At 72.3% G+C, this 54,909-nt stretch carries 53 protein-coding genes, 2 pseudogenes and 1 riboswitch (1 of these 56 only partly in view); of the genes and pseudogenes, 28 read left to right on the top strand and 27 right to left on the bottom strand.

Translation table 11 applies throughout. From position 1 onward, the window contains the following. Positions 1-36, bottom strand: a pseudogene (locus tag JXZ78_RS28770) (DinB family protein); it reaches 545 nt to the left of the window's first position. A 49-nt stretch (positions 37-85) separates the two neighbouring features. Continuing rightward, on the bottom strand, positions 86-1,255 hold the full coding sequence (locus tag JXZ78_RS28765; RefSeq protein WP_030022736.1) for a steroid 3-ketoacyl-CoA thiolase: 1,170 nt from the start codon (positions 1,253-1,255) through the stop codon (positions 86-88). A 319-nt stretch (positions 1,256-1,574) separates the two neighbouring features. On the opposite strand from JXZ78_RS28765, the gene JXZ78_RS28760 reads away from it, so the two are divergent. The 4 genes from JXZ78_RS28760 (at position 1,575) to JXZ78_RS28745 (ending at position 5,224) form a co-directional block, all read left to right on the top strand. Then, positions 1,575-2,807, top strand: a complete 1,233-nt coding sequence (locus JXZ78_RS28760; RefSeq protein WP_030022735.1) for a cytochrome P450 — start codon at positions 1,575-1,577, stop codon at positions 2,805-2,807. Positions 2,808-3,103: 296 nt separating this feature from the next. Continuing rightward, positions 3,104-3,724, top strand: a complete 621-nt coding sequence (locus tag JXZ78_RS28755) for a DUF6230 family protein (RefSeq protein ID WP_030022734.1) — start codon at positions 3,104-3,106, stop codon at positions 3,722-3,724. Beyond that, on the top strand, positions 3,715-4,212 hold the full coding sequence (locus JXZ78_RS28750; protein WP_050502810.1) for a DUF6114 domain-containing protein: 498 nt from the start codon (positions 3,715-3,717) through the stop codon (positions 4,210-4,212). The genes JXZ78_RS28755 and JXZ78_RS28750 overlap by 10 nt, the downstream gene beginning before the upstream one ends. Before the next feature lie 301 nt (positions 4,213-4,513). Beyond that, positions 4,514-5,224 (top strand): hypothetical protein, encoded by a 711-nt coding sequence (locus JXZ78_RS28745; protein ID WP_030022731.1) that lies wholly within the window; start codon positions 4,514-4,516, stop codon positions 5,222-5,224. A 120-nt stretch (positions 5,225-5,344) separates the two neighbouring features. Here JXZ78_RS28745 and JXZ78_RS28740 read toward each other — a convergent pair whose 3' ends face one another. Beyond that, positions 5,345-5,698, bottom strand: a complete 354-nt coding sequence (locus JXZ78_RS28740) for a hypothetical protein (protein WP_030022729.1) — start codon at positions 5,696-5,698, stop codon at positions 5,345-5,347. Further along, on the bottom strand, positions 5,695-7,320 hold the full coding sequence (ctaD, locus tag JXZ78_RS28735) for an aa3-type cytochrome oxidase subunit I (protein ID WP_238783443.1): 1,626 nt from the start codon (positions 7,318-7,320) through the stop codon (positions 5,695-5,697). Before ctaD ends, JXZ78_RS28740 begins: the two co-directional genes overlap by 4 nt. Before the next feature lie 81 nt (positions 7,321-7,401). On the opposite strand from ctaD, the gene JXZ78_RS28730 reads away from it, so the two are divergent. After that, positions 7,402-8,127 (top strand): RNA polymerase sigma factor, encoded by a 726-nt coding sequence (locus JXZ78_RS28730; protein WP_030024369.1) that lies wholly within the window; start codon positions 7,402-7,404, stop codon positions 8,125-8,127. Further along, complete coding sequence (locus tag JXZ78_RS28725; RefSeq protein ID WP_030024370.1) at positions 8,120-9,214, top strand: CU044_5270 family protein; 1,095 nt, start codon at positions 8,120-8,122, stop codon at positions 9,212-9,214. The genes JXZ78_RS28730 and JXZ78_RS28725 overlap by 8 nt, the downstream gene beginning before the upstream one ends. Positions 9,215-9,266: 52 nt before the next feature. Here the strand turns inward: JXZ78_RS28725 and JXZ78_RS28720 are convergent, their stop codons facing one another. Further along, complete coding sequence (locus tag JXZ78_RS28720) at positions 9,267-10,268, bottom strand: aldo/keto reductase (protein WP_030024371.1); 1,002 nt, start codon at positions 10,266-10,268, stop codon at positions 9,267-9,269. Between the two features lie 226 nt (positions 10,269-10,494). Continuing rightward, positions 10,495-11,061 carry a superoxide dismutase family protein gene (locus JXZ78_RS28715; RefSeq protein WP_050503007.1) on the bottom strand — a complete coding sequence of 189 codons (567 nt, stop codon included), beginning with the start codon at positions 11,059-11,061 and terminating at the stop codon, positions 10,495-10,497. Positions 11,062-11,556: 495 nt separating this feature from the next. Here JXZ78_RS28715 and proP point away from each other — a divergent pair, with 495 nt between their 5' ends. Then, positions 11,557-13,098: a glycine betaine/L-proline transporter ProP gene (proP, locus tag JXZ78_RS28710; RefSeq protein ID WP_030024373.1), complete on the top strand. Its 1,542-nt coding sequence runs from the start codon at positions 11,557-11,559 to the stop codon at positions 13,096-13,098. A gap of 108 nt (positions 13,099-13,206) precedes the next feature. Here the strand turns inward: proP and JXZ78_RS28705 are convergent, their stop codons facing one another. Both JXZ78_RS28705 and JXZ78_RS28700 read right to left on the bottom strand, forming a co-directional pair. Then, entirely contained in the window at positions 13,207-13,470 is a 264-nt protein-coding gene (locus JXZ78_RS28705) for a hypothetical protein (RefSeq protein WP_030024374.1), read from the bottom strand. Positions 13,471-13,644: 174 nt separating this feature from the next. Then, positions 13,645-14,169, bottom strand: a complete 525-nt coding sequence (locus JXZ78_RS28700) for a nitroreductase family deazaflavin-dependent oxidoreductase (protein ID WP_030024375.1) — start codon at positions 14,167-14,169, stop codon at positions 13,645-13,647. Positions 14,170-14,392: 223 nt separating this feature from the next. On the opposite strand from JXZ78_RS28700, the gene JXZ78_RS28695 reads away from it, so the two are divergent. Beyond that, the gene (locus JXZ78_RS28695) at positions 14,393-14,725 is read left to right on the top strand and encodes an antibiotic biosynthesis monooxygenase family protein (protein ID WP_030024376.1); all 333 of its coding nucleotides are present in this window, start codon (positions 14,393-14,395) and stop codon (positions 14,723-14,725) included. A 31-nt stretch (positions 14,726-14,756) separates the two neighbouring features. Here the strand turns inward: JXZ78_RS28695 and JXZ78_RS28690 are convergent, their stop codons facing one another. Beyond that, the gene (locus JXZ78_RS28690; RefSeq protein WP_050503008.1) at positions 14,757-15,356 is read right to left on the bottom strand and encodes a hypothetical protein; all 600 of its coding nucleotides are present in this window, start codon (positions 15,354-15,356) and stop codon (positions 14,757-14,759) included. Beyond that, the gene (locus JXZ78_RS28685) at positions 15,353-16,162 is read right to left on the bottom strand and encodes a hypothetical protein (RefSeq protein WP_063726181.1); all 810 of its coding nucleotides are present in this window, start codon (positions 16,160-16,162) and stop codon (positions 15,353-15,355) included. Before JXZ78_RS28685 ends, JXZ78_RS28690 begins: the two co-directional genes overlap by 4 nt. Before the next feature lie 158 nt (positions 16,163-16,320). Here JXZ78_RS28685 and JXZ78_RS28680 point away from each other — a divergent pair, with 158 nt between their 5' ends. Beyond that, positions 16,321-16,863, top strand: a complete 543-nt coding sequence (locus JXZ78_RS28680; protein ID WP_030024379.1) for a GNAT family N-acetyltransferase — start codon at positions 16,321-16,323, stop codon at positions 16,861-16,863. Between the two features lie 30 nt (positions 16,864-16,893). Here the strand turns inward: JXZ78_RS28680 and JXZ78_RS28675 are convergent, their stop codons facing one another. Continuing rightward, the gene (locus JXZ78_RS28675) at positions 16,894-18,960 is read right to left on the bottom strand and encodes an MDR family MFS transporter (protein WP_030024380.1); all 2,067 of its coding nucleotides are present in this window, start codon (positions 18,958-18,960) and stop codon (positions 16,894-16,896) included. A 245-nt stretch (positions 18,961-19,205) separates the two neighbouring features. On the opposite strand from JXZ78_RS28675, the gene JXZ78_RS40860 reads away from it, so the two are divergent. Then, positions 19,206-20,243: a peptidoglycan-binding protein gene (locus JXZ78_RS40860; protein ID WP_050503009.1), complete on the top strand. Its 1,038-nt coding sequence runs from the start codon at positions 19,206-19,208 to the stop codon at positions 20,241-20,243. A gap of 145 nt (positions 20,244-20,388) precedes the next feature. Next, positions 20,389-21,051 (top strand): HAD-IA family hydrolase, encoded by a 663-nt coding sequence (locus tag JXZ78_RS28665; RefSeq protein ID WP_030024382.1) that lies wholly within the window; start codon positions 20,389-20,391, stop codon positions 21,049-21,051. A 53-nt stretch (positions 21,052-21,104) separates the two neighbouring features. Here the strand turns inward: JXZ78_RS28665 and JXZ78_RS28660 are convergent, their stop codons facing one another. Further along, complete coding sequence (locus tag JXZ78_RS28660; RefSeq protein ID WP_030024383.1) at positions 21,105-21,686, bottom strand: TMEM165/GDT1 family protein; 582 nt, start codon at positions 21,684-21,686, stop codon at positions 21,105-21,107. Between the two features lie 241 nt (positions 21,687-21,927). After that, a complete protein-coding gene (locus JXZ78_RS28655) occupies positions 21,928-22,686 on the bottom strand; it encodes an ABC transporter permease (protein WP_030024384.1) in 759 nt (252 codons plus the stop codon). A 253-nt stretch (positions 22,687-22,939) separates the two neighbouring features. On the opposite strand from JXZ78_RS28655, the gene JXZ78_RS28650 reads away from it, so the two are divergent. The 3 genes from JXZ78_RS28650 (at position 22,940) to JXZ78_RS28640 (ending at position 26,406) form a co-directional block, all read left to right on the top strand. Next, entirely contained in the window at positions 22,940-23,584 is a 645-nt protein-coding gene (locus tag JXZ78_RS28650) for an HNH endonuclease family protein (RefSeq protein ID WP_030024385.1), read from the top strand. Between the two features lie 238 nt (positions 23,585-23,822). Then, positions 23,823-25,502, top strand: a complete 1,680-nt coding sequence (locus JXZ78_RS28645) for an alkaline phosphatase D family protein (RefSeq protein WP_030024386.1) — start codon at positions 23,823-23,825, stop codon at positions 25,500-25,502. A 430-nt stretch (positions 25,503-25,932) separates the two neighbouring features. Next, positions 25,933-26,406: a DoxX family protein gene (locus JXZ78_RS28640; protein ID WP_030024387.1), complete on the top strand. Its 474-nt coding sequence runs from the start codon at positions 25,933-25,935 to the stop codon at positions 26,404-26,406. Between the two features lie 110 nt (positions 26,407-26,516). Here the strand turns inward: JXZ78_RS28640 and JXZ78_RS28635 are convergent, their stop codons facing one another. Next, the gene (locus JXZ78_RS28635) at positions 26,517-27,359 is read right to left on the bottom strand and encodes a superoxide dismutase family protein (protein WP_238783442.1); all 843 of its coding nucleotides are present in this window, start codon (positions 27,357-27,359) and stop codon (positions 26,517-26,519) included. A 286-nt stretch (positions 27,360-27,645) separates the two neighbouring features. Here JXZ78_RS28635 and JXZ78_RS28630 point away from each other — a divergent pair, with 286 nt between their 5' ends. Both JXZ78_RS28630 and JXZ78_RS28625 read left to right on the top strand, forming a co-directional pair. Further along, on the top strand, positions 27,646-28,311 hold the full coding sequence (locus JXZ78_RS28630) for a DedA family protein (RefSeq protein ID WP_030024389.1): 666 nt from the start codon (positions 27,646-27,648) through the stop codon (positions 28,309-28,311). Positions 28,312-28,468: 157 nt separating this feature from the next. Further along, positions 28,469-29,020 carry a GNAT family N-acetyltransferase gene (locus JXZ78_RS28625; RefSeq protein WP_030024390.1) on the top strand — a complete coding sequence of 184 codons (552 nt, stop codon included), beginning with the start codon at positions 28,469-28,471 and terminating at the stop codon, positions 29,018-29,020. 29 nt (positions 29,021-29,049) lie between these two features. On the opposite strand, the gene JXZ78_RS28620 is transcribed toward JXZ78_RS28625, so the two are convergent. Next, the gene (locus JXZ78_RS28620; RefSeq protein ID WP_030024391.1) at positions 29,050-29,973 is read right to left on the bottom strand and encodes a universal stress protein; all 924 of its coding nucleotides are present in this window, start codon (positions 29,971-29,973) and stop codon (positions 29,050-29,052) included. A 147-nt stretch (positions 29,974-30,120) separates the two neighbouring features. Here JXZ78_RS28620 and JXZ78_RS28615 point away from each other — a divergent pair, with 147 nt between their 5' ends. Both JXZ78_RS28615 and JXZ78_RS28610 read left to right on the top strand, forming a co-directional pair. Continuing rightward, complete coding sequence (locus JXZ78_RS28615) at positions 30,121-31,413, top strand: methyltransferase (RefSeq protein WP_033039924.1); 1,293 nt, start codon at positions 30,121-30,123, stop codon at positions 31,411-31,413. Then, positions 31,410-32,081 carry a nucleoside/nucleotide kinase family protein gene (locus JXZ78_RS28610; RefSeq protein WP_033039927.1) on the top strand — a complete coding sequence of 224 codons (672 nt, stop codon included), beginning with the start codon at positions 31,410-31,412 and terminating at the stop codon, positions 32,079-32,081. Before JXZ78_RS28615 ends, JXZ78_RS28610 begins: the two co-directional genes overlap by 4 nt. Before the next feature lie 23 nt (positions 32,082-32,104). Here the strand turns inward: JXZ78_RS28610 and JXZ78_RS28605 are convergent, their stop codons facing one another. Beyond that, positions 32,105-33,742 (bottom strand): glycosyltransferase family 39 protein, encoded by a 1,638-nt coding sequence (locus JXZ78_RS28605; protein ID WP_238783441.1) that lies wholly within the window; start codon positions 33,740-33,742, stop codon positions 32,105-32,107. 93 nt (positions 33,743-33,835) lie between these two features. Here JXZ78_RS28605 and JXZ78_RS28600 point away from each other — a divergent pair, with 93 nt between their 5' ends. The 4 genes from JXZ78_RS28600 to JXZ78_RS28585 all read left to right on the top strand — a co-directional run bounded on the left by JXZ78_RS28600 (position 33,836) and on the right by JXZ78_RS28585 (position 37,883). Beyond that, positions 33,836-35,185 carry a glycosyltransferase family 87 protein gene (locus JXZ78_RS28600; RefSeq protein ID WP_106968921.1) on the top strand — a complete coding sequence of 450 codons (1,350 nt, stop codon included), beginning with the start codon at positions 33,836-33,838 and terminating at the stop codon, positions 35,183-35,185. Between the two features lie 166 nt (positions 35,186-35,351). Further along, a complete protein-coding gene (locus JXZ78_RS28595) occupies positions 35,352-36,083 on the top strand; it encodes a MarR family winged helix-turn-helix transcriptional regulator (protein ID WP_238783440.1) in 732 nt (243 codons plus the stop codon). Then, entirely contained in the window at positions 36,080-36,985 is a 906-nt protein-coding gene (locus JXZ78_RS28590) for an alpha/beta fold hydrolase (RefSeq protein WP_030024398.1), read from the top strand. Before JXZ78_RS28595 ends, JXZ78_RS28590 begins: the two co-directional genes overlap by 4 nt. Positions 36,986-37,097: 112 nt before the next feature. Then, the gene (locus JXZ78_RS28585; RefSeq protein ID WP_030024399.1) at positions 37,098-37,883 is read left to right on the top strand and encodes a hypothetical protein; all 786 of its coding nucleotides are present in this window, start codon (positions 37,098-37,100) and stop codon (positions 37,881-37,883) included. Between the two features lie 121 nt (positions 37,884-38,004). On the opposite strand, the gene JXZ78_RS28580 is transcribed toward JXZ78_RS28585, so the two are convergent. Then, complete coding sequence (locus JXZ78_RS28580; RefSeq protein WP_030024400.1) at positions 38,005-38,220, bottom strand: zf-HC2 domain-containing protein; 216 nt, start codon at positions 38,218-38,220, stop codon at positions 38,005-38,007. 61 nt (positions 38,221-38,281) lie between these two features. Here JXZ78_RS28580 and JXZ78_RS28575 point away from each other — a divergent pair, with 61 nt between their 5' ends. After that, a complete protein-coding gene (locus JXZ78_RS28575; RefSeq protein WP_033039930.1) occupies positions 38,282-38,863 on the top strand; it encodes a sigma-70 family RNA polymerase sigma factor in 582 nt (193 codons plus the stop codon). Positions 38,864-38,948: 85 nt separating this feature from the next. Here JXZ78_RS28575 and JXZ78_RS28570 read toward each other — a convergent pair whose 3' ends face one another. Genes JXZ78_RS28570 through JXZ78_RS28560 form a run of 3 tightly spaced genes read right to left on the bottom strand, consistent with a single transcriptional unit; the run spans position 38,949 to position 42,126 of the window. Further along, positions 38,949-39,455: a copper chaperone PCu(A)C gene (locus tag JXZ78_RS28570; protein ID WP_030024402.1), complete on the bottom strand. Its 507-nt coding sequence runs from the start codon at positions 39,453-39,455 to the stop codon at positions 38,949-38,951. Next, complete coding sequence (locus JXZ78_RS28565) at positions 39,452-41,890, bottom strand: heavy metal translocating P-type ATPase (RefSeq protein ID WP_050503011.1); 2,439 nt, start codon at positions 41,888-41,890, stop codon at positions 39,452-39,454. The genes JXZ78_RS28570 and JXZ78_RS28565 overlap by 4 nt, the downstream gene beginning before the upstream one ends. Then, entirely contained in the window at positions 41,887-42,126 is a 240-nt protein-coding gene (locus JXZ78_RS28560; protein WP_078624658.1) for a hypothetical protein, read from the bottom strand. Before JXZ78_RS28560 ends, JXZ78_RS28565 begins: the two co-directional genes overlap by 4 nt. Positions 42,127-42,630: 504 nt before the next feature. On the opposite strand from JXZ78_RS28560, the gene JXZ78_RS28555 reads away from it, so the two are divergent. Both JXZ78_RS28555 and JXZ78_RS28550 read left to right on the top strand, forming a co-directional pair. Beyond that, entirely contained in the window at positions 42,631-43,980 is a 1,350-nt protein-coding gene (locus tag JXZ78_RS28555) for a cytochrome P450 family protein (protein ID WP_033039933.1), read from the top strand. After that, positions 43,977-45,023, top strand: coding sequence for an L-tyrosine/L-tryptophan isonitrile synthase family protein (locus tag JXZ78_RS28550; RefSeq protein ID WP_078624659.1), 1,047 nt, complete (start codon positions 43,977-43,979; stop codon positions 45,021-45,023). The genes JXZ78_RS28555 and JXZ78_RS28550 overlap by 4 nt, the downstream gene beginning before the upstream one ends. Here JXZ78_RS28550 and JXZ78_RS28545 read toward each other — a convergent pair. From JXZ78_RS28545 to JXZ78_RS28535, 3 genes are all read right to left on the bottom strand, one after another. Continuing rightward, positions 44,939-45,778: an ABC transporter ATP-binding protein gene (locus JXZ78_RS28545; protein WP_050503012.1), complete on the bottom strand. Its 840-nt coding sequence runs from the start codon at positions 45,776-45,778 to the stop codon at positions 44,939-44,941. The genes JXZ78_RS28550 and JXZ78_RS28545 overlap by 85 nt on opposite strands. 68 nt (positions 45,779-45,846) lie before the next feature. Next, positions 45,847-46,881, bottom strand: coding sequence for a FecCD family ABC transporter permease (locus tag JXZ78_RS28540; protein ID WP_050503014.1), 1,035 nt, complete (start codon positions 46,879-46,881; stop codon positions 45,847-45,849). Positions 46,882-47,075: 194 nt separating this feature from the next. Then, positions 47,076-48,143, bottom strand: a complete 1,068-nt coding sequence (locus tag JXZ78_RS28535; RefSeq protein WP_030024408.1) for an ABC transporter substrate-binding protein — start codon at positions 48,141-48,143, stop codon at positions 47,076-47,078. Between the two features lie 243 nt (positions 48,144-48,386). After that, a riboswitch (cobalamin riboswitch) is annotated at positions 48,387-48,599 on the top strand. On the opposite strand from JXZ78_RS28535, the gene nicT reads away from it, so the two are divergent. After that, positions 48,598-49,818, top strand: a complete 1,221-nt coding sequence (gene nicT, locus JXZ78_RS28530) for a Nickel transporter NicT (protein WP_030024410.1) — start codon at positions 48,598-48,600, stop codon at positions 49,816-49,818. (Overlaps the previous riboswitch by 2 nt.) Before the next feature lie 189 nt (positions 49,819-50,007). Here nicT and JXZ78_RS28525 read toward each other — a convergent pair whose 3' ends face one another. The 3 genes from JXZ78_RS28525 to JXZ78_RS28515 all read right to left on the bottom strand — a co-directional run bounded on the left by JXZ78_RS28525 (position 50,008) and on the right by JXZ78_RS28515 (position 51,688). Next, on the bottom strand, positions 50,008-50,508 hold the full coding sequence (locus JXZ78_RS28525) for a VOC family protein (protein WP_030024411.1): 501 nt from the start codon (positions 50,506-50,508) through the stop codon (positions 50,008-50,010). Positions 50,509-50,581: 73 nt separating this feature from the next. After that, positions 50,582-51,145 carry a DoxX family protein gene (locus JXZ78_RS28520; RefSeq protein WP_030024413.1) on the bottom strand — a complete coding sequence of 188 codons (564 nt, stop codon included), beginning with the start codon at positions 51,143-51,145 and terminating at the stop codon, positions 50,582-50,584. 309 nt (positions 51,146-51,454) lie between these two features. Then, positions 51,455-51,688 carry a hypothetical protein gene (locus JXZ78_RS28515; RefSeq protein ID WP_030024414.1) on the bottom strand — a complete coding sequence of 78 codons (234 nt, stop codon included), beginning with the start codon at positions 51,686-51,688 and terminating at the stop codon, positions 51,455-51,457. 284 nt (positions 51,689-51,972) lie between these two features. On the opposite strand from JXZ78_RS28515, the pseudogene JXZ78_RS28510 reads away from it, so the two are divergent. Together JXZ78_RS28510 and JXZ78_RS28505 are read left to right on the top strand one after the other, a co-directional pair. After that, positions 51,973-52,113, top strand: a pseudogene (locus JXZ78_RS28510) (FtsK/SpoIIIE domain-containing protein); the annotation flags it as partial. A 1,117-nt stretch (positions 52,114-53,230) separates the two neighbouring features. Continuing rightward, positions 53,231-53,518 carry a hypothetical protein gene (locus JXZ78_RS28505; RefSeq protein ID WP_030024416.1) on the top strand — a complete coding sequence of 96 codons (288 nt, stop codon included), beginning with the start codon at positions 53,231-53,233 and terminating at the stop codon, positions 53,516-53,518. A 1,052-nt stretch (positions 53,519-54,570) separates the two neighbouring features. Here JXZ78_RS28505 and JXZ78_RS28500 read toward each other — a convergent pair. After that, on the bottom strand, positions 54,571-54,909 hold a 339-nt coding region (locus JXZ78_RS28500), incomplete at its 5' end, for a hypothetical protein (protein WP_238783439.1).

The raw sequence follows: 54,909 nt of genomic DNA, 5'->3' as shown, positions 1-54,909 counted from the left end.
CGGAGGGCCCGTCTCCCGCACCCCTGATTCGGTCATGAGGAGAGTGTGACAGGGACCACTGACAACGCCCCTCGCCCCCGGTCCCTCACAGCCGCTGGAGAATCGTCCCCGTCGCCAGTCCTCCGCCCGCACACATCGTGACCAGCGCGAACTCCTTGCCCGTACGCTCCAGTTCGTGCAGCGCCGTGGTGATCAGGCGGGCGCCCGTGGCGCCGACCGGGTGGCCGAGCGCGATGGCTCCGCCGTTCACGTTGACCTTGTCCAGGTCCTGGTCGAAGACCCGCGCCCAGGACAGGACGACCGACGCGAACGCCTCGTTGATCTCCACCAGGTCGATGTCCTTGAGCGACATCCCGGCCTTGCCCAGCACGGCCCGCGTCGCGTCGACGGGCCCGTCGAGGTGGTAGTGGGGATCGGCGCCGACCAGCGCCTGCGCGACGATCCGGGCCCGCGGCCGGAGTTTCAGCGCGCGGGCCATCCGCTTGGACGCCCACATCACCGCGCTCGCGCCGTCCGAGATCTGTGAGCAGTTGCCCGCCGTGTGCACGGCGGTCGGCATGACCGGCTTGAGCCCGCCGAGCGCCTCCATGCTCGTGTCGCGCAGCCCTTCGTCACGGTCCACGAGCCGCCACATGCCCTGCCCGGCGGCCTGTTCGTCCTCCGTCGTCGGCACCTGCACGGCGAACGTCTCGCGCTTGAAGCGCTCCTCGGCCCAGGCCGCCGCGGCCCGCTCCTGCGAGCGCAGCCCGAGCGCGTCGACGTCCTCGCGGGTCAGCCCCCGGTTGCGGGCGATGCGTTCGGCCGCCTCGAACTGGTTGGGCAGGTCCACGTTCCACTCGTCCGGCCAGGGCTTGCCGGGCCCGTGCTTGGAGCCGCTGCCCAGCGGCACCCGGGACATCGCCTCCACGCCGCACCCGATGCCGATGTCGATGACGCCGCCCGCGACCATGTTGGCGACCATGTGGTTGGCCTGCTGGGACGAGCCGCACTGGCAGTCCACGGTGGTGGCGGCCGTCTCGTACGGCAGGCCCATCGCCAGCCAGGCCGTGCGGGCCGGGTTCATGGACTGCTCGCCGGCGTGGGTGACCGTGCCGCCGACGATCTGTTCCACGCAGTCCGGCTGGATACCGGTGCGGGCGAGCAGTTCGCGGTAGGTCTCGCCGAGGAGATAGGCGGGGTGGAGGTTGGCGAGCGCGCCGCCGCGCTTGCCGATCGGGGTGCGTACGGCTTCCACGATGACGGGTTCCGCGGCCATGACTGACTCGTCCTCTCCTCACGTCCCGCAGGACGTCCCGGCACCCCCGACGACGGAACTGGTACGCGTTCTAGTTCCCCGGCCAGTCTCTTTGAGCCGCGGGCGGCGGCGCAAGGGTGCTGCACGGGCCTTCCGCCCCCAACGCCCGCGTGCGGGCAGGACTTGACGCCCCGCACCCCCTTGCCACTTATAGAACTCGTTACTACCTTCACCGCCGTGAGCTGACGGCCCGTCAGGACCGCCGGTCGGCATCCGTACGACGGCGGGCCGCCAGGACCCCCGACCGGCACCGGGCCGGACCAGAGCTGGAGTCGCCGAGATGCCATGCCCCGCGCTGCCCGACGGGTTCGACTTCACCGACCCCGACGTCTACCACCACCGCGTCCCCCTGCCCGAGTTCGCCCAACTGCGGCGCACCGAGCCCGTCTGGTGGAACGCCCAGCCGCACGGCATCGCCGGCTTCGGCGACGACGGCTACTGGGTGGTGACCCGCCACGAGGACGTCCGGGAGGTCTCCACCCGGCCGGAGGTCTTCTCGGCGAGCCTGAACACCTCGATCATCCGCTTCAACGCGGCCATGACCCGCGACAAGATCGACATCCAGAAGCTGATCATGCTGAACATGGACCCGCCGGAGCACACCCGGGTCCGGCAGATCGTCCAGCGCGGCTTCACGCCCCGCGCGATCCGCGCCCTCGAAGGGGCCCTGCGCGACCGCGCGCGGACCATCGTCGCCGCGGCCCGCGGCAAGGAGTCCGGCGACTTCGTCACCGACATCGCCTGCGAACTGCCGCTCCAGGCCATCGCCGAGCTGATCGGCGTCCCCCAGGACGACCGGTCCCGGATCTTCGACTGGTCGAACAAGATGATCGCGTACGACGACCCCGAGCTGGCCATCACCGAGGAGGTCGGCAGCACCGCGGCGGCCGAGCTGATCTCGTACGCGATGAACCTGGCCGCGGCCCGCAAGGAGTGCCCGGCGCAGGACATCGTCAGCCGGCTGGTCGCGGCGGAGGACGAGGGCAACCTCGCGTCCGACGAGTTCGGGTTCTTCGTCCTCCTGCTGGCCGTCGCGGGCAACGAGACGACCCGCAACGCGATCACCCACGGGATGCACGCGTTCCTGACCCACCCCGACCAGTGGGAGCTGTACAAACGGGAACGGCCCGGCACCGCCGCCGAGGAGATCGTGCGCTGGGCGACGCCCGTCGTCTCCTTCCAGCGCACCGCCACCCAGGACACCACCCTGGGCGGCGCGCGGATCGGCAAAGGGCAGCGCGTCGGCCTCTTCTACGCCTCCGCCAACCACGACCCGGAGGTCTTCGAGGACCCCGGGACGTTCGACATCACCCGCGATCCCAATCCCCACCTGGGGTTCGGCGGAGGCGGTCCGCACTTCTGCCTCGGCAAGTCGCTCGCCGTCCTGGAGATCGACCTGATCTTCCAGGCCATCGCCGACACCGTGCCGGACATCGCTCTCGCGGGCACCCCGCGCCGGCTGCGGTCGGCGTGGCTGAACGGGGTGAAGGAGCTGCGCGTCCGGTACGCGTGAGGCGTGCGCGGACGCGAAGACGCGGCGGAGCCGAGCGGTACGCAGGCGCGCGGGTACGGCGGTGGCGCCGGGTGACGTGCCGCCGCGTCTCTTTTGCGTCTCCTGTGGTTCCTTCGGTCCTCAACCTTGCCAACGGCTACTGGCAGACTTACATTCAACTCGCCAGTAACACCGGCCAGTTCTTCACACCCTCCACCTGATCACCACACGCTTGCCGTTTCCTGGCCCGGTGCCCAGCACGTCCCCCCACATCTCTCGGCTGCGCGACCCACCGCACTTCGAAGGGGACCACTCTCATGAAGGACGCACACGGCAGACACGTCACGGGGCGGGTCAGCTGGCGCAAGTTCGCCGTGCTGTCCGTCCCGGCCCTCGCCGGGACCGCCGCGCTGGCCATCGCGCTGGCCAACGGCGCGCTGGCGGCTTCGTTCGCCGTATCGGGACAGCAGTTCAAGGTGTCCGCCGCATCCCTCAACGGCGAAGGCTTCGCCCAGTACGGCGGCGTCGACCAGAACGCCCGCGGCGAGCTGCTGCCGGTGGCCGTGACCGCCATCAAGAAGGCCGACCTGCACAAACTGTGCCAGTCGGTGGTCACCACGCTGCCGGTCATCGGCGACATCTCCCTCAACATCACCGCGGGCGGCGGCAAGACGCCGGTCAAGGCGACCGACCTCTTCGTCGACGCCACCCAGCTCTCCGGCAACGCGGACTTCAACAACATCGAGATCGGCCGGGACGCCTCCACCCTCGACAAGGGACCGGCGACCGCCCAGGGCATGCAGGACCTGTTCGCCCAGCAGGCCGACGACGTGAACATCACCGACCTCAAGCAGACGGCCTGGGCCACCAACGCCGGGACGTTCCGGCTGACCGGCCTGAGCATGAAGATCTCCAAGGGCAAGAAGGAATGCTTCTGACCGGGCAGGGCTCCTGGCGGCGCGGGCGTGCGGCCTGGCGGCGCTGGCGCAAGGGCCGCCCCTTCTGGGGCGGGCTGGCGGCCGTCGTCGCCGGTGCGGAGATCTGCGCCATCCCGCTGGCACCGCTGAAGGTCATGCTCCAGCAGGGCATCGCCGGGATCCCGTCCGTCCTGATGGGCCTGGTGATGATCCTGATGGGCCTGTCCGCGTGGTTCGCGCCGCACTACCGGGGGCTGGCCGGCGTCCTCACCGTCCTGGTGGCCACCGCCGCACTGGTGATGTCCAACCTCGGCGGATTCCTGTTCGGCACGATCGTCGGCATCCTCGGCGGCGGCATGATCTTCGCCTGGCAGCCACGCCCGCTGCCGGCGCCCGGGCCGGAACCGCAGGCGGACGCGGGTACGGGTACGGGCCCGCGACCGGAGCCGGGTGCGGGGCCCTCCGGCAGCGAGCCGTCCGCACCGCACCGCACCCAGCCGCAGAGCTGACCGGGCCGCGCGGCAGGACCGCCGTACGCGTACGCCGGACACCTCGTACGCGTACGGCGCCACCCCCGCGCCCGTACGGCGCCACCCCCGGGCCCGTAAGACGGAACCCCCGCGCCCGTAAGACAGCGCCCTCGTACCCGTACGAAGGCGCCTGCCGTACCCGTACGACGGTGCCCGCCACGGGCGGCCCGCCGGGCCCCGTCGCCCGCGTACGGCAGGACAGCACACCCCCCTCCGACCCGCAGGTGTTCGCAGGCACCTGCGTCGCCCCACCAACACCGCTCGCAGAAGGAGATCCGCGATGACGCACAGACCCGCACGCTCTCGCGCACACCACTCCGTCACCCGGCGGCCGCGCGCCCTGCTCGCCGCCGGTACGGGCATCCTCGCGACCGCGTCCCTCTCCCTGGCCCTGACCGGCTCGGCCACCGCCCAGCCCACCGGGACCCCGGTCACCGCCGGCCCGACCACCGTCTCCCCGGCCGGCCACGCCTACGCCGCCACCCTCAGCGGCAAGGCCACCTTCAAGGCCGGTTCGGTGACGGTGACCTGCACCGTCTCCAAGGCCACCGGCCAGGTCCCGGAAGCCCCGGGCAACTCCAACGCCTCCGGCCCGGTCAGCAACGGCATCTCGGCGCCCGGCTACACCTCGTGCACCACGAGCATGCCGGGGGTCAGTGCCACCATCCAGACGTCCGGCGACTGGGGCGTCACCATGCAGAACGGCGCACCGAGCACCGCCGGGCTGACCATCCCGACCGCCGGTTTCGTCCTCAAGACCAGTGGCCTGGCCAGTTGTACGGTGACGGCCGCTCCCACCGGTGCGGCGACGGTGAGCGGCGCCTGGGCGAACGGCGCGCCGTCCACCCTGACCTTCACCAACGCCTCGGTGCCGGTGAAGGTCGTCGGCGGCTTCGGCTGCCCGACCAGCGCCACGACGTCGATCTTCAACGCCACGTACAAGGTGACCGACACCACCGACCCGGCGTCGCAGATCACGGTCACCGGCTGACGGGCGGCCCCGGCTGACAGGCGGCCCCGGCTGACGGCCGGCTCCGGCTGACGGCCGGGAGGCGCCAGCGGGCCGACCCCTCAGCCGCGGACGCCCCCGGTCGTCGTCAGTCCGTCGCCCTCACCCGCCGGTGAGGGCGACGGCAACCGCCACCGCGCCGATCACCAGCGCCCCTGCCACGGCGAGCAGGCCCGTCACCAGCCGGCGCCGCAGCACCCGGTACACGCCCTCGTACTCGGCACGCAGTTCTCCGCTGCGGGCGGCGATCCGCCGCAGGTAGGCGCGGGAGAATTCCAGCTGGTCGGCCTGGTACTGCCGCTCGACCTCCTCCTGCTGCGCGCGGGTCAGCCACGGCAGGCGGGCGGTGAAGTCGCGGGCGCGGGTGCGGGCGCGGTCCTTCTCCGCCTCCCAGAGCAGATATCCCTCGATCTCGTTGATGGCCTCGGCCGTGCTCACCGGCGTGCTTCCGCTCATACCAGCACCTCGCGTTCCTTCTCGCGGTCCAGTCCGGGCGTGCCGACCTCGGGATGGTGCAGGTCGAAGGCCGGGGATTCGGAGCGGATGCGCGGCAGGGAGGTGAAGTTGTGGCGCGGCGGCGGGCAGGAGGTCGCCCACTCCAGCGAACGTCCCCAGCCCCACGGGTCGTCGTCCGTGACCTTTTCCCCGTACTTCGCGGTCTTCCAGACGTTGTAGAGGAACGGCAGTATCGACAGGCCGAGCAGGAACGAGGCGATCGTCGAGACCGTGTTCAGCGTGGTGAAGCCGTCGGCGGCCAGGTAGTCGGGGATGCGGCGCAGCATGCCTTCGGCGCCCAGCCAGTGCTGGACCAGGAAGGTGCCGTGGAAGCCGATGAACAGCGTCCAGAACGTGATTTTCCCGAGCCGTTCGTCGAGCATCTTGCCGGTGAACTTCGGCCACCAGAAGTGGAAGCCGGCGAACATCGCGAAGACGACGGTGCCGAAGATGACGTAGTGGAAGTGGGCGACCACGAAATAGGAGTCCGTCACGTGGAAGTCCATGGGCGGCGACGCCAGGATGACGCCGGTCAGACCACCGAAGACGAAGGTGATCAGGAAGCCGACCGCCCACAGCATCGGTGTCTCGAAGGACAGTGAGCCCTTCCACATCGTGCCGATCCAGTTGAAGAACTTCACTCCGGTCGGTACCGCGATCAGGAACGTCATGAAGGAGAAGAACGGCAGCAGCACGCCGCCCGTCGCGTACATGTGGTGCGCCCAGACGGTGACCGAAAGGCCCGCGATCGAAATCGTCGCCGCGATCAGACCGATGTAACCGAACATCGGTTTCCGGGAGAAGACCGGAATGACCTCGGAGATGATGCCGAAGAACGGCAGCGCGATGATGTAGACCTCGGGGTGGCCGAAGAACCAGAAGAGGTGCTGCCACAGCAATGCGCCGCCATTGGCCGCGTCGAAGGCATGCGCCCCGAATTTACGGTCCGCCTCCAGCGCGAAGAGCGCCGCGGCCAGTACGGGAAAGGCGAGCAGGACCAGCACACCGGTCAGCAGCACGTTCCACGTGAAGATGGGCATGCGGAACATCGTCATGCCGGGGGCGCGCATGCAGATGATGGTGGTGATGAAATTGACCGCGCCCAGGATCGTCCCGAAGCCGGACAGCGCCAGGCCCATGACCCACATGTCGCCGCCGATCGCCGGGGAGTGCACGGAGCCGGAGAGCGGCGCGTAGGCGAACCAGCCGAAGTCGGCGGCGCCCTGCGGCGTGAGGAATCCGCCCACCGCGATCAGCGAGCCGAAGAGGTACAGCCAGTAGGCGAGCATGTTCAGCCGGGGGAAGGCGACGTCGGGGGCGCCGATCTGCAGCGGCATGATCCAGTTCGCGAAACCGGAGAACAGCGGCGTCGCGAACATCAGCAGCATGATCGTGCCGTGCATCGTGAACGCCTGGTTGAACTGTTCGTTGGACAGGATCTGGTGGCCCGGCCTGGCCAGCTCGGCGCGCATCAGCAGGGCCAGCAGGCCGCCGATGCAGAAGAACGCGAACGAGGTGATCAGGTACAGCGTGCCGATGGTCTTGTGGTCGGTGGTCGTCAGCCACTTCACGGTGGACTTCATGCACCGTAGGTGTCCGGGGCCGCCGGAAACTTCACCGCGGCAGGGTGTGAAGATCGCAGGCGTGCCGGACACCAACAGATCATGAGCAAGGACGCAGCCGCCGGGGACGGCCCGGACGAGGACTTCGGCGCGGGCCCCGGCACAGACCTCGGCCAGGACGTCGACGAAGCCTTCGCCGCCGCCTACCGCGCGCACTTCTGGGCGGTCAGCCGCTTCGTCGCCCGCCGGCTGGACAGCGGGCAGGAGGACGACGTGGAGGAGGTGGTGGCGGAGGTCTTCTCCATAGCCTGGCGGCGGCGCGCCGAGCTGCCGCCGTCCCCGCTGCCCTGGCTGTACGGCGTGGCGCGCAACTGCCTGTCGAACACGGTGCGCGGCTTCGGCCGCTACCGGCGCCTGCTGCACCGCCTCGGCAACCACGAGGCCGCGCACCGCCGCCAGACCGTGGACAGCCCCGACTCGGAACGGCCGGGGTCCTGGGTGCACGAGGCGCTGGAACGTCTCTCCCCCGCCGACCAGGAAGTGCTGCGTCTGACGGCCTGGGAGGAACTGACCCTCCAGGAACTGTCCGTCACCCTCGATTGCAGCCAGAGCGCCGCGGCGATGCGGCTGCACCGGGCGCGCAACCGGCTCCGTACACAGATAGACCGTCTCCGGCCGAAGGGAGCGCCGGAGCCAGGGCCCGACCCGGGCGCCGCTCCCCCACCGCGCCCGCGCGCGCACCGCCCACCCGCACGCCGTACCCCTGTACGTCCCCCTCTGCCCGCACCCGCGGTGCCGACCCGAGCCGGAGGCCGCAGCCTTGACTGACGAACTGGAGCTGCTGCGGCAGGCCGATCCCGTACGGTCCGACGAGGGCCCCTGGCGCGACCGCCCGCTCACCGCGCGCGCCGAGCACCGGCTGGCGGCGCTGAGGAGCGCCGACGCGCCGTCTCCCACGCCGGCGCGTACTCCTGAACGCGCCTCCCGCCCCGCCCGGCTCCCCCGTGCTGCCCGGCCGCGCCGTACCCGCCGCCTTCTCATCGGCGCCACCGCCGCCTCGGCCGCCGCCATCGCGGCTCTCACCCTCACCTTCTCCGGCGTCAGCACGGCCCCGGCGGCGGCCTCCCCCACGGCGCTCGTCGTGCAGCCCGACGCCCCGATCCTGCCGCTGGACGAGGTCGCGCGCCGGGCGGAGGCGTACGCCCGCGCCCTGCACGACGCCCCCAAGCCGCACCGGGGCAGCCACCTCCAGAGCTGGTACCTGAGCATGGAGACCGGCCCCGACGCGCAGCCGCCGGTCACCATCCCCGAGGAGCGCATCACCCGCTGGAACCCGGACGGCAGCGGCTCCGAACTCGTCGTCGCCACCGACCCCCGGCACCCCGGCCGCCCGGTGATCAACGACGCCGACGGCGAGTGGCGCACCGTCAACGACGGCAAGGTCCTGCACCGCAAGACCTACCCGGCAGGCACCCGCCTGGACGACCCGGCCACCGGGGACGGCCCCCTGCCCGCCCGGCCGCCCGCCGATCCGGACGAGCTGCGCTCCTACCTGTCCACCTTCTACAGCGGCGCCGGCACCGAGACGCAGCCGCTGCTGATGGCCCTCTCCTCGTTCCTCCAGGAGTGGACCCCGGGTCCGCGCGAGTCGGCGGCGCTGGTCCGGATGCTCTCCCGGACGAAGGACCTGCGCCCGGCCGGGCAGGTCATCGACCGTCTCGGGCGGCGCGGCCAGGCGTACGCCTACCGCGGCACGGACGCCTCGGGCGGCTCCATGGACGGCACCCTGCAACTGGTCATCCTCAACCCGGAGACCGGCCGGATCCTCGGTATGGAGACGACGCTGACGAAGGACGTCCCCGACTTCAAGATCAAGTCGGGTGATGTGCTGTCGTACGAGGCGTGGATGCCATGAGGGGGCCGCGGGCCGCCGGCCCAAGTCTCTCCGGCGGCCCGCGTCCCTCCGCTCAGTGACCGAGCCGCTCCAGAGCCTGCTGCGGGTAGCGCGCGCCCGCCACGGCGTCGGCGGGCACCGCCGCGCGCAGCCGCGCGACCTGCTCCCCGGTGAGGGTCAGGTCTGCCGCGGCGGCGTTCTCGGCGACGTAACGCGCCTGCTTCGTCCCGGGAATCGGCACGATGTCCTCGCCCTGCGCCAGCAGCCAGGCGAGCGCCGCGCGCGCCGGCGGCACCTCCAGCTCGTCCGCCACGCGGCGCACCGCGCGGACGAGCTCCAGGTTGCGCTCGATGTTCTCGGCGGAGAACCGCGGCCAGCGACGCCGGTTGTCGTCCTCGCTCAGCTCCTCGCGCGAGGCGAGCGCCCCCGCGAGCATCCCGCGCCCGAGGGGCGAGTACGCCACCACGGTCACGCCCAGCTCGCGGCACGTGGCGAGCAGTTCGCCCTCGACCACGCCCCGGGTGAACAGCGAGTACTCGACCTGCACCGCGCTGACGGGATGCACGGCGTGCGCCGTGCGCAGTGTCCGCGGGCTGACCTCCGAGAGGCCCAGGTGACGCACCTTCCCCGCCGCGACCAGTTCCGCCATCGCGCCGACGGTCTCCTCGACCGGTACGGCGGGGTCGCGGCGGTGCGCGTAATAGAGGTCGATGTACTCGACGCCGAGCCTGCGCAGCGAGGCGTCGCAGGCCACCGGTACGTACGCGGGCGACGTGTCCACCGTGTCGACCCGCCCGGTCGCCGGGTCGTGCCGCAGCCCGAACTTCGTCGCGAGGACGACGTCCTCCCGCGCGCTCCGGCCGCGCAGCCAGTCGCCGACGAACTCCTCGTTCGCGCCGCGCCCGTACGCGTCGGCCGTGTCGAGGAACGTCACGCCCAGGTCCGCGGCCCGGTCGAGCGCCCGTCGCGCTTCCGCCGGGTCGGCCGGCCCGTACGCGACGGACATCCCCATGCACCCGAGCCCCACGGCCGACACCGCGGCCCCGCCCGGCCCGCCGAGCCGTCGATACCTCATGGCGTTCCTCCATCACTCGCCGGGTCTGCTCCGCCGAGTGGCAGCGTACGGCCGGATGGCTGATGCTTGATGGGCGCGACGATCCCGCGGCGCGGCGGCGGAACACTGCCGCGCCGCTCGCGTCCGGCGCCCGGCGAGCCCGCGCCCGACGCCCCGACAGCGTCAGGCCGTTCCGCGCCCGGCGCCCGACAGCGTCAGGCCGTTCCGCGCCCGGCGCCCGACAGCGTCAGGCCAGCGGAACGTTGACGCAGGCCAGGCGGGCGCCCGCGGTCCCCGCGTGGCCCGGTTCGGTGTGCGTCTTGTGCTCGTGGACGACCACCGAGCGGGCCTGTCCGTAGCGGACGTGCCAGGTGACCCTGGCGACCGAGGCGCCGTCGCCGTCCGCGTCCGTCTTCAGGTCGAGCCACACCTCGTTGCGCGGGTTGGCGTAGGCGGGGTCGGTGGAGGGCTGCACCGGGTCGGGCACGTTCTGGTAGTGCGGCCCGGAGTCGGCCGGTGCGGGCCCGCACGGCTTGGTGTGGACGTGGGCGCCGTACGTACGGTCCGGGACCAGGCCCGCCAGGCGCAGGCCGACGACCGTACGGGCGTCCTTGCCGGACCCGTACCGCTTCTCCACGACCGTGACCCGGCTGCCCTCGGGCACCAGGGCCGGGTCGTGGGTGACGGCCTCACCCGTCGGCGACGCGGCGAAGTGGGCACGGACGGTCACGCTGGTGCACTGCACTCCCATGGATGGCGCGGCGGCCGGCGCCATCGCCAGTGATGCGGTCAGCACTGCCGTAGCGATAGACATGCGACGCACCCTCGCGTCCCGGCGCGCCGACCGGAACCGGGTATCCGGCCAGGCGGGGTGTACGGGGACGTTATGGAAGAGGCGTGGGGGAAGGGTTGCGGGAGGGTCCGCGGGGGCACACGGGAGGCGGGTTCGAGGAGGTCCTGAAGTGGGCCAGGGAACCTCGGAAAATTGTTTGGACATGGCCCGCATACATCCGCCCGGAGTGGGCAGGGTCAGGTCCGTGCCGTGCATATCCGCCGCACAACAGGGCAATTCGGTTGCGGTGATCCTGGCGAGATGGATCACATTCATAAAGGCCGGATAAGGCCCCTCGGAACGCTTCCTTCCCTGCCAGGAGCAGGGATCCGTACGGTTGCGCCGCCATTCGCTCACTGTCCGTGATGAGCCGCTCTGCCCCTATGGTCGTTCTTTGCCCGTCACGCCATGGCGGGCCCGACCCGCCAGCGCGGGTGTTCCATGCAGTCGTCCCAGAGAGCGCAGGCGAGCGAGCACGTGCCGACGCAGTCACCCGTCGCACCGCGGACCCGTACCGGTGGTCCCGTACCCGACCCGGCGAAGCCGGAGAAACCGGAGAAGCGGGGGCAGGGCAGCGACGACGTCACCGTCGTCGATCCGTCCATGGTCAAGCGGGCCGTCTCGGCAGCCGCCGTCGGCAACGCGATGGAGTGGTTCGACTTCGGCGTCTACAGCTACATCGCGGTCACGCTCGGACAGGTCTTCTTCCCGTCCGGCAACCCGACCGCGCAGTTGCTGTCGACGTTCGGTACCTTCGCCGCGGCCTTCCTCGTCCGCCCCATCGGCGGCATGGTCTTCGGGCCGCTCGGCGACCGTATCGGCCGCCAGAAGATCCTCGCCATCACCATGATCATGATGTCGGCGGGCACCTTCGCGATCGGCCTGATCCCCTCGTACGCCTCCATCGGCGTCGGGGCTCCGATCCTCCTGCTGGTCGCCCGGCTGATCCAGGGCTTCTCGACCGGCGGCGAGTACGGCGGCGCCTCCACCTTCATCGCCGAGTACGCGCCCGACAAGAAGCGCGGCTTCATGGGCAGCTGGCTGGAGTTCGGCACCCTCGCCGGTTACGTCGGCGGCGCCGGCCTGGTCACGCTGCTGACCTACCTCTTCCGTCACGACCACGACGCCCTGCTCTCCTGGGGCTGGCGCATCCCGTTCCTGGTCGCGGGCCCGATGGGCGTCATCGGCCTCTATCTGCGGATGCGGCTGGAGGAGACCCCGGCCTTCGCGCAGCTGGAGAAGGAGGCGCGCTCCAAGGAGAAGGAGCGCCGGGAGGCCGAGAAGAGGATCGGCCTGCGCGAGATGATCTTCGGCCAGTGGCGCCCGATGCTGCTCTGCGTCGGCCTGGTCCTGGTCTTCAACGTCACCGACTACATGCTGCTGTCGTACATGCCCAGCTACCTGACCTCGGAGCTGAAGTACGACGAGACGCACGGACTGCTGGTCGTACTGGCGGTCATGGTCGTGATGATGTGCGTGCAGCCCTTCGCGGGCCGGCTCACCGACCGCTTCGGGCGCCGCCCGGTCATCGCGACCGGCTGTGTCGGCTTCCTGGTGCTGTCCGTGCCGTCGCTGCTGCTGATCCGGCAGGGTTCGCTGGCCGGCATCGCGCTGGGCATGGCCGTCCTCGGCCTGCTGCTGGTGTGCTTCACGTCCACCATGCCGTCCACGCTGCCCGCGCTGTTCCCGACGAAGGTGCGCTACGGTTCGCTGTCCATCGGCTTCAACGTCTCGGTCTCCATCTTCGGCGGTACGACTCCGCTGGTGGTGACCGCGCTGATCGGCGCCACGGGCAACAACATGATGCCCGCGTTCTACATGATGGCCGCCGCCGTGGTCGGCGGGATCGCGGTCCTGCTGATGTCGGAGAGCGCGGGCAAGCCGCTGCCGGGGTCGCCCCCGGCGGTCGAGACGGATTCGGAGGCACGCGCGCTGCGCCGGGCCGCCGCCGCGGGCTCGGGTCCGGGTTCCAAGGCCGCTTCGGGCAAGCGACGGGTGACAGCGGAGTCGCCTGCCTGATACGGCCGGTGGCGCGAGCCCCCGCCCCGTACATCGGACAACGCCTGTGCGCGAGGACGAGACCGTCCTCGCGCACAGGCGTTCTCACGTACCCGTGGGGCCCGTGCCTCAGGTGTCGCTCGGGCGGTTCGGGCCGACCCACCCGCCGTTGTCGCAGGTGCGCCCCGTCGGGTCCTTCCGGCCGTGCGCGTACAGCCCGTCACCCGTGGTCGCGCCGGACGGCGAGGGGAAGAAGCTGGTGTAGGCGAAGCGGCAGCTGTCACCGCCCGCCGCACGGTCGTGCGCGGGACAGGCCGACGCGGCGGGAACGGCCGCCAGGACGGCGCCGGCCGCGGACACCGACACCACCACGGCACGGGTGAACTTCCGCATGGAGTACAAGAGGTTCCCTTTCGTCACCGGGCCGCGCCCTCGCACGCCCCGGCCGCCATGCTGGCGGGAAACCGCCGTCCCGGCCCGGCCACACTCCGGCGCCCCGACGGCTGCAACCCCAACAGCGGACACGGCCGTCACCACCGCGCCGCCGCCCCGTTGAACCCCTTCAGGTCACTGCTCCACGAGCCGTACGAACGGTATGTTCTCCCCCGCCTGCCGGTAGCCCTCCGCCGTGCCGTCGACCTCGAAGCCCATGTACGCCGTCAACTGCCGGGCCGCCTTCGGGTGCTTCTGCGCGTACCGCGCCATGATCCGGCCGCCCTCCTCGGCGGGGAGGAAGTGCGCGATCACGGCACACCGCCTGCGGCCCACCTGGATCGTGGCCCTGGGCTGCGACTGGAGGTTGCGGTACCACTGCGCGCCCGGGCCGAAGCCGGACGCCAGGGCCCAGGTACGGGCCTGCCGGTCGTACGACACGACCTCCAGGACGACGCGCCGGGTCTTGCCCGACGTACGGCCGAGGTGCTCCAGAAGCAGCAGCCGCTTGCCGAAGAGACCACCGAGACCGAGCCGGTAGAGGTGGATCGGAGCGCGCAGGGCAAGCCGCTTCCAGCCCGTCGGCCGCGCCGGTCTGCTGACCCGCCGCGCCGCCCGCGGTGTCCCCGACGGCTCCTGTCCCGCTTCTGAGTTCGACATACTCCGACGCTAACCCCACCCACCGACAACGGAAGTGACGCAACCGGCCGAGCTGCGGCACTCGGGAGCGGCCGGCCCGCCCCGGGGCGCACCAGCGTTCGATCCAGCGCTCCCCGCCCGGACCGGACTCGCCGCATGAGCACAGACCTGACCCCCGCCCCGGCCGGCCCGCCGCACGGCCCTGGTCTCCACCCGCCGGACGGTATGGGGCACGATGTTCGGTATGAGCATCGTGAAGATCAATGTGCTGACCGTTCCCGCCGAACAGCGGGAGGTCCTGGAGAAGCGCTTCGGCGCGCGGGCCGGCTCCGTCGAGTCGTCGGACGGCTTCGAGTGGTTCGAGCTGCTGCGCCCGGTCGAGGGCACCGACCAGTACCTCGTCTACACGCGGTGGCGCGACGAGGAGTCGTTCCAGGCCTGGATGGAGGGCCCGATGAAGGCCGCGCACCAGGGCGGCGGCGCGGAAGGCGGCGAGCGGCCCAAGCCCGCCGCATCCGGGTCCACGCTCTGGTCGTTCGAGGTGGTGCAGCAGGCCGGGCCGAAGGAACAGGGCTGAGCCGCCGGGTCACCGGGGTGCGGGAGGCGGCTCAGAAGTCGAGCAGGCGCTGGGCGGTCTCCCGGTAGTGGCGCAGGGCGACACGGAGTTGTTCGGTGTCGGTGTTGCCCTGCTCCCAGGACGAGTGCAGGGAGCGGCGGCGGGCGGCCAGGGCCTCCGGCAGGAGGGCGGCCAGCTCTTCGTAGATGCCGTCGGCTTCCTGCACGGCCTCACGGGGACGGTCGACGAAGCCGTTGACGGCGTGGTCGAGCCGCTGCCGCAGCTTCTCCCGGGCGTCGGAGGGGAGCAGGGGCTCGGGGGCGCCCGCCCCACGGCCGAAGCTTTCACCGTGCGTGGACGAGCCCTGGGTGGACGAGCCGGGTGCGGACGAGGCGGGAGTGCCCGGTGTGCCGGGGCCGCCGGGCGTTCCCGCCGGGTAGTCGGTCTCGGTGCCGGGCAGGCCCGCGTACACGCCCGGTACGGACTCGGTGGCGCCCGACGTGGTGGTGGGCGGCGGTGCGGTCGGCTGCTGCGCGCTGCGGTCGCCCTCGTACGCCGCGGCTCCGCGCTCCGGGGGCGGCATGCCTTCGCTCGCCGCGCGCTCGCCGGGCGTCTCGACGGGACCGGTACCGCGTTCGTCGTAGGTGCTCATCGCGCACCGCCTTCCGCAGTGTCGTGCCCGTGGCCGCGGCCGTGCGTCCAGGGGGCACGCAGCCGGTCGCCGAGCCGCCGGGCGGTGGGCTCGTGGTGCTGAGTACCGGACCGGGCGGCCGATGGGTCGTGACCGTCGTAGCCGTCGCGGGCCGGGTCGGTGCGGCCGTGCGCCGTGCCGCCGCGGCCGTGGTCACGAGGGCCGTGGTTCCGGGGGCCGTGGTCACGGTGGCCGTGCGAGGCGGAGCGGCCCGTACCGGCTTCGAGGAGTTCGGTGAACAGGGCGCGCGCGTGCACCACGGCGGCGCGCAGTTCCTCGGTACCGGCGGCGTTCTCGGGCCGGTTGTTCCGGGCGCGTACGGCGGTCTCGTGGGCCTTGCGGTAGTCGTGGACGCCCTGCGCGTGGTGGACGGAGAGCGCGTCGGTCTGCTCGTCGTAGGTGTCCGCGGGGTAGCCGCGCTCGCGGGCGAGCCGGCCGATCAGCAGGTCGGCCTCGACGACGGCCTGTTCCGGCTCGTCGACGAACTGCCGCTGCACGGCCTCCCACCGCTCCTCGTACTGGAGGCGCAGTTCGGCGGTCAGCGGGGTCGGGCGGAACGCGCCGTGGCGGTCCAGCCGCTGGTTGAGTTCGCGTTCAGCGGCCGCGGTGTCGCCGTCGTGCACGGCGACGGCCCGTTCGTACTCCGGGCCGAAGCGGCGCCGCAGGCCTCTGCTGCCACTGCGGGCGACCTTGGCGCGTGCCATGAGGACGAGAGCGGCGATCACCAGGAGCGCCACCACAGGGACGATGATCAAGGTGAGGGACATACGGATCGGGTAGCCACGCCGCCGGACGCCAAACACCGGCTGCTGACGGCCCCTTGAGGCGCACGGTCCGGACCGGCGGGCACCACCGCCCGGCCCGGCGGGGCGCCGTACGGCATATTCGGAGGCGGCGGTCCCACCCGTACCGTCACAATGCCGCCATGACTGACGCCGCCACCAGGCACCGGCCCGGGACCTGGCACCTCTCGACGGAGCCCGACGACTCGCCCGCCGCCACCGCCCTGTTCCGCGAGTACTACACCGAGGTCGCGCAGCGGTACCACGTCCTGCGCGGGCAGCCGCGGATCACGTCCGAGGAGATCGACGAGGGCGTGGCGGAGTATCCGGCCGGTCAACTGGTGGCACCGGGCGGCGCGTTGTTCATCGCCCGGCAGGCCGGCGAGGCCGTCGGGTGCGCCGGACTGCTGCTCATCGACGGCGGGCGTACGGCGGAGCTGAAGCGGGTGTTCGTCCGCGCGCCCTGGCGTGGCCGGGGCGCGGCGGGTGTGCTGATGTGCGCCGTCGAGCGGCACGCGGCGGAACTGGGCGCAGAACGGCTGCGGTTGGACACCCGGCGGGATCTGACCGAGGCGGTCGCGCTGTACCGGGCGTACGGGTACGAGGAGATTCCCGCGTACAAGGAGGACCGGTACGCGGAGGTGTTCTTCGAGAAGGCGGTGGCAGGGGCGCCCCCGGGACGCTGAGGCCGACGGGCCCGCGGGGCGGGACTCCGCTCAGCGCCCCTCCGGCGGCGGACGTCTGCGGGTGTCGTCCCGTCGGCGGGTGTCGTCCTTGCGCGGGCTCTCCTCGTCCGAGCCGCACAGTTCCGCCGTCAGCTCGTCGACCAGCTCCGTGAGATCGGTCGGCCGGTCCTCGGTCCACCAGTCGCCGAGCAGTTCGGCCAGCGACGCGCGGCGCGCGGCGGCCAGCCGTTCCGCGACCGCGCGGCCCTTGTCGGTGAGGACCAGCGGCAGCCCCTCCCGTACGGCCAGGCCGCGCTCCTCGATCTGCCGGGTGGCAGTGCCGATCACCCGGAACGGCACGATGCTGCGCTCGGAGAGCAGCGCGGGCTCCACCGACCCGAAGCGGTTGATGCGCAGCAGCATCCAGCTCGCCGCGGGCGCGAGGTCCAGCCCGGCCTTTTCGGTGATCTGCTCGTAGACCGCCTTGCGGCCCTCCAGGCCGCCCAGTCTGGACAGCGCGCGGCAGACCTCGTCGTACGAGGAACGGTGTACGGGGTTCGAGGACAGCACCTCGGAGGTATCGGGCGCGGTGACGCCCCGGCGCAGCGGCTCCTCGCGCAGGAACCAGGCCAGCACGAAGGCGATGAGGACGACCGGGACCGCGTAGAGGAAGACGTCGGTGATCGAGGTCGAGTAGGCGTCGAGCACGCCGGCCGCGGCGTCGGGAGGCAGTTGCCCGACCGTCCGCGGATCCTCGGCGATCTTCGACGGGTCGGTACCGGGCGGCAGCTGCTTGCCCGCGAGGGCGTCGGCGATCCGGGGCCCCAGCTTGTTGGCGAAGATCGTGCCGAAGATGGAGACGCCGAAGGAGGAGCCGATCGAACGGAAGAAGGTGGCGCCCGAGGTGGCGACGCCGAGGTCCTGGTAGTCGACGGCGTTCTGCACGATGAGGACGAGGACCTGCATGACCAGGCCGAGCCCGAAGCCGAAGACGAAGAAGTACAGGCTCATCACGGTGGTGCCGCTGGACGGGCCGAGCTGGTGCAGGAGCAGCAGGCCGACGGCCGTGACGGCGGTGCCGGCGATGGGGAAGACCTTGTAGTGCCCGGTACGGCTGACGAGCTGCCCGGAGCCGGTCGAGGACAGCAGCATGCCGACGACCATCGGCAGCATGTGCACCCCGGACATGGTCGGCGAGACGCCCTGCACCACCTGGAGGAAAGTGGGCAGGTAGGTCATCGAGCCGAACATCGCGAAGCCGATGACGAAGCCGATGACCGCGGTGAGGGTGAAGGAGCGCAGGCGGAACAGGCGGAGCGGCAGGACCGGTTCGGCGGCCCGCCGCTCGACGGCCACGAACACGGCCAGCAGGACCAGGCCGAGCACCCCGAGGCCGATGATCTGCCAGGAGCCCCAGTCGTAGCTGACGCCGCCGAGCGAGGTCATCAGGACGAAGCAGGCGGCGACCGCGGCGATCAGGAGGGTGCCGAGGTAGTCGATGCGGTGCGGGGTGCGGCGGACGGGGATGTGCAGCACGGCGGCGATCACGGCCAGCGCGACGATCCCGATGGGCAGGTTGACGTAGAAGACCCAGCGCCAGCTGAGGTGGTCCACGAACAGACCGCCGAGCAGCGGCCCGAGCACACTCGTCGCGCCGAAGACCGCGCCGAACAGGCCCTGGTAGCGGCCGCGGTCACGGGGCGGCACGATGTCGCCGACGATCGCCATCGACAGCACGATCAGACCGCCGCCGCCCAGCCCCTGGACGGCGCGGAACGCGATCAGCTGCGGCATGTCCTGCGCGATGCCGCACAGCGCGGACCCGATCAGGAAGATCACGATGGCGGTCTGGAACAGCCGCTTGCGCCCGTACTGGTCGCCGAGCTTGCCCCACAGCGGGGTCGCGGCGGTCGAGGCCAGCAGGTACGCGGTGACCACCCAGGACAGGTGGTCCAGGCCGCCGAGGTCGCTGACGATGGTGGGCAGCGCGGTGGCGACGATGGTCTGGTCGAGTGCCGCGATGAGCAGGCCGAGCAGCAGCGCGCCGATCGCGACGAGGACCGTCCGCCGAGACTGCCCCTCGCCGGGGGCGGCCGGAGCACCGGTGTCCTGCGCCATGAGTGTGTCTCTCTTCGTGCGGGGCGGGCGGGGTGTACGGGTCGTACGGGCGGGTTGTGCGGGCCCGGTCGAACGGGGCGGTCGTGCGGGGCGGGACCGGGCTCCGGTTCCATCCTGATCGTTTCGGTGGGATACGGCCTGCTGGGAGCCGTGGGGCCCGGTGGTGCCCGAAGGCTCCCTGTGCAGGAAGGGGCCAGACCGGGATAATCACTGACCGATCGAGAGGTTCAGGAGGGGGAACGCTCGTGACGGCTCAGTCCTGCCCGCACTGCTCGGCACCCACGCGTGACGACGGCCGGCCGAGGTGCCTGTGCGAGGCGGCCGGCGCCGAGGACTTCGATCCGCTGCGGGTACGCCCGTACGTGCAGCTGCCGGACGGGGCGGAAACCACCGGTACGGCGGCGGGCCCGACGGTGGAAGCCATGCGCCCCGACCCGCGTCCCGCGCCGCGCTTCGGCTCCCGTACGGTGCCGCCGGCCGGGTCCCGGTCGGGCGCGCGCGCCGGGGCACGCGCGGGCCTGCGCTCCGGAGGGCGGGCGGGGGCACAGGCCGGCCCGCGCGCCGGTTCACCTGCCGACACCTGCGCCGCCCCCCACACCGGCGCCGAGGCCAGAACGGACGCCTACCTCAGCACCGGCACCGACACCGACACGTACGAAGCCTCCCGGCGCCGTAAGAAGCAAGCAGCCCTGGCCGCCATGGCGGTCTCCGCGGCAGGTCTGGCCGCGGGCGCCGTGCTGCTCAGCGGCGCGCTGCTGAACGACGCGGACCAGGACCGCGCGCTGCCCGACAACCACCGGCACATGCCCAGCGCCGCCCGCACCCCGGGCAGCGGCGACGGCGGCCCGGTGGGCGGCGGCCCGGGACGCCGCGCCGCGCCGCCGTCGGCCGTCCCCACACCGGCGCCGCAGCGGGTGACCAGGGCCCAGCCGTCCGCCGGCCCGTCCCGTACCTCGTCACCGACGCCCGGCCCGTCGTCGGCCCCGCGTACGGCCACCGCCTCCGGCAGCATCACCAGCGCCCCGGAGAGCCGTGCGCCGAGCAGCCCGCCGGAGGGGCCGATGGTGCTGCGGGAGGGGGCCAGCGGGCCGGAGGTCCTGGAGCTGCAACGGCGGCTGGAGCAGGTGGCGGTGTACCCGGGCCCGGAGGACGGCCGTTTCGACGTCGCCGTACGCGACGCCGTCGCCGCGTTCCAGCGCTTCCACGGGCTGCGGCAGGACCCGGCCGGTGTCTACGGGGTGCAGACCCGGCGGTCGCTGGAGGCCCGTACGGTCGAACCGTGAGCCGGGGCACACGGACCTCACCAGGGGGCGGTTGGCCTCTCGCGGAGGCTCTTTGTATCGTGTAGGAACAAAGTGGTTCCGCCCGCACTCCCTGACCGGCGGGCGGAGCCGCTTGACTTTTTCCTCAGCGCCCAGGAGCCCGCCGATGCCGGCAACCACCCCGCTCATAGCCCGCGCCCTGCTGCTGGACATGGACAGCACGATCGTGAACTCCGAGGCCGTGGTCGAGCGCTGCTGGCGCCGCTGGGCCGCCGAGCAGGGGCTCGACGCGGACGAGGCGCTCAAGGTGGTGCACGGCCGGCAGGGCTGGGCCACGATGGCCGCCCTGCTCCCCGACCGCCCGATGGAGCTCAACCACGCGGACAACCGGCGGATGCTGGAGCAGGAGACCGCCGACGTGGACGGCGTCGTCCCGGTGCCCGGCGCGCCCGCCTTCATGGCCGCCCTCGCCCGGCTCCCGCACGCCCTCGTGACCTCCGCCGACATCGCCCTCTCCGACGCCCGCATGGGCGCGGCCGGGCTGCCGATGCCGGCCGTACGGATCACCGCCGAGTCGGTCAGCGCCAGCAAGCCGGACCCCGAGGGCTTCCTCAAGGGCGCGGCCGAGCTGGGGTACGCGCCCGAGGACTGCGTGGTCTTCGAGGACTCCGAGGCGGGCATCGCGGCCGGGCGCGCGGCGGGCATGCGCGTGGTCGGCGTCGGCGAGCGGGCCGCGGCCTTCGGCCCCGACGCCCACGTACGCGACCTGGAGCAGGTCCGGGTCGAGGCGCTGGCCGACGGCTCGATCGCGCTGCACATCGAGGGCTGAACCGGCCGGGGCGGGCGCCGCCGGCCGGTGGCGCCGCCCGCCCGTGCCCGTGCTCAGCCCACGATCGCCTCGTACAGGCTGAACGCCGCGAGCAGCACCATCACCGCCGCCGCCACCTTCGTGATCAGCTTGAGCGGTACGTACTTCATGAGCGTACGGCCGCCGAGGATGCCCAGGCCGGCCACCGCCCACAGGGCCAGCACCGCGCCGACGCCCACCGAGACCGGGTCGTCGTAGCGGGCGGCGAGGTTCGCGGTCATGATCTGGGTCAGATCGCCGAACTCGGCGACCAGGATCATCATGAAGCCCGCCCCGGAGACCTTCCAGAAGCTCTGGTCGGCGGGCTTCTTGACCTCTTCCTCGTCCTCGTCCTTCTTGAAGAGCAGCACGGCCGCACCCGCGAGGAAGAGCACGCCGACGACCGCCTGCACGAGGCGGTGCGGCAGCAGGGACAGCACGCTGCCCGCGGCGATGGCGAGCGCGACGTGCACGGCGAAGGCCGCGGCGACGCCGGCGAAGACGTACGAAGCGCGGTAGCGGGTGCCGAGCATCAGCCCGGCGAGGGCGGTCTTGTCCGGCAGCTCGGCCAGGAAGACGACGCCGAAGACGACGGCGGCGACGGTGAAACTGAACACGGGGTGTCTTACCTCGATCGGTCGGGCCGCACCGAGGGGCCCGGAAAAGGGGTCGCTTCGGCACGGCAGCGTCTCTTGCGCACACGTTTCGTGTGCGCAAACACTGCGGCCGAAGGTCTCGCTGGCGCGGCAGGGACACCGGTCCCCTGCCACGCTCCGGGCGCCGGCCCACCGCGGGCGGCCTGTCACCTGGGCGGTGACGGCCGACGGGCGGGCAGTATGTCGACGGTCCGGCGAAGAGCTACTCCCCTTCTGCTGCGGCCAAGGGTACGCGGTGCAGCCGCCCGCGGGCCACCAGCTCCAGCACCACCGCCACGGCCACCGCCTGTACGGCGAGCAGCGCCACCAGCACGAACATCTGCACGGCGCCCGCCTGAACGGGTGACGCGCCGCCCAGCAGCATGCCGACGAAGGCCCCGGGAAGCGTGACGAGCCCCACGGTGCGGGTCTGGTCCAGGCCCGGCAGCAGCGCGTCGGACGCGGCCGGACGGGCGACCTCCATACGGGCCTCCCGGTCGAGCAGGCCCAGCGCCAGCCCCGCCTCCACCTCCCCGTGCCGCGCGTCCAGCTCATCCAGGGCCCGCCGTCCGCCGAGAACGGTGGCGGTGAGGGCGCCGCCGATGAGGATGCCCGTGACGGGGATGAGGCTGATGCCGCGCGGCGGGACCAGGCCGGTGAGCAGCAGGGCGCCGACGACCGGCACGACCCCGGCGGCCAGCGGCACCGCCGCCCACCACCAGGTGCGGTTCGGGGTGAGGCGGCGGCCCGCGGTCCGTACGGCGACCGTGAACATCAGCGCGAGGAAGCAGAGCAGCCAGGGCACGGCCCGGACGACCCAGCCGATGAGGTACGAGACGGCGGCGAGCTGGAGGGCGGCGCGCAGGCCCGCGAGGGCGACGGCCCGCGCGTGGCCGAGGCGGGCGAGCGCGGCAGCGGCCACGGCGGCGGCCAGCAGGACGGCGAGAACGGCCCCGAGGGTGGCGTTGACCGGCAGCAGCACGCGCTCACTGTAGGGCGGCGGCGGAAGGGCGCGCCGGATACGCCACGGCGGAGGCCGGCGCTCCGGAGGGGGCGCACGCGCCCGCGCGAGCCACATCCCGGGGCGCCGGGGGCGGGTGACGTCACGTCAACCCCTTGAACTGACGTGGGCATGTCGTCACTCTGTTACCTGGAGCCCGTCCGGTGGTAACCCCACGGCGCCACCATGAGCTCCGTTCCGCACCTCGACTTCCCCCCACCGACAGGGAGTTCGCATGCCCAAGGTCTACGCGCGTCGCGTATCGCTCGCCGCCGGGTCCGCCGCCGCCCTCGCCTGCACGCTGGTGCTCGGCACCCAGAGCGCCCAGGCCGCGCCGCCCACCCCGCCGGACGCCGCCACGGCCCGTACGTACCTCGCCCAGATCAAGGAAGCGCCCCAGGGCTCGCAGGACGGCTACAGCCGCGACAAGTTCCCGCACTGGTCCGACCAGGGCAAGAACTGCAACACCCGCGAGGTCGTGCTCAAGCGGGACGGCGAGAACGTGCAGACCGACGGCAAGTGCGCCGCGACCAGCGGCACCTGGAAGTCGGCCTACGACGACGGCGTGTGGAACCAGGCGTCCGACGTGGACATCGACCACGTCGTCCCGCTGTCCGAGGCGTGGAAGTCCGGCGCCTCGAAGTGGACGACCGAGCGCCGCAAGGAACTGGCCAACGACCTCACCCACTCGCAGCTGATCGCCGTCACCGACAACGTGAACCAGGAGAAGGGCGACAAGGACCCGGCCAAGTGGCTGCCGCCGAAGACCTCGTACCACTGCACGTACGCCCGGATGTGGGTGTCGGTGAAACACGTGTACGGGCTGACGGCCGACGCGGCCGAGAAGGCGGCGCTGAAGAAGATCCTGGACCGCTGCTGAGCACCGCTCCCGCACGGCCCTGCTGATGAATGGTTACTTCCGGTGGTCCCGCCCGATCGGCACATGACCATACAGTCAGGTAACCGGACAACCGGGTAACCGGACGACGCAACCGTACGACCGGACGGCTCCGTCTTTCTCCGTGAGGAGGCCGAAGCCGTCCCGTCGCCCCGCGACCGGCTTCTATCCTCTGAGCACACACGTACGGGCACCGGCCCGTACGAGGGGAGGATCACCGATGGCCGGGCTGCTCCTGGGGCCGCTGCTGCGGTACGTGGACGAGATCAGCGCGACGGTGTGGGTCGAGACCGACCGGCCCTGCGAGGTGCACGTCCGCTGCGAGAACGGCGCGGGCGGCGCCGAGCGCACGTGGCAGGTGGCCGGACACCACTACGCGCTGGTGCCCGTCGCCGGGCTGACCCCGCACAGCGAGACCCCGTACCGGGTCCTGCTGGACGGCGAGCAGGTCTGGCCGCAGGCCGGCAGCCGCTTCCCGCAGAGCACGATCCACACACCGGCGGCCCCGGGCGGCGATCCGGCGGACCAGCACCTTCGGGTCGCGTTCGGTTCCTGCCGCTGGGCCGCGCCGCCCGCCGACGCGCACGACCCGGTGGGCCCGGACGCCCTGGACACCCTCGCGGCCGCGCTCGCCGCCGACCCCGCGCGCCGGCGCCCGAGCGTCCTGCTCCTGCTGGGCGACCAGGTGTACGCCGACCAGACCTCGGACGCGACCGCCCGGCTGCTCGCCTCCCGCCGCGACACCTCGGAGCCGCCCTGGCAGCAGGTCGCGGACTACGAGGAGTACACCCACCTGTACGCCGAGTCCTGGCTCGACCCGGAGGTGCGCTGGCTGCTGTCCACCGTTCCCAGCTGCATGATCTTCGACGACCATGACGTCATAGACGACTGGAACACCTCGGCCGCCTGGCAGACCCGGATGCGCGCGACCTCCTGGTGGCGGGAGCGGGTGCTGGGCGGCCTGATGTCGTACTGGGTGTACCAGCACCTGGGCAACCTCTCCCCCGCCGAGCTGGAGAAGGACGAGCTGTACGCACGGGTCCGGGCCCTGCCGGACGGCACGGACCTGGTGCGCGAGTTCGCCGCGGCGGCCGACGCCGACCCGGGCTGCGCGCGCTGGAGCTACCGCCGCGACTTCGGCCGCGTACGGCTGGTCATGGTCGACACCCGCGCCACCCGCGTCCTGGACGAGGGGCGGCGGGCCATGCTCGACCCGGCCGAGGCGGAGTGGCTGCGCGAACAGGTGCTGGCCGACCACGGCGCGTACGACCACCTGCTCATCGGCAGCTCGCTGCCCTGGCTCCTGCCGAACCTGATCCACGACGCGGAGGGCTGGAACGCCGCCCTGTGCGCCGGGGCGCGCGGCGCGCGCTGGGCGCGCCGGAGCGAGTCGCTGCGGCAGCGCGCCGACCTGGAGCACTGGGCGGCCTTCCCGGATTCCTTCGCCGCGCTCACCGGCCTGCTCGCCGAGGCCGGCTCGGGCGACGCGGCACCGGCGACGGTGTGCGTGCTGTCCGGCGACGTGCACCACGCGTACGTGGCCGAGCCGCACTGGCGCGACGGCTCCGCGCCCGCCGCCCGCGTGCTCCAGCTGACGTGCTCCCCCGTGCACAACAGCATTCCCGCCACCATGCGGGCCGGCTTCCGCTTCGGCTGGAGCCGGCTCGGCCGCCGCCTCGGTCACGCGCTGGCCCGGCACGCCCGGCTGGACCGGCCGTCGATCGGCTGGCGCCGCACGGGCGGCCCGTGGTTCGGAAACCAGCTGATGACCCTGGCGCTGAACGGGCGCTCGGCACGGCTGCGGCTGGACCAGGCGCAGCGCGAGCAGGGCGGCGGCGCGCGGCTGGTCCGCGCTTGGGACGAGCAGCTGACGGGCCGGCAGGAGGCCGAGGAGGGGTAGAGGGGTAGGGGCGGGGAAGAGGCAGGGGCGTAGGCGAGTCGGACAGGAGCTGGGGGCGTTCTCGTCCGGCAGGGGCGAGCAGCCGCCTTTTCCGTATCTTCCCCCTCACCCGCCCGCCCTGTCACCGACTCCTTTACCCGCGCTTTTACCTGACCTGTCGCCGCGCTTTCCGCCCGGCCGGACCTCTGCCGCCGCCGGGGCATTCCGCCCGGCGTACAGGCGTATTGCGGGGCATCCCGGGGTGATTTCGGTGGCCAGTACAAACATTTCCGCCGTCGCGCGCGGACGCGCGGGCGCCACTTCACGCCATGACCGTTTTTTTTCGGCCAACGGCCGGATATGGCCAGATGTTGAACTTGCAAGTACCTATTAGGTCTCCCTAACCTTTCTCCTTGTCGGTTCCCGTCCCCGAAACCGCAGGAGTTCCTTCATGTCCGCTCAATCCCCGGTGACCGAGTTCACCGAACGAATCAAGCCGCACACCCTCTCGCTCTTCCGCATCGTCACCGGCCTGCTCTTCGCCTGCCATGGCGCGTCCTCGCTGTTCGGCATCCTCGGCGGCGCGATGGGCAAGGGGCTCACCGTGCCCGCGGGCAGCTGGCCCGGCTGGTATGCGGCCGTCATCCAGTTCGTCGGGGGCGTCCTGGTGATGCTGGGCCTGGGCACCCGCGCCGCGGCCCTGATCAGCTCCGGCTCGATGGCGTACGCGTACTTCTCGGTGCACGCCGGCGAGTCCCTGTGGCCGCTGCAGAACGGCGGCGAGCTGTCCGTGCTGTTCTGCTGGGCGTTCCTGCTGCTGGCCTTCACCGGCCCCGGCTCCTGGTCGCTGGACCGCCTGTTCTTCCGCTCCCGGCAGCCGGCCGACGCCACGGCGGACGCCCGGCGCGAGCCGAGCGCGGTCTGACGGCAGACCGGCGGCCCGCGCGGCTGCCACCCGGCGACGAGCGGCGGCCCCCGGTACGTACCGGGGGCCGCCGCTCTTTCACCCGCTGCCGGGCCTCACCGGCGCCACCGTCAGAAGAGCCTCGTCAGCAGACCGGAGACGGCCTTCGCGGCTTCCTTCGACTGGTTGAACGGCACGGAGTAGCACGCGACCACCCGGCCGGCGGTCCCCGCCACCCCGGCCTTCGTCGCGGTACGGCGCTCATGGATCACCACGGACCGCGCCTCGCCGGACCGGAAGCGCCAGGCGTTCCGGGACGCGGAGCTCGCCTCGCCCCGCCCGTCGGTCGTGAAATCCAGCCAGACCTCGTTCTTCGGGTTGGCGTACGCCGGGTCGACGGACGGCGTGCGCGGGTCCTTGCGGTGCTGGTAGTGCGGCCCCGAGCTGTCCGGGCGGACGCCGCACGTCCCCGTGTGGACGTGCGCCCCGTAGGTGCGGTTCGCTACCAGACCGGACACCCGCAGGCCGACCCGGGTGTGCTTGCTGTCGGCACGCTCACTGACCGTGACGCGGGAGTTCACGGGCACCAGCTTGGGGTCGTACGTCAGCGCGCTGCTCAGCATCGCGCCGTTCGGGCGGGTGAACTGTGCCGCGATGGTGACGGAGTAGTCCTGCTGGACGGTGTTCTTCGTGACCTTGTCGCCGTCCGCCGCGACGGCCGCCGGGGCGAGCAGGAGCGTGCCCGCCGTGGCGAGGGCCGCCGCGGAGGCGCCCGCCGTCCTGGCGGCCGCCCGCCGGCGCGCCCGCGTCGGCATGGGCGCCGGCGTCACGCCGCTCCCGGCCCGTCCGCCGTGCACCGCCTGCCCGCCGCCGGCGGCCGGTCCCGCCGCGCTCTCCGACGCCTTCGACGCCTTCGACGCCACTGACGCCGCTACCTCTTCCGACGCCGCTGACGACTCCTTCAACGTCTGCATCCCTGTCTCCATTCGTGTGCCGTTCCGCTCCGGAGCACCCTGTTTGCGCGCTTCACAAGGCGACCATTTCGGCACATAACATGCCCAAAGCCGCGCTCTTTTGCGCCACGGCCGGAGCAGACGGGTGACCGTGCCGCCCGAGGCGGTTCCCCAGGGGTGTGAAGCCGACAACACCGTGCGCCCTGGAACGTCACGGCGGGCGGCCCAGGCGTACGCTGTATGGCGGTACAGCCGCCCCAGCCGCCGATGCGACGTCGCGGCAGGGGATCGGATCAGGAGAAGGACGTTGTTGGAAAGCCTGGGGTCGTTGAGCGACACCCCTTGGGTCTACGCGATCGTCGGACTCTCCGTACTTCTCGACGTCTTCGTACCGATTCTGCCCAGCGGTGTCCTGGTGATCACCGCGGCCACCACGGCCGCGGGCACCCGTACCGCGGCCGGCGCGGTGGGCGTCTCCACCTCCGTACGCGGTGACGCCGACATCGCCGAGATGCTGGCCCTGGTGCTGTGCGCCGCGACCGCCTCGGTCCTCGGCGACATGGTCGCCTACCGGCTCGCCTGGCGCGGCGGCGACCGGTTCGACCGCGCCATCGCCCGCTCCCGGCGGCTGACCGCCGCACAGGAACGGCTCGGCGCGGCGCTGACACGGGGCGGCGGCGGCATCGTCGTCCTGGCCCGCTTCGCGCCCGCCGGACGGTCGGTGGTCAGCCTCGGCGCGGGGGTCGCGCACCGTACGGTCCGGGAGTTCCTGCCGTGGTCCGCGCTGGCCGGACTGGCCTGGGCCGCGTACGGGGTGAGCCTGGGTTACGTGGGCGGCCAGTGGCTGGGCGTGTCGTGGATCAGCACCGCCATGTCGGTGTTCGCGCTGTTCGCGGCCGGGTCCGCGGCGGTCTTCCTGATGCGCAGGCCGGAGCGCCGGGACGCGGCGTTCTCGGCGGCCGGCTCGGACTGACCGCCTGCCGGAAGCCGGGGCCGGATGTCGGGGGCCGGGTGGTGCCGGGTGCCGGAAGCCGGGTACCGGAGGCCGTCCCGGCCCGCCGCCCGTCCGAAGGCCGAGGCGGGCGGAAAATCCCGGGCGGGTTGTCAGACCCCGGTGCGACCATGTGGGCATGAACAACTGGCAGTGCCGCCCCGAGACTCCCGAAGACATCCCGGCCGTCCGCCGGATCAACCTGGCCGCCTTCGAGACCGCGGGTGAGGCCGACCTCGTCGACGCGCTGCGGCAGGACCCGGCAGCCTGGCTGCCGGGCCTTTCGTACGTGGCCGGGCCCGTCGCCGAGCCGCCCGTCACCGAGCCGTCCGGCACCCCGGCCGCACCCGCCCCCGTCGTCGCGCACGCACTGCTCACCCGCTGTCACATATCCGGCGAGCCGGCCGTCGCGCTCGCGCCGTGCGCGGTGCTGCCCGAGTACCACCGGCAGGGCGCGGGCAGCGCGGTCATCCGGGCGCTGCTGGACGCGGCCCGGGCGGCCGGCGAGCGGACGGCCGTCGTGCTGGGTCACCCGCCGTACTACCCCAGGTTCGGCTTCGAGCCCGCCTCCCGCTTCGGCGTCCTGCCGCCCCAGGAGTGGCCGGACGAAGCGTTCCTGGCCCTGTCCCTGGACGGCAGCACGCCTCCGCGCGGCACGGTGCGCTACGCGGAGGCGTTCGGCATCGCCTGAGGAGAGGGGCAGGGAGAGAAGTGCTCGCGCTACTCCGCTGCCCCGCTGCGCTCCGTGTCCTCCGGCACGACCGCGATCGGGCACACCGCGTGCAGCAGTACGGCGTGGGCGACCGAGCCGAGCCGGCGGCCGACCGGCAGCCGCCTGCGGTGCCGGGCGACCACGACCAGATCGCTGGCCCTGGACGCCTCGACGAGCTGCCCGGCCGCGTCCGCGTTCCGCAGCTCGGCCGTCACCGCCACCTCGGGGTAGCGCTCCCGGTACGGCGCGAGCGTCTGTGTCACCTGCTCGACCAGCGCGTTCTCGTACTCCTGCTGGGTGCCTTCGTAGGCCGCGATGTATTCGAAGGACGGCGGTGTCAGCATCGGCCAGGCGTAGCCGGAGACCACCTTGAGGCGGGCGCCGCGGCGGCTCGCCTCGGCGAACGCGAAGCCGATCGCCCCCGGCTCGTCCGAGGAGGCGTCGACGCCCAGGGTGACCTGCGGCGGGTCGGGGCGGACCACCTCACCGTCGGCACCGAGCCCGGCGCCGGCCCGGTCCGGGCGCGGCACGACCACCACGGGCCCTTCCGAGTGCGCCGCGCACGCCATGCCGTTCGAGCCGAGCAGCAGGCTGGCGAAGCCGCCGCGCCCGCGCGAGCCGAGCACCAGCAGCTGCGCCTCGGCGCCGAGGGCGGGCAGCAGGGTGTCGGTGAGCCCGCTGAGACTGCGGAATTCCAGGCCCGGCAGACCGGCCGTGTCGGCCTGTCCGTCCAGCGTCTTGCGCAGCTCGTCCAGGACCGGGTCGCCGATGCCGGATTCGGCCGCCGCGCGGCCCTCCGAGGTCACGTACGGCCAGACGTGCACGATCTGGAGCGGCGCGGACCGCAGCCGGGCGGCCTCGATCGCCCAGCGCAGCGCCCGTTCGCTGTCGGGAGATCCGTCCACCGCGACAATGACCGGCAGGGTGTCCATGTACGCCTCCATACGACCAACAGCGTGTGCTATGCCCAACTATTTCCATACTCCTACCCCGAGCCGCCCGGAAGACAGGGGACGAAGGTCCCTCCCCGGCACGGAGTAGAGTCGAACGTCACTTCTCAGCCCCTTACCTGGGACGCAATGAACACACTTCAGGCCCCGCAGTCCGTCGAGTGGACCGAGGCCGGCGCGGCCCGCACCGCACGCTGGCGTTCCGAGAGCGGGGCGCCGGCGCCCCGCCGGGTGGTCGTCGCGGACGACCGTACGAAGGCCGACGACGCCTACAAGCTCGCCTGCGAGGGCACGGCGCTGCTGTGGCGCGGCGACTTCCACAACGCCCGCCAGCTGCTGACGGCGCTGGCCCGCCGTATCGACCGCCGCCCGCGCAAGCGGCCGCCGGCCGACCCCGCCCAGGCCTTCCACCTGCACCGGGCCGCGCAGAGTCAGCGCGCCCGCATCCTGGGGATGCTGCTGGTGTCCCTGGAGCCCGGCTACGGGCTCGCACTGCGCCGCGCGCCCGACGTACGGGAGGCGTGCTTCCAGGCGTACGGCCCTGACGGCGCGGTGCGCCCGGACGGCGCGGGTGGTCCGCACGGCACGGACGCCCCGGAGACCTCGGACGCCTCGGACGCCTCGGACGCCTCGGACGGCACCGGAACTCGCCCCGAGGCTTCCCCCGCCCCGCCCCTGATCGTCTCGCTGCGCGAACTGCTCGGGGTGATCGGCGCGTATGAATGGCGCAGAAACGGTGTCCGCATACCGGCGCTCGGCGGTGACCGCGTCCATCCGTACTACGGCGTCTTCTCGCCCGTGCGCGGCGAGTACGTCGACCTGGTGGCCCGGGCACCGCTCCCCTCCGTCCCCGGCCCGGCGTTCGACATCGGCACCGGGACCGGCGTCCTGGCCTCGGTGCTGGCCCGGCGCGGCGTCTCCCGTGTGGTGGCCACCGACCAGGACCCGAGGGCCCTGGCCTGTGCGCGGGAGAACACCGAGCGGCTGGGCGTGGCCGACCGCGTGGAGGTCCTGGAGGCCGACCTGTTCCCGGCCGGCCGCGCGGCGCTCATCGTCTGCAACCCGCCGTGGGTACCGGCCAAGCCCACCTCCCCCGTCGAGTACGCGGTCTACGACCCGGGCAGCCGGATGCTCCACGGCTTCCTGGACGGCCTGGCCGCCCACCTCGAACCGGGCGGCGAGGGCTGGCTGATCCTGTCCGACATCGCCGAGCACCTGGGGCTGCGCTCCCGCGCCGAGCTGACCTCCGCGTTCGGCGCGGCGGGCCTGACGGTCCTGGACCGGCTGGACATCCAGCCACGGCACCCCCGCGCCCGCGAAGCCGACGACCCCCTGCACACGGCCCGCGCCGCCGAGGTGACCTCGCTGTGGCGACTGGGAGCGGCGGGTTCCGCAGCGGCCGAGCAGGAAGCACGGCCATGACCGGGCCCACCCACCTGCGACAACTCGTCGAACGTGCCCGGTCGCTCGCTGCCTCCGCCTCCCCGGCCCGCCGCCGGCTCCTCGGGGTCGCGGGGCCGCCCGGCTCGGGCAAGTCCACCCTGGCCGCCCGTCTGGTGGCCGAGCTGGGCGGGTCGGCGGTGCTCGTGCCCATGGACGGTTTCCACCTCGCCGAGGCGGAGTTGCGCCGCCTGGGGCGCACGGACCGCAAGGGCGCGCCGGACACCTTCGACGCCGCCGGTTACGCGGCCCTGCTGGCCCGCCTGCGCTCCCCCGCCCCCGGCACCACCGTCTACGCCCCGGCCTTCGACCGCCGCATCGAGGAGCCGGTGGCGGGCAGCGTCCCCGTGGCGCCCGACGTGCCGCTCGTCGTGACCGAGGGCAACTACCTGCTGCTCGACGAGCCGTCGTGGACGGATGCCAGGGAGTGCCTGGACGAGGTCTGGTACGTGGACCTGGACGACGCGGAACGGGTGCGGCGCCTGGTCGACCGGCACGAGCGGTTCGGCAAGTCCCGCGCGCACGCCGAGCGTTTCGTGCGCACTTCGGACGAGGCCAACGCCCGCCTGGTGACGGCCGGGCGGGAGCGCGCCGATCTGGTCGTCAGGTTCGGCCCGGACACGGCACCGGAGCCGTACGGCGGGGGGTGAATGCCGAGGGCTTCCGCGGCCGGTCACCGCACCTTCTCGTAGACCTCTATGCGGCGGCCGACGGTGTCCGTGCGGCCGGTCCGTTCGAAGTGCCGGCCGAGGACGCGGAGTTTCTCGGTCTCGCGTACGGGTGCGGGCGGCGCGGCGCGGCGGGTGTCGGTGACGACCACGATGCGGGACTTGGTCAGCATGGCGGTACGTATGTGCTCGGCGCTGCCCTCGACCCCCTTGATGGTGCCGGAGGCGGCCGGGCTCTCGGCCAGCGCGAGATCGTCCAGGCCGGTGAAGGCCGACGGCGTCACCAGCGCCGTGTCGCGCCGGGCGGCCGGTATGAACAGCACGCCGTCGCCCGTGCGCGCGGCCGCCGCGACCCGGTCGGCCGCCCGCAGCACGTCGTCCGCCCGGCTACTCGGCTCGCGCAGGCCGGTCTCCACGGGCAGCAGCGCCACGAAAGCGGTCGCCGTCACGCCCGCGAGCAGCACCCACGTACGGACCGGGAGCGCCTGGACGGCAGCGGCGACGCCGACGCCGAGGAGCAGGGCGAAGCCGAGGTTCGTGTAGAGGACGTAGCGGTCCAGATAGACGGGCTCCACGAGGACGGAGGCCAGCAGCAGACCGGCCTGCGGCACCGCGAGCAGAGGCAGCCCGACGGAGGCCGGTGACAGGGGCGCGCGGCCCCGGCCCGGATACGGGGCGCGGGCGCACACCAGCGCCACGAGCAGCAGGACGCCGATGCCCAGCACCGTGGACACGGCGACGGGCTTGATCCACGACACCTGGTCCGACTGGGCCCGGCTGGCCTGGATGAGCGGCAGTGCGCCCGCCAGCACCACGGCGGCCGACACCGACCACGGGGCGAGCAGCGGGCGCGCACCGCGGCGGCGGGCGACGAGCACGGTGACAGCGTGCGCGGGCAGGACGAACAGCGAGAACCAGTTCAGCAGGGCTGTGGTCAGCATGACCACCCCGTAACCTGCCCAGCCCGCCCAGCCCGCCCAGCGCGTACGGCGGCGCCGCGATACAGTCGCCGCTCCGTTCTCCGGTGTGCCCGCCGCGCTCACCAGAAGCCAGGTGGCGACCGCCACGCCGGCCGTCACCAGCGCGTACGCCCGGCCCTCCTGGGCGTAGTGCTGGACGTTGGGTATCAGTGCGAGGACCAGCCCGGCGGCGAGGCCGGCCCACGGCCCGGCGAGGCGGCGGCCGGCCGATGCGGTGGCGGCCGCGGCCGCGACGACGGCCAGGACGGACGGCATCCGGAGTACCGCCGGGCCGGTGCCGAAGAGCTCGAAGACGCCGTGCATCAGCACGTAGTAGAGGCCGTGCACGACGTCCACCTGGCCGAGCATGTCCCAGATCTCCGCCACCGGACGCTGCCCGACCTGCCAGGTCACGGCCTCGTCCCGCCACAGGCTGTTCTCCCGCCGGATGCCCCACAGGCCGAGCGCCAGCGCCAGCAGGGCGGGCAGCACGGGGACGGCGAGCCGCGCGAGGGCGGAGGCGCGGTGGGAGGCGCGGTTGGTAGCGCGGTTGGAGGAGGGGGCGGGAGCGGAGACGGAGGGTGCCGAGGCCGGGGCGGGGGTTGCGGTGAGGGTCGTGGTGGAGATGCCGCGTGGGGCGGGGAGGGCGGCGACCGGTGCGAAGGGGGCGGCTTCAGCGGGCATGGCGGAGACTCTACACTGCACGTATACATCGCATGTATACACATCGGGAGTAGCTCGCTCGCCCTGTCGAATCCGCAGGTCAGAGCCGCCCCGATGGACGAACCGCCCTACGAACGGCCCTACCGCCCCACCCGTACGAACGGAGCCCTCGGCGCTGTGCCCGACCAGACCACCGTCCGAGCCGTCACCGCGGCCACCCCCGCGGCCGCCCCCGCCTCCGCCCCCGCGCTCCCACGCCTCCGTACGACGCTCCTGCCCCTGCTCGCCGCCTGGCTCCTCACCCGGTTGTGGCTGGTGCCGGCGGCCCTGAAGATCAGCCCGTTCGTGGGCGGCGGCGGGCTCGATCCGTCCGTGAGCAAGGTCTACACCGGCTGGTACGCGGTCCTGAGCGACGGCAGCTTCCCGCTGCATGACGTGAGCTGGCAGTACCCGCCCGGCGCGGCCCTGCCGATCCTGGCCCCCGGCCTCGTCCCCGGCCTCGGCTTCGGGCCCGCCTTCATCGTGCTGGCCGCGCTGTGCGACGCCGCGATCTTCGCCCTGCTGGTACGGGTGGCGCGGCGCCGCGGCCGCTCCCTCGCCGCGCCCTGGCTGTGGACGGTGGGTCTGGCCGTCCTCAGCACCATGCCGTGGAACCGGTTCGACCTGCACGTGACCGCCCTGGCGATGCTCGCCCTGGTGGCCGCGTCCGCGCAGCGCGCCTGGGCCGACCGGACCTTCGGCGCCGTGACGGCACTCGCCGCCGTCATCAAGGTCTGGCCGGCGCTGCTGCTCGCCGGCACGGCGCGGGGCCGCCGCACCCGTACCGCCTGGACGGCCGCCGCCGTCACCGGCGCCGCCGTGACCGCCGGCTTCGCCCTCGCCATGCCGAACGCGTTCTCCTTCCTCGCCGCCCAGGAAGCGCGCGGCATCCAGATCGAGTCGGTGGGTTCCCTGCCGTTCCACCTGGCCCGGCACCTAGGCTGGAGCGGTTCCTGGGCAGCGAAGGACGGGTCGCACGAGTTCGTCGGTCCGTGGGTGCACGGGGTCAGCGTCGCCATGCAGGTGTCGACCGTGCTGGCCTTCGGCTGGCTGCTGTGGTGGCGGCGCCGTTCGGACCGCACCGCCGCCCGGGTGCTGCCGGACGCCGCACTGACCGCCACGCTGCTGTTCGTGGTCACCAGCCGGGTGATCAGCCCGCAGTACATGGTCTGGCTGCTCGGTCTGGCCGCGGTCTGCCTGCTGCGCGGCGACACCACCCAGCGTCCGGTCGCCCTGCTGATCCTGGCGGCCTGCCTCTTCACCACGCTGGACTTCCCGCTGCTGTACCGCGGACTGCGGGACGACGCGTCCTGGCTGTCCATCGCCAACCTGTACGCGCGCAATCTGCTGCTGCTCGCCGCGGCCTGGCTGTCCGCCCGCCGCCTGTGGCGCGGGACCGTGCCCGTCCGCCGCCCTTCCCGGTGAGCGGGCAGGGCGACTTCGACCGGCTCGGGAACTTCGGCGTCCCCCCATCCGTACAAAGAACGGAATCATCGGATTTCGCGAATCCGGGCGCGTACCGCGGAGAGCGGTAACTGCCGGGCGTGGGGCGCGACTTCCGTAACGACACCGTCGATGTCATCATGACACCATGAGTGTCACAGAGGGCGGCGCGGACTCCGCCGAGCACCTCGCGTACGAGGTGATCCGCCGCCTGTGGCCGCTGCACCGGACGGTCGTACGCGCCGTGGAACGGGAACTCGCGGGCACGGGCCTGACGGCCGGTCAGCGCGCCCTGCTGGACACCCTGCGTACGCACGGCCCGCGCACCGTACCGGAGCTGGCCCGCGCCCTGGACCTGGACCGACAGCCCGTACAGCGCTGGGTGAACCACGCGGCGGACCTGGGCTTCCTGGAGGCCGTCCCCAACCCCGCGCACCGGCGCTCCCCCCTGATCCGGCTCACCCCGGAAGGCACCGAGGTGACGAGCGCGCTCCGGCAGTCCGAGGCGGCCGGGCTGCGGCGGGTGCTGGCCGGGGTGCCGGCCGCCGACGTGGCCACCGCGCTGCACGTGCTCGACCGCCTCGGCGAGGACTTCCGGGCGCTGGCCCGGGACGAGCCGGCGCACCCCGGCCTCTCCCGTACGGCGGATCCGCCCCGGGAACCTCGGGCACCCCGGGAGTCTCGGTCACCCCGCGAACCTCGAACGCTCGGGGAGACTCGGGAACCCCGGGAACCTCAAACGCTCCGGGCACCCCGGGAACCTCAAACGCTCCAAGCGCCTCAAACCTCCCGGGGGCCCCGAACGGCCCGCACGTCCCCAGCAGACCGAGCGCCCCACCCGACAGCACCACCACCCCACACAGGACGGCACGGAGCATGACGACCGACGACATCCAAGGAACCCAGGGAATCCAAGGACTCCAGGAGGCCGGGGCCTGGGGTACGGAGGTCGAGAACGACACGGTCCCGGTCGAGAACGGTGAGCTGTTCTACGAGGCGGCCGGTGTCGGTACGGAGGGCGACCCCTCGGTGGTGCTGCTGCACGGCGGGATGCTCGACCAGCGCATGTGGGACGAACAGTTCTCCTGGCTCGCCCGGTCCGGCCTCCGCACGGTCCGCTACGACGCACGCGGCCACGGCCTGTCCTCCACCGTCGACGGCGACTACGCCAACCACGAGGACCTGCGCGCCCTCCTCGACCACCTCGGCATGGAGCGCGCCATCCTCGTCGGCCTCTCGCACGGCGCCCGCATCGCCCTGGACATGGCGCTCACCCATCCGGACCGCGTCTTCGCGCTGGCCCTGGCCTCCCCCGGGGTGAGCGGCCGGGCCTTCACCGACCCGTTCATCCTGGAGCACATCAAGGAGCAGGTGGCCGCCGTCACCGACGAGGAGGACGGCACGGAGCGCTTCATCGAGCACTTCCTGCGCATGTGGGTGGACGGCCCGCACCGCGCCCCCGACGCCGTGGACCCCGTCCTGCGCGAGCGGATGCGGGCCTCGGCGGACGCCAATGTGGTCGTGCACGCGGGCGGTATGGGCGCCGGGGTGCCGATCGAGGTCGGCGCGTACGGGCGGCTGGCGGAGATCCGCGTACCGACCCTGGTCCTGGACGGCGACCTGGACAGCTCCGACATCTCCGCCAACGCCCACGCCATCACCCTCGCCGTGCCGGGCGCCCAGCGGATACGGATCCCGGGCGCGGCCCACATGGTGAACCTGGAGAACACCAGCCACTTCGACCACGCCCTGCACGGGTTCCTCTCGGGTCTTCCGTACTGAGCCTGCCTCTGTCCCTGAGCCCGTCCCTGCTCCTGAGGCCCGCCCCTGACCCCGAGTCTGCACATGCCCCTGCCGTCGGGTGTCCGAACCGGGGTGCAACGATGAGCGGGTCATGATTGCGGGGCGTGTTCTCAGGGGATTGCGGGCCGGGGTGTTCGCGGCGGTGTGTGTGCTGCTCGCCGCCCTCGGCCACGCCCTCATGTCCGACGCGCCGGTGCCCTGGTGGGTACTGCTCGGCACGATGACGGCGACGGCCTTCGGCGCGTGGTGCCTGGCCGGCCGCGAGCGGGGACCGCTGTTCGTGACCTCGCTGACACTGGCGACACAGGCCGCGCTGCACTCCGCCTTCTCCTTCGGCCAGTCGGTGGCGGCCACCGTGTCCGCCACCGCCGGCACCGGGGGTGAGCAGGTTTCGCCGGCCCAGCGGTGGGCGGCCTCGCTGATGTGCGGCACGGTCGGCCCCATCCCGCAGCGCGAGGCCGAACAGATGGTGCACGAGGCGGGAATCGGGCGTCGGTACGGGCAGGCCATGGCCGACCTGCATGCGCTGCCCTCCGGCCACGGCACGCAGGCCGTACACGATATGCACGGCCTGCACGACATGCACGGCATGCCGGGTATGGGCGGCAGCATGACCGGCATGGTCGCGGCGCACGTCCTGGTCGCGCTGCTGAGTGCCTGGTGGCTGTGCGGCGGCGAACGGGCGGCGTTCCGCGTCGTACGGACCGTCTCCGTACGGCTCTTCGTGCCGCTCGCCCTCGTCCTCCGCGTGCTCCTTCCGGAGCCGCCCCGCCCTGCCCGCCCGGTACGCCGCGAACCCCGGCGGCCGTTGCGGCGGCTGATCCTCGTCCACGTCATCTGGCTCCGCGGCCCGCCCCGGGAGATCGCTGTCCGCTGACAGCACGGTCACACCCAGGACTGCGCGCCGCACGCCGGCCGGTCCTGGCCCTGGTAATCGTCACCGGCCCCGATCGTCGTCCGTCGAATACGCGGCAGGCGGGGCCGGATCTCCCGAAGGACTACTGATGATGACTCCTGTCCGCGTCGTCACCGTATGCGGCGGGCCGCCGCAACCGGTCGAGCAACCCGTCCAGCGCCGAAGCCCGCTCCGACCAGAGACGGCAGTCCGCGCACCCCGCCAGGTGGGCGTCGAGCAGCCCGCCCGTGACGCCCGGCGGCAGCTGTTCGCCGTCCAGGCGGGCGGAGACGGCGGTTCGTACGCGCGAGCAGTGCATGCCCCCATCCTCCCCGACGTGCGCGGCAGCGGTGCCGGGACCGGCGGCGAGGAGGTGCGGCGTGCGCGATGACCGTACGGTGACGGCCTGGGCCCTGGCGGCCCGTACCGGGGACGAGGCGGCAGTGGACCGGTTCGTCCGCGCGACGCAGCTGGACGTACGGCGCTACGTCACGCACCTCAGCGGCGACGCGCAGGCCGCCGACGACCTGGTGCAGGACACCTACCTGCGGGCCCTGCGCAGCCTCCCCCGCTTCGAGGGCCGGTCGTCGGCCCGTACGTGGCTGCTGACCATCGCCCGCCGGACGGTCGCCGACCGGCTGCGGTCCCTGGCCAGCAGACCGCGGCTCGCCGGGACCGACGACTGGCAGGCCGCGGTGGAGCGGGCGCAGCCGCGCGACGTGCCCGGTTTCGACGAGGGCGTCGCCCTCACCGAACTGCTGTCGGCGCTGCCCGCACCCCGCCGGGAGGCGTTCGTACTGACCCAGGTGCTGGGCCTGCCGTACGCGGAGACGGCGGCGATCGCCGGCTGCCCGGTGGGGACGGTGCGCTCCCGGGTGGCGCGGGCCCGCGAGACGCTGGTGTCCTTGCTGGCGGAGCAGGAGAAGCACACCGCCCGTGTCCCGGCGGGCTCCGCCGCGTGAGGCGGACGGCTGGGCCGGTTGCTTGAACGGCCGGTGTCCCGGGCGTGCGCCCGGGACACCGGCCTACGACTCCTGGGGTCCGGAATCAGAGGCGCAACTGGCCCGGGCGTACGGCGACGGCCTGGGCGGTGACGGGGCCGCTGTGGCGGAAGTGCAGCGTGAACGTGAGCCGGTCGCCCGGTGCGAGCCGCGGTGGCGGGCTGACCATGACGTCCAGACCGGTCGGCGCCATCCGCAGTTCGCCGCGGGCCGGTACGGTGACGGCGCCGGCCATCTCCATCCGGTGCGCCCCTTCGGCGACCTCGACATCGCGGCCGACCATGGCCCGCCGCAGCCCGGCGGGGCCGGTGACGCCCGTCAATTCGTCGGCGGTGGTACCGGTGTTGCTGATGGTGAAGAAGGCGGCGGTGGCCTCCGTGTTGGAGGCGGTGAGGATATGGCCGTCGGCCACGGTCAGCCGGGGCGGGGTGCCCGCGTTGCCGGTGACGGTCCAGGCGGTGAGGCAGCCGAGGGTCAGCACACCTGCCAGGAGCGGTGCGGCGGCGGAGCGCAGGGTGACGCGTACGGCGGTGGGTGAGGTGGCGGGGGTCATGGGGTGTCCGGGGTGGTCGTGGGGGAGGTGCGAGAGATGCGGGTGGTACGGGAGCCGTCGGCGGGGCGGGAGGTGCGGGAGGCCGGCGTCCACGCCCGTAGGCGCAGGCTGTTGCCCACCACCAGCAGCGAACTCGCGGACATCGCGGCGGCCGCGATCATCGGATCCAGCCGACCGACGGCGGCGAGCGGCACGGTGACCAGGTTGTAGCCGAAGGCCCAGACGAGGTTGGCGCGGATGGTGCCCAGCGTGCGCCGGGCCAGCCGTACGGCGTCGGGTACGGCCTGGAGGTCCTCGCGCAGCACGGTGACGTCGGCCGCGCCGATCGCGGCGTCCGTACCGCTGCCCAGGGCGATGCCGAGGTCCGCGCGGGCCAGCGCGGCCGCGTCGTTGACCCCGTCCCCGACCACCGCGACCCGGCCGCCGTGTTCCTTCAACGTGGTGACCAGCGCGGCCTTCTCCTCGGGGAGCGCCCCGGCGTGGATCTCCGTGATGCCGAGGTGCCCGGCGACGGCGCGCGCGGTGGCCGCCCGGTCCCCGGTGGCCAGCACCGGCCGCAGGCCGAGGCGGCGCAGGTGGTCGACGGCCCGGTAGCAGTCGGGCCGCAGGGCGTCGCCGATGGAGAAGACGGCCTGTGGGGCGCCGTCGACGGTCACCAGTACGGCGGTGTGCCCGGCGCTCTCGGCCGTACGGACCGCGTCGGCGAGCGAGGCGGGCAGTTCCGTCAGCTCGCCGGGCCGCCCGACGGTCACGGACCGGCCGTCCACCTCGCCGGTCACGCCGTACCCCGCGGTCGCGGCGAAGTGCCGCGCGGCGGGCGGCGGCCGGTGGCCGGCGAGGGCTTCGCGGCGCAGATCACCGTACGCGGTGATGGCGCGTGCCAGGGGGTGTTCGGAGCCGTGCTCCACGGCGGCGGCCAGCCGGAGGGTCTCGTCGGCCGTAAGGCCGGGGGTGTCTGTGGTTCCCGTGGCACCTGTGGTTTTCGTGGCGCCCGTAGTTTCCGTGGTGCCTGTTGTTCCAGTGGTGTCTATTGTTCCCGTGGCGCCTGTGCCTTTGGTGTCCGTGCCCTCCGTACGGACCGTCATAGCGATCACGCTCATCCGCCCGGTGGTCAAGGTGCCGGTCTTGTCCAGCACCAGGGTGTCGATGCGCCGCAACCGCTCCAGAGCCTGCGGCCCGCTGACCAGAATGCCCAACTGCGCGCCCCGGCCCGTGGCGGCCGACAAGGCGGTGGGGGTGGCCAGTCCGAGCGCGCAGGGGCAGGCGACGACCAGGACGGCCACCGCGGCGGTCACCGCTGCCTGCGGGCCCGCGCCCGCACCCAGCCAGAACCCCAGGACGGTCACGGACACCGCCAGCACGGCCGGGACGAAGACCCCCGCGACCGTGTCGGCCAGGCGCTGGGCCCGGGTCTTGCCGGTCTGCGCCTCCTCCACGAGACGGGTGATCCGGGCCAGCCGGGTGTCCGCGCCGACCGCGGCCGCCCGTACTTCGAGGAGGCCGCCCACGTTCACCGCGCCGCCCACCACCGCCGAACCCGGCCCGACCTCCACCGGACCGCTCTCCCCCGTGACGAGGGAGAGGTCGAGGGCGGAACTGCCGTCCACCACCGTGCCGTCGGTGGCCACCCGCTCCCCGGGGCGTACCAGAAACCGGTCGCCGACCTGGAGCCGGGCCACCGGAATGCGGCGTTCCACAGTGGCGGCACCGTCCGCGGAGCCGCCGCCGGAACCCCTGCCCGCCGCGTCGGCCGGTACGCGTACGGACACGTCCTTGCCGACCAGTTCGGCCAGCGCCCGCAGCGCGGACCCCGTACCCCGGCGGGCCCCGGCCTCCAGCCGCCGCCCCGCGAGGACGAACAGCGGTACGCCGACCGCCGCTTCCAGGTAGAAGTGCGCGGTGCCGCCGCTCAGGAAGAGCGCGTACGCGGACCAGGCGAACGAGGCGGCCACGCCGAGGGAGACCAGGGTATCCATCGTCGCCGCGCCGTGCCGCAGACCGCGGGCCGCGCGGCGGTGGAACGGCAGCGCGCCCCACACGGCGACCGGCGCGGTCAGCGCGAAGCAGAGCCACTGCCAGTCGCGGAACTGCCAGGCGGGGACCATCGACAGGACGAGTACGGGGACGGACAGCAGCGCGGTGACGAGGAGCCGGTCGCGTTCGCCGTCCGGTGTCCGCCCTTCAGGGGAAGGCGCGTTCTCCGCCGGGCCGGTCCGCCGGCTTTCCGGAAGCTCCGCCGTGAACCCCGCGGCCTCCACCGTCGCCAGGAGGTCGGTCACCGGCACGCCGGGCGGGTGCCGGACCTGCGCCTTGCCGGTGGCCAGGTTCACCGTGGCGGTCACCCCGTCGAGCCGGCCCAGCTTCTTCTCCACCCGGTTCACGCAGGCGGCGCAGGTCATGCCGCCCACCGTGAGTACGGTGACGCGCTCGCTCATCCCCTGCCGCCCATGCCGCTCATGCCGCTCATGCCGTCCATGCCGCCCGAGGGGTCGCCGGCTCCGGATTGTTGTGGTGCTCCGGGAAGCGTGCCGCTCGGCCGCATGCCCGGCGCCACGGGTCCGGCGGCCGAGCCCGCCCCGTACGCGCAGACGAACAGGACGGCGAGCAGTGCCACGAACCCGATCACCGGTTTCGCGGGCAGTGCGGATGACAGACGCTCTACGAGAGGCATGGCCGCTCCGATACACAGATACAGATTCGGACACCGACGACGGAAAGGGGGGCCGGGCTCTCCGAGCCCGAAAAGGCGAGGCGGGAGAAACGGAAAACGGAGTACGAGAAACGGGAAAGAAGGCGCGGGACAGCTCGCGCTTTCCGGGCCCAGCGCCTCGCACCCCGCGCCTAGCCACCCTGCCCCGCCCCACCGCCCGAAGCCGCCATCCTGGCACGGCCACAGCCCCCTCCCCCCTCTCCGACCGCCCCCGCCCCACGTGAGGTTTGTCCTGGTCACCCGCCGGAACTCTCTCGGCCGCCCATCCGACTACCTAAGACTGCGACCGCCGTTCACGAGGGCTCCCCACCGGAATTGCCGCATCCCCTCGGCGGAATTCCCGTAGCGCGCCGGGAACTCGTCCGCCTTTCCGCCCGACCTCTGAGGGAAGCGTGCGCACGACCGACCTCGGGCGTGTGAGCGAACAACTGCCACGCACTGCAAGCCTTTGAGGAGCACCCGCCCATGCCCCTTCCCGAATCCGAACCGCTCCCCCTCTACGGGGAGAGCTACAAGCGTGATCCGTACCCCCTCTACGCCGAACTGCGCGAGCGCGGCCCTGTCCACCGCGTCCGGTTCCCGAGCGGTGTGTGCGCCTGGCTCGTCACCGGATACGAAGCCGCTCACCGGGCGCTGAACGACCCGCGGCTCGGCAAACACCACTCCCGGGGCAACGCGGCCTGGCGCGCCCGTGCCTCGATCATGCCGGAGCCGCAGCACTCACAGCTCCAGGTGCACCTGCTGCACCAGGACCCGCCCCGGCACACCGCCCTGCGACGGCTGATCACGGACGCCTTCGCGCCCCGGCGCGTCGCGGAACTCCGCCCGCGCTTCGAGGCCTTGGCCGACGCGTTGCTGGACGAGCTGCCGCCGTCCGAGCGTCCGGGACGCGGCGGCACCGCCGATCTCGTCGCGTCGTTCGCCGCCCGCTTCCCCTTGCTCGTACTCTCCGAGGTCATCGGCCTGCCGGAAGAGTTCACCCGGCGCTTCGACCGGGACTGGGGCAAGGTCGTCCAGCCCGTCGGCCCGGCGGATCCCGGCCGCCCGGCCTACGAGGCGAGACTGCGCGGCCTACAGGAGTTCATCGCGGGCCTGGTACGGCACAAGCGGCGGGAACGCGGCACCGACCTGCTCTCCCGTCTCGTCACCGCCCGCGACGAAGGCGCGCTGGACGACGCCGAGCTGGACTCCATGATCTTCCAACTCCTCGTCGCCGGACAGGAACCCGTCACCCACCAGATCACGACCGCCCTGATCGCCCTCCTGCGCCACCCGCACCACCTCACGGCGCTCCGCGACGACCCCGCGCTTCTCCCCCGCGCCGTCGAGGAACTGCTGCGGTACGACAGTGCCTTCGAGCTGACGACCTGGCGCTTCCTCGCCACGGACGCGGACGTGTCCGGCACCCGGATTCCGGCCGGCGACTCCGTGATCGTCTCGCTGTGCGCCGCCAACCGCGACCCCGCCCGATTCCCCGCCCCCGACACCCTGGACCTCGGCCGGTCCCCCAACCCCCACCTCGCCTTCGGCCACGGAATCCATTTCTGCCCGGGCGCCACCCTGGCCCGTACCGAACTGCACGTCGCCCTGGAGACGGTGCTCCGCCGCCTGCCGGGACTCCGCCTGGCCGTACCGGACAGCGAGCTGAAGTGGATACCGGCGGTGCTCGCGCGGGGGGTCGGCGAGCTACCGGTGGCGTACGGCGCGTCCGCCACCGGGCGCCCCGCGGCGGAGAGTTCCCCGGCGGCAAGCTCGGGTGCTCCTCGCGGCTGCCCCTTCGGCGCCCCGGCCCTCACCTCCGAAGAGGCCCGATGAACAGCACAGCGGCCGCCATCCTCACCACTCTCCTCCCACACTGCCGCACCCCGGAGGAGACGACGGCCGGGGGCGGAGCGACCGCCCTCACCCCCGCCCACTTCCCGTACCAACTGCTCCGACTGGAAGCCCTGGTGGCAGCCCGCCGCCCGATCCGTTTCACCCTCCCCGGCTTCCCCTGCAAGTCCCCCAACCCCGCCAAGGTCGTCGGCCGGCTCCCCGACGAGGGTGAACGCCTCGCCCTGCGCTCCCTCGACCGGCTGTGCGCCCGGATCGGGGAGCTGTACGCGCCCGGCGCGCGGCTCGTCATCTGCTCCGACGGGCACCTCTTCAGCGACCTGATCGGCGTCCCGGACCCGCACGTGGACGCGTACAACGACGCGCTGCGCGCCATGATCCGTACGGCCGGACTGTCCCACCTCACCACCTTCGACCTGCGGGACGTTTACGGGGACCGGTCCTGCGACGCCAAACGCGCGGAGGTGCACCGCCGGTACGCGCCCTCCCTGGACTCGCTGCGCGCCGAGACCCGGGACCCGGCCGCCCACGGTGGTGAAACGCTTCGCCTCTACCGGGGCATCACTCGCTTCCTGTTCGAGGACACCACCGGCTTCGAGGGCACCCGCTCCGCCCTGCAACGCGCCTGCCGCACCCGCGCCTACGGAGTCGTCCAGCGCAGCCGCGCCTGGGGCGCGCTGATCGCCGAGCATCACCCGGACGCCCTACGGCTGTCCATCCATCCGCAGCCGCCCGGCACGGCGAAGTTCGGCATCCGGCTGCTCGACGCGCCCGACGTGTGGATGACGCCGTGGCACGCGTGCGTGCTGCGCGACGCGGACGGCGGCGTACGGCTGATGCGCGCGGCGGACGCGGCTCGGCTCGGGCAGCTCGTCCACCGGGACGGCCGCCCGAGCCATTACGTAGCGGACGTGTACGAGACCGGGCGGCCGGCGCCGGCTCAGCTCCCCGGCCCCGCAACTGCACCTGCACCTGCGTCCGCCCCCGTACCCGCACCCGCACCCGCACCCGCACCCGCACGCTGATCGACGGCGATCAGCGGGTCCCCCGTCAGCGGGTGATCGACCACCGCCGCCCGCACCCCGAACACCTCGGCCAGCAGCTCCGGCGTCAGCACCTCGCGCGGCGTGCCGGACGCCACCACCGTCCCCGCGGAGAGCACGTGGAGCCGGTCGCAGACCGAGGCCGCCGCGTTCAGGTCGTGCAGGGAGACGAGCGTCGTACAGGCCCGGCCGCGCAGCAGGTTCAGCAGCTCGACCTGGTGCCGTACGTCCAGGTGGTTCGTCGGTTCGTCCAGGACGAGGACGTCCGGCGCCTGGGCGAAGGCGCGGGCGAGCAGGGCCCGCTGCCGCTCCCCGCCGGAGAGCGCCGAGAACCGCCGCCCGCCGTGCTCCGCCAGCCCCACGTCGGCCAGGGCGCGCGCCACCGTCTCCCGGTCGGCCCGGTCGTCGCCCGCGAACGCCCGCTTGTACGGGGTGCGGCCCATCGCCACCACCTCGTGGACGGTGAGTTCGAAGTCGCCACCGCGTTCCTGGGGCAGGGCGGCGATGTGCCGGGCGGTGCGCGACGGCGGCATGGCTCTGATGTCCTCCCCGGCGAGCAGCACCCGGCCCGCTTCGGGGGTCAGGTGCCGGTAGACCGTACGCAGCACCGTGGACTTGCCGCTGCCGTTCGGGCCGACCACGCCCGCGATCTCGCCGGGCGCGGCCATCAGACGCACTCCGGCCACCACGCACCGGCCGGCGTAGGAGACCCGCAGGTCCTCGATGTCGATCCGCATGCCGTGGCCCGTGACGGCTTCCGTACGTTCCCCTCCGCCCGTACCCGTACCCGTACCCGTACCGCTCCTCATGCTCCCGCCCCCGATCCGGATCCCGCTCCCAGCCGCCGGTCCAGCACATACAGCAGTACCGGCGCGCCGATCAGTGCCGTCACCACGCCCACCGGCAGTTCCTGGCCGTCCATGGCGGTACGGCACGCGATGTCCACCACGACCAGCAGGAACGCCCCGGTCAGCGCGGCCAGCGGCAGTAGTCTGCGGTGGTCGCCCCCGACGATCAGCCGGCACAGGTGCGGCACCATCAGCCCCACGAAGGCGACCGCCCCGGACACGGACACCAGGACGCCGGTGAGCAGGCTGGTCACCACGAACAGCAGCCGGCGCAGCCGGACCACGTCCACGCCGACGCTCGCCGCCGTCTCGTCCCCCATCGTCAGCGCGTTCAGCGCGCGGGCCCGCGCCTGGAGGACCAGCAGCCCGGCCGGTACGGCGACGGCCGGCAGCAGGAGCGTGCCCCAAGTGGCCCCGCCCAGGCTGCCCATCAGCCAGAACAGCACGCCACGCGTCTGCTGCTCGTCCCCGGCCTGCAGTACGAGGTAGCTGGTGAACCCGGCCAGGAACTGCCCGACGCCGACCCCGGCCAGCACCAGCCGCAGCGGCGCGAAGCCGCCGCCCCGGCGGGCCAGCGTCCACACCAGCGCGAACGAGGCGAGCGCCCCGGCGAAGGCCGCCAACGGCAGCCCCACCCCACCGCCCAGCCCGAACGTCCCGCCCGCGCCCGCCAGGGTGCCCGCTCCCAGCACGATCGCGGCCACCGCGCCCAGCGAAGCACCGTTGGAGATGCCGAGCAGGTACGGATCCGCCAGCGGGTTGCGCACCAGCGCCTGGGTGGCCGTACCGACGAGCCCGAGGCCCGCGCCGACCAGCGCGGCGAGCAGCGCCCGCGGCACCCGCAGCTGCCAGACGATCAGATCGTCCGTACCCGGCCGGGGCGGTTCACCCCCCAGCCGCCGGAACACCACGGACCAGACCTCGGCCGGGGCGATGTCGCTGGCACCGAGTGCGACGGCCGTGGTCAGCGCGGTGAGCAGGGCGACCAGCAGCCCGAGAGCGAGCCAAGTGGCGCGCGCCCGGCCGCCCCTTTGTCCCTCGTCTCCCCCGCCTCGCTCGACGCCCCGCCGCGAAACCTGCCCTTCGGCCTCCCACCCCGGAGCCTGACCGACGGCCTCACCCTTCTCCCCCTTCTCCCCCTTCTCTTCCTTCTTTCCTTTCTTTCCCTTCTCCTCCACCGACGCCATCAGCGGCCCGCCCCGGACCCGGCCAGCCGGTCCGGGTAGAGCGTCGCCGCGATCCGCCGCACCGTATCGGCGTTACCCACCCCGGCAATGGTCGTCTGCTCCGAGCCGATACGCAGGAATTTCCCTTCCCGCACCGCGCGCAGTCCCGCCGTGGCCGGAAATTCCTTGAGGAACCTCTCGGCCTCGTCGAATGCCTTCTCGGTGGCCGCGGCACTTCCCCGGTTCCGTACGCCGAGCTGGATCCAGTCGGGGTTCTTTCCGACCACGTCCTCCCACGACACCCGCTTGAAATCGCCCGCACAGTCCGCGAAGACGTTCCGCGCCCCGGCTTCGGTCAGCACGGCATGGGCCACCTGCCGGTTGCAGGCCGCGATGGGCTGCTTCGTCCCCGCGTCGAAATCGAAGAAGAAGTACGACGGCCGCTTCGCCACAGGCACGTCCGCGATGGCCTCACGTACCGAGGAAACCTTCTTCTCCATCTCCTCCACCAGCTGCACCGCACGCTGTGAGGTGCCCGTGACCAGCCCGAGCCGCCGAATGTCACCTTCCACCGCGGACAGGTCCCGCTGCGGCACCTTCTTGCGCGGCGCACACGCCGTGGAAGCCAGATAGATGTGCTTGATGCCCGCCGCGGCGAATTCCTCCTCGCTCGGACCGGTCGCCGCGCCGCCCATGTTGCCCATGGACGCGAACGTGTCGACATAGACGTCGGCTCCGGAACCGAGCAGTTTCTCCTTCGGAATCACCGTCTTCCCCAGCACCGGGACGCGCTGCGCCCGGGCGTCGAGTTCAGGCGGCAACTTCCCTTTTCCCGGTGGGAATCCGGTACCGACGACGCGGTCGCCTGCTCCCAGCCGGAGCAGCATTTCCAGGCTCGCCGCATTGCTGGTGACGATTTTCCGCGGCGCCTCGGAGAACGTCGTCCGCCGCCCGTCGCAATCGGTGACCGTGACGGGAAAGCCACCCGCCCCGTCGCCCTGACCGTCCGCGGCCCCCGCTGCCGTACGCCCGTCGGCACTGCCGCAGCCGGTGGCCAGCGCGGCCACCGCCAGCACCGCCGCCGCCATGGCCGCCACCGCCGCCACCGGCCGGCCTCGCCGCGCCGAGGGGCCGTCCGGCACCGACCGGCCTCTCGGCGACCGGCTTCCGGCCACCGGCTCCACCAGATTCATCCGAGGACGCATACGTCCGCTCTCCCTGCCTCTCGACCACCCGACGGCCCGCGCGCACGGGCCCGGGACCAGGTAGTCGAGCGGACGGCGCCCCGGGTTCCCGCCGCATTGGTCCGATGACCACACCGCCGCCGGACGTTAGAGTGTCCGGGCCGTGGTGTCGGGAAGACCGGTGAAGACCGTCAGGTCCAGACCGGAGCGGCCCTCGCCACTGTGATCGGGAAGTTCCCGCCCCGTTCCGTACCCGCCCCGCGCCCGTACGGAGCCACTGGCCGCAGCCCGCGGCCGGGAAGGCAGGGGCGGGCGCGCACACCCGTCAGCCAGGAGACCGGCCACGGCATCTCACGAACTGATCCACGAGGTGCTGGAGCGTGACCACCGGATGCCCCTGTCCGCCGATTCCCCTACCCCGCCCCCGTCCCCGTCCCCGCCTTCTCCCTCTTCCCCCTCCCCTTCTTCCCCCTCCCCGATCTCTTCCGCGCCGTTGCCCGGGTTCCGCTGGCGGCGGCAGGACACCGTCCGGACCGCGGGGCTGATGGCGGTCATCGCCGCCCTGCACGTCGTCGCCTTCGGTGTGCTCTTCCTGCTGGTCGTGCCGCACCACTACACCGTGGGCTCGCAGGTCTTCGGCGTCGGTCTCGGCGTCACCGCGTACACCCTCGGCATGCGGCACGCCTTCGACGCCGACCACATCGCCGCCATCGACAACACCACCCGCAAACTGATGGCCGACGGCAAGCGCCCGGTCTCGGTGGGTTTCTGGTTCGCGCTCGGGCACTCCAGCGTGGTCGTCGCCATGGCGGCGCTGGTCGCGGGCGGCGCGCAGCTGGCCGGCACCCTGCTCGACGACGGATCGAGCACCCACCAGGTGCTCGGCACCGTGGGCACCACGGTCTCCGGCAGCTTCCTCTACCTCATCGCCGCGCTCAACCTCGTCGCGCTGGCGGGTATCTGGCGGGTGTTCCGGGCGATGCGGCAGGGCCGGTACGACGAGTCGGAGCTGGAGCAGCACCTCGACTCCCGTGGCTTCATGAACCGCGTCCTGGGCCGCTTCACCCGCTCCATCACCCGGCCCGGCCAGATGTACCCGCTCGGCCTGCTCTTCGGCCTCGGCTTCGACACCGCGACCGAGGTGACACTGATGGTGATGGCGGGCAGCGGCGCGGCGGCCGGTCTGCCCTGGTACGCGATCCTGGTGCTGCCGCTGCTGTTCGCGGCGGGGATGAGCCTGTTCGACACGCTGGACGGTACGTTCATGAACTTCGCGTACCAGTGGGCGTTCTCGAACCCGGTGCGCAAGGTCTACTACAACCTCACGATCACCGGTCTGTCGATCGCCGTGGCCTTCTTCATCGGGACCATCGAACTGGTCACCGTCCTGCACGAGAAACTTCACCTGACGGACGGCGTGACCGGCTGGATCTCGTCGATCGACCTGGACAACGTGGGCTTCGTCATCGTCGGGCTGTTCGTGGTGGTCTGGGCGGCGGCGCTGGCGTACTGGCGGCTGGCCGGGGTGGAGAAGCGCTGGTCGGCGCGGGCCACGGAGGCGGCCCGGGAGCCCGCCTGACCCACCGGGCCGGGCGCTGCGGGTGCCTGGCCCGGGCGCCTGGCCCGGGCACCGTGGGCGGGGGCCGGGCACCGTGGGCGGGGGCCGGCCCGTGGGCGGGGGCCGGGCACCGCGCCCGCCCTCAGGTGCCGCACCGGTACCGGCTACCGCGCCCGCCCTCAGGTCGCCGCCCCGACCACCATGTCCGCCTCAGGTCGCCGAACCGGCCGCCGCACCCGTCTTCAGATCGCGGCCCCAGCGCGCCAGCTCGGCTTCGAGGTCGAGCGGGCGCAGCCGGTCCGGCTCGTCCGGGCCCGGCCACTCCGTACGGGGCACCCGCCACATGACCTCGAACTCGTTGCCGTCCGGATCCTTGGCGTACAGCGACTTGGACACCAGGTGATCGGTGGCGCCGACCAGCGCGCCCCGACCCGCCAAGTGCGCCGCCACGTCCGCCAGCTCCCCGAGGGTGCCGACCTCCCAGGCCAGGTGGTACAGCCCCACCCGCCCGTGCTCGGGGCCGGGCGCCCCGGCGCCGACCGCGAACAGCCCGAGATCATGATCGTTGGCGGTCCCCTCGGCACTGAGGAACGCGGCCCTCCCCGGTATCTCGGTGTCCACCCGGAACCCCAGCGCCTCCGTGTAGAAGGCCACGGCGCGCGCCACGTCCCGTACGTAGAGCACCGCGTGATTCAGCCGCCGCACCGCCACGTCAATCCCTCACCTTTCCGCTTCTCTCCGGACACACATCACTTCACCTGGCTCCGCGCGCTTCCGACAGGTGTCAGTCGCGCACCAGCAGCATCACGAACGCCACGACCACGCCGAACACCAGAGCCGCCACCCCGTAGGCGAGCCGGTGGTTACGCAGGACCGGGAGCAGCCGGTCGACCGCGTACCGGCCGGGCCCGGTCAGCGCCAGGGCTCCCGCGCCCGCCGTGAGCAGCAGCTCGTACTCGACACCCTCGGGCGCGAAGAAGCCGCCGCCCCACTTCACGGCCAGCGCGTTCACCATCGTCCCGACGACCGCCGCGCCCGCCAGCGGCGTCAGCAGCCCGAGGACGAGCCCGAGGCCGCCCAGCGTCTCGCTGAGACCGGCCACCACGGCCATGGCCTTGCCGGCCGGGTAGCCACTGGCCGTGAAGAACTGCCCGGTCCCGTCCAGCCCCGGCCCGCCGAACCAGCCGAACAGCTTCTGCGCGCCGTGCGCGGCCATGATCAGACCGACCGCGAGCCGCAACAGCAGCAGACCGACGTCGTACGCGTGCGGGGTCGCGGCATGGCGGTCGTCGATGCTGCTGCCGTAGTCACGGAGGGGGCTACGGAGAGGGCTGAGGGGGGAGGTCATGCGAGCGCTCATTTCTGTCTGGTCTGTCCGGGCCGACGGGCCCTGCGGGAGGGCCGGGTCGCTCCCGACGGAAGTACTTGAAACTTCAAGTCACACTCCGACGATACACATCACTTGAAAGCCCAACAACAGCGCCGCGCCCACGCCCTAACTCTTCGGACACCACCCCACACAAGGCGTAACCCTCACCTCTACCCACCCCCAAAGCCCCCCACCCACACCCACCACACCCCAAAACCCCCTAAACCCACTCCCACCCCACCCATCCCATCCCATCCCACTCCACCTCCTCCCTACACCTCCCCCTCCCTACACCTCCCCCTCCCCGCCCCTCCACGTGTCCTTGTCCCCGCCACGCCACTCGACGAGCCCCGGAGCATCCAGATCGATGTCCTCGGCATCCGGCGCCAGCCCCGCGTGCCGCAGGAATTCGGCGACATCACCACGCCCGTGCGCCAGCCCGACGATCTGCCCATGAACGGTGACCCGCCGCGCACCGGACGAGGAAGGCGGATGGACGATCACCGGCGGATGCTCAACCATGCTTTCAGCGTGCACCGAGACCGACCACCACGCATGTCGACCACACCCCGACACAGCGCCACCCGACACCTGCGCCCTGGGTCTGGACTTCACCGTCACCACCGAAGCCCGACCGGGCCTGCCGCTGCGCGCCATCACCGACGTCAGCCGCAGATGCCACACGCCGACGGCCTCCTCACCACTCCTCACCACTCCAAGAGTCCCGCCCGCCCGAGTCTCGCGCCCCGGCCGCACCGTTCGCAGCTCGCTCCGCGGAACCTCGAAGAGGCGACTGAGCACGAGACTCCGGCACCTGGAGCCTGCCTGACCACGAACGCCCGGCGCCTGTAGTGCTGTTCGAGGCCGAGGTGGCGGAAATCTTCCTCACCGCCATGAAGAAGGACGAACAACGTCGGAACGAGAAAGCCACTCAGCTCATCCGACTCGTGTCGCCGACAGTCGGACCACGTCTTCACCACTCACACCGGCCGGCCAACCAAGCCGCAAAATCTCTACCGCTCCTTCACCCGCGTCACCAAGAACGCCGACCTCCACATGCCCCGGCTGCACGACACCCGACACGACCGCGCACCCCTGCTGCCCACCACCGGAGCCACCCCGCGCCGTCGACGTCGTTCCTGAACACCGAAGACCCCCCGTCAAGATCGACGAGGGGTCTTCGCGCTGGTGGGCACAACAGGATTTGAACCTGTGACATCTGCTTTGTAAGTTCGATCACCATCGACCACCTGCTGGTGCCTCGTTGCGCGGCTGGCATCATATGGTCCAGGCAGCGCCACGGCGATCCGTCAACGTCCTACGACGTTGATGTCAGCCGGTGATGTCAGAGACGGCAACCCCGGCCACACCCCCTGATCTTCATACCCTCATCAGCATCTCGTCGCCGCTTCGCATCCGCACTGCCGTCATTGAGCTACCGCCGCGCCCTCGCCCACTCAAATGGATCAAAGTTATAACGTGCAGCGATCACCCTTTAAACGATGTGCAACCGCTCCGAGGTCCCGTCAGGCCTTTTGAGCGACAGGGCCGTTCCGTCTTGTGTTTGAGCTTCTAGAAATGCATAGATCTGTACGGCGCGATTGATTACATCGGCCTTCGACAGACCCGTACCCTCCATGAGATCTGCAATCGCCTTAACAGCAGGTGGGACGAGCGTCACGGAGTAACGCTCGCTCGTCGACTGGGTCATCGGTCTCTTCCTCCAGATCCTTTGGTGCACCTACCTACCGATGCTGCAAGACCGCAGGAAGCGAGGCACCTACCCACATCGTAGACGCACCACCTCTGGTGCGTCTACGCACCAAACGTGCTAAGGTCTGCCACACCTCGGCGCTGTCTCGATAGCATCCGAGGTGAGCCGAGGTCCGGATGTTTCAACATGGACCTCAGCAGTCACGCGCAGGGCTGGCTCGCCAGTCCCTGTGTTCGAGTAGCAGCTACCCAGCAGCCAGCGGAGGTGATGGGCGTGATTCTATAAAGGTCCAGTTCAATACCTCATGCGATGGCGTATGAGGGCTGGGCCTTCCCTTAGGGGGAGACTCAATGAACGACCAGAACAACGCGCAGCCCACTTCGGCGGCCTACGTGACCTTCAGCACTACGCCGGAGGGGCCGTCAATCGCCCTGGGGGTACCCGCCGAACAGTCGGGTCTCCTGATGAGGAGCGTTTCGGCGGCCACCGGAGTGGCAGGGTCCGCTCTCGGGCCTTACTTGATGGCTCGCGCATTGCACTTGGTCAAGTCGGACGCGCCTTGGCAGCTTCAGGTGGCCCTGTTGGTTTTGGCCGCATTGCTGCCGCTTCTCTACATCTTGCTCGGCCGCCGCAGCTGACAAGCTATAGACACAGGCGTGGTCTTCTAGGATCGGCGCAACCTGTACCCCCAGTCGCTTGATTGGGGGTACATATCTTGCTTTGCGGACACTTGCATCGGATACGACACCGATCGGGCGAAAAGAGCTGAGCGTCCATGACGTGCTCTACCACATCGCGGCAGCAGTTGCTCCCCCTCAACCATGAATCGGGATCCGGTCCGCTCACGCTGCCGCATCTGTGACGGCAGCGGTACGGCGCACAGCCTCCGCCGGCCGTTGTGCCAGGAGTGCTCAGCGCCACCAACCCCACCCCTCCCGTAGCCTGCCTGCCTCGACAGGACTACGGCCTATGGCGCGGTCGGCAGCGCGCCTGCCACGTAAACCGCTCACCGCTTCCGCCTTCATCTTCATCACCTCTCATCTGCACCCTTCCCGCCTCCCCCGGGCCCTCCGCCGGGTCTGCCCTCCTGGGTCGCGGGCTCTGGTGCTGCCGCTCGGCTCACCCCAGTGGCGGGCGCCTGCGGCCTGGTCATGCGGGGCGGGCGTCGCGGGTGACGATCTTGGCTGGTGGGGTGTTTGCTCGTTCCGGCGCTGCTTTTGGGCGGGGCAAAGCGTGTGCGAAGCACCCCGTGGCAGCTTTAGGTGGCGCGGGGCCGGGGGCCGGGCGGAGCGGGCCGGAGGCAGGAGCGGCGCCCGGCTCCCCGAGCTCCGCGCCGGCCCGCATTGCGGGCCGGTAGGGCGTGCTTCGTAGCGGCGGCTGCCAAGCCGTTGCCCGCGCGCCGGATGCCGAAGGCAAGAGCACCCACAAGGCCAATGCCGTTCCCCGCAGCGCCCACTCCGGCGACGGCCGGGCCGCTGGGTGCTTGGCCGACGGGAACGAACCCATCTGCGCGTTCTCACCAGCTCCCCGCGGCCTTCAATCGGAGCTTCGCGTCCGTACGCGCTCGGCGTCAGGGCGGCCTCGGTCGGGAATGGCAATCCTCCTGTGGGAACTCCCGGAGTGCTCCCCCTCTTTCCCCACCCCTCCCCGCCCGAAGGGCGGGGCTTGAACCAGTAGAGAAAGTTGTAACTCAGGCTGGCGGGAGGGGCTTGAAGTCCTCTGTGCAGGCGGGGAGTACGGTGCCCTGGCGGTGGGCGAGGGGCAGGTAGATCACGGGGCGGATCGTCCAGGTGATGCGGGTGGTGGCCTGGGTGACGGTCACCGTGGAGGGCTGTCGGCGGAGCAGGGCTGACCTGGCCTTCATGCGTCCTTCGCAGAGCCAGGTCCAGGCTTCGCGTGAGGCGTCCGGGGAGAGGGCCGGTGTGATGGTGCGGAGGGCGACCGCTACCCACCGGTCGGCCTGGTGGGCCGAGTAGGCGTCGAAGGATGCGTGAAGGGCCGGCCTCTCGGTCGGGTTGGCGAGGTCCTG

Origin of the sequence: Streptomyces monomycini (assembly GCF_022271435.1) — a bacterium.
Taxonomy (GTDB): Bacteria; Actinomycetota; Actinomycetes; order Streptomycetales; family Streptomycetaceae; genus Streptomyces; species Streptomyces monomycini.
Note: the sequence above shows the minus strand (reverse complement) of the source record. Positions and strands in the feature narration are given on the sequence as shown.

What these genes read in the sequence shown, in the direction of transcription:
- JXZ78_RS28765 (WP_030022736.1), bottom strand. Translation starts at nt 1,255, where the DNA reads ATGGCCGCGGAACCCGTCATCGTGGAAGCCGTACGCACCCCGATCGGC.
- JXZ78_RS28760 (WP_030022735.1), top strand. Translation starts at nt 1,575, where the DNA reads ATGCCATGCCCCGCGCTGCCCGACGGGTTCGACTTCACCGACCCCGAC.
- JXZ78_RS28755 (WP_030022734.1), top strand. Translation starts at nt 3,104, where the DNA reads ATGAAGGACGCACACGGCAGACACGTCACGGGGCGGGTCAGCTGGCGC.
- JXZ78_RS28750 (WP_050502810.1), top strand. Translation starts at nt 3,715, where the DNA reads ATGCTTCTGACCGGGCAGGGCTCCTGGCGGCGCGGGCGTGCGGCCTGG.
- JXZ78_RS28745 (WP_030022731.1), top strand. Translation starts at nt 4,514, where the DNA reads ATGACGCACAGACCCGCACGCTCTCGCGCACACCACTCCGTCACCCGG.
- JXZ78_RS28740 (WP_030022729.1), bottom strand. Translation starts at nt 5,698, where the DNA reads ATGAGCGGAAGCACGCCGGTGAGCACGGCCGAGGCCATCAACGAGATC.
- ctaD (WP_238783443.1), bottom strand. Translation starts at nt 7,320, where the DNA reads ATGAAGTCCACCGTGAAGTGGCTGACGACCACCGACCACAAGACCATC.
- JXZ78_RS28730 (WP_030024369.1), top strand. Translation starts at nt 7,402, where the DNA reads ATGAGCAAGGACGCAGCCGCCGGGGACGGCCCGGACGAGGACTTCGGC.
- JXZ78_RS28720 (WP_030024371.1), bottom strand. Translation starts at nt 10,268, where the DNA reads ATGAGGTATCGACGGCTCGGCGGGCCGGGCGGGGCCGCGGTGTCGGCC.
- JXZ78_RS28715 (WP_050503007.1), bottom strand. Translation starts at nt 11,061, where the DNA reads ATGTCTATCGCTACGGCAGTGCTGACCGCATCACTGGCGATGGCGCCG.
- JXZ78_RS28705 (WP_030024374.1), bottom strand. Translation starts at nt 13,470, where the DNA reads ATGCGGAAGTTCACCCGTGCCGTGGTGGTGTCGGTGTCCGCGGCCGGC.
- JXZ78_RS28700 (WP_030024375.1), bottom strand. Translation starts at nt 14,169, where the DNA reads ATGTCGAACTCAGAAGCGGGACAGGAGCCGTCGGGGACACCGCGGGCG.
- JXZ78_RS28695 (WP_030024376.1), top strand. Translation starts at nt 14,393, where the DNA reads ATGAGCATCGTGAAGATCAATGTGCTGACCGTTCCCGCCGAACAGCGG.
- JXZ78_RS28690 (WP_050503008.1), bottom strand. Translation starts at nt 15,356, where the DNA reads ATGAGCACCTACGACGAACGCGGTACCGGTCCCGTCGAGACGCCCGGC.
- JXZ78_RS28685 (WP_063726181.1), bottom strand. Translation starts at nt 16,162, where the DNA reads ATGTCCCTCACCTTGATCATCGTCCCTGTGGTGGCGCTCCTGGTGATC.
- JXZ78_RS28680 (WP_030024379.1), top strand. Translation starts at nt 16,321, where the DNA reads ATGACTGACGCCGCCACCAGGCACCGGCCCGGGACCTGGCACCTCTCG.
- JXZ78_RS28675 (WP_030024380.1), bottom strand. Translation starts at nt 18,960, where the DNA reads ATGGCGCAGGACACCGGTGCTCCGGCCGCCCCCGGCGAGGGGCAGTCT.
- JXZ78_RS28665 (WP_030024382.1), top strand. Translation starts at nt 20,389, where the DNA reads ATGCCGGCAACCACCCCGCTCATAGCCCGCGCCCTGCTGCTGGACATG.
- JXZ78_RS28650 (WP_030024385.1), top strand. Translation starts at nt 22,940, where the DNA reads ATGCCCAAGGTCTACGCGCGTCGCGTATCGCTCGCCGCCGGGTCCGCC.
- JXZ78_RS28645 (WP_030024386.1), top strand. Translation starts at nt 23,823, where the DNA reads ATGGCCGGGCTGCTCCTGGGGCCGCTGCTGCGGTACGTGGACGAGATC.
- JXZ78_RS28640 (WP_030024387.1), top strand. Translation starts at nt 25,933, where the DNA reads ATGTCCGCTCAATCCCCGGTGACCGAGTTCACCGAACGAATCAAGCCG.
- JXZ78_RS28635 (WP_238783442.1), bottom strand. Translation starts at nt 27,359, where the DNA reads ATGCAGACGTTGAAGGAGTCGTCAGCGGCGTCGGAAGAGGTAGCGGCG.
- JXZ78_RS28625 (WP_030024390.1), top strand. Translation starts at nt 28,469, where the DNA reads ATGAACAACTGGCAGTGCCGCCCCGAGACTCCCGAAGACATCCCGGCC.
- JXZ78_RS28620 (WP_030024391.1), bottom strand. Translation starts at nt 29,973, where the DNA reads ATGGACACCCTGCCGGTCATTGTCGCGGTGGACGGATCTCCCGACAGC.
- JXZ78_RS28615 (WP_033039924.1), top strand. Translation starts at nt 30,121, where the DNA reads ATGAACACACTTCAGGCCCCGCAGTCCGTCGAGTGGACCGAGGCCGGC.
- JXZ78_RS28610 (WP_033039927.1), top strand. Translation starts at nt 31,410, where the DNA reads ATGACCGGGCCCACCCACCTGCGACAACTCGTCGAACGTGCCCGGTCG.
- JXZ78_RS28605 (WP_238783441.1), bottom strand. Translation starts at nt 33,742, where the DNA reads ATGCCCGCTGAAGCCGCCCCCTTCGCACCGGTCGCCGCCCTCCCCGCC.
- JXZ78_RS28600 (WP_106968921.1), top strand. Translation starts at nt 33,836, where the DNA reads ATGGACGAACCGCCCTACGAACGGCCCTACCGCCCCACCCGTACGAAC.
- JXZ78_RS28595 (WP_238783440.1), top strand. Translation starts at nt 35,352, where the DNA reads ATGAGTGTCACAGAGGGCGGCGCGGACTCCGCCGAGCACCTCGCGTAC.
- JXZ78_RS28590 (WP_030024398.1), top strand. Translation starts at nt 36,080, where the DNA reads ATGACGACCGACGACATCCAAGGAACCCAGGGAATCCAAGGACTCCAG.
- JXZ78_RS28585 (WP_030024399.1), top strand. Translation starts at nt 37,098, where the DNA reads ATGATTGCGGGGCGTGTTCTCAGGGGATTGCGGGCCGGGGTGTTCGCG.
- JXZ78_RS28580 (WP_030024400.1), bottom strand. Translation starts at nt 38,220, where the DNA reads ATGCACTGCTCGCGCGTACGAACCGCCGTCTCCGCCCGCCTGGACGGC.
- JXZ78_RS28570 (WP_030024402.1), bottom strand. Translation starts at nt 39,455, where the DNA reads ATGACCCCCGCCACCTCACCCACCGCCGTACGCGTCACCCTGCGCTCC.
- JXZ78_RS28565 (WP_050503011.1), bottom strand. Translation starts at nt 41,890, where the DNA reads ATGAGCGAGCGCGTCACCGTACTCACGGTGGGCGGCATGACCTGCGCC.
- JXZ78_RS28560 (WP_078624658.1), bottom strand. Translation starts at nt 42,126, where the DNA reads ATGCCTCTCGTAGAGCGTCTGTCATCCGCACTGCCCGCGAAACCGGTG.
- JXZ78_RS28555 (WP_033039933.1), top strand. Translation starts at nt 42,631, where the DNA reads ATGCCCCTTCCCGAATCCGAACCGCTCCCCCTCTACGGGGAGAGCTAC.
- JXZ78_RS28550 (WP_078624659.1), top strand. Translation starts at nt 43,977, where the DNA reads ATGAACAGCACAGCGGCCGCCATCCTCACCACTCTCCTCCCACACTGC.
- JXZ78_RS28545 (WP_050503012.1), bottom strand. Translation starts at nt 45,778, where the DNA reads ATGCGGATCGACATCGAGGACCTGCGGGTCTCCTACGCCGGCCGGTGC.
- JXZ78_RS28535 (WP_030024408.1), bottom strand. Translation starts at nt 48,143, where the DNA reads ATGGCGGCGGCGGTGCTGGCGGTGGCCGCGCTGGCCACCGGCTGCGGC.
- JXZ78_RS28520 (WP_030024413.1), bottom strand. Translation starts at nt 51,145, where the DNA reads ATGACCTCCCCCCTCAGCCCTCTCCGTAGCCCCCTCCGTGACTACGGC.
- JXZ78_RS28515 (WP_030024414.1), bottom strand. Translation starts at nt 51,688, where the DNA reads ATGGTTGAGCATCCGCCGGTGATCGTCCATCCGCCTTCCTCGTCCGGT.
- JXZ78_RS28505 (WP_030024416.1), top strand. Translation starts at nt 53,231, where the DNA reads ATGAACGACCAGAACAACGCGCAGCCCACTTCGGCGGCCTACGTGACC.